The sequence below is a fragment of the Arthrobacter sp. efr-133-R2A-63 genome (genome assembly GCF_030209795.1).
GTDB lineage: Bacteria > Actinomycetota > Actinomycetes > Actinomycetales > Micrococcaceae > Arthrobacter > Arthrobacter bambusae_A.
Genome location: NZ_JARVRG010000023.1, coordinates 1 through 57,671, shown reverse-complemented (window position 1 = coordinate 57,671; position 57,671 = coordinate 1). Strand labels below are relative to the sequence as shown.

The 57,671-nt window shown below is 65.2% G+C and carries 46 protein-coding genes and 3 pseudogenes (1 of these 49 running past the window's edge); 15 read left to right on the top strand and 34 right to left on the bottom strand.

Features of this window, described 5'->3' with window-relative positions:
- Window positions 1–17, top strand: a pseudogene (locus tag QRN45_RS12445) (Dyp-type peroxidase); its annotated part reaches 839 nt to the left of the window's first position; the annotation flags it as partial.
- Window positions 18–69: 52 nt separating this feature from the next.
- Here QRN45_RS12445 and htpX read toward each other — a convergent pair.
- Window positions 70–939 (bottom strand): zinc metalloprotease HtpX, encoded by an 870-nt coding sequence (gene htpX / locus QRN45_RS12440; RefSeq protein WP_284763558.1) that lies wholly within the window; start codon window positions 937–939, stop codon window positions 70–72.
- 158 nt (window positions 940–1,097) lie between these two features.
- Window positions 1,098–2,369, bottom strand: coding sequence for an MFS transporter (locus tag QRN45_RS12435; protein ID WP_264636789.1), 1,272 nt, complete (start codon window positions 2,367–2,369; stop codon window positions 1,098–1,100).
- 150 nt (window positions 2,370–2,519) lie between these two features.
- On the opposite strand from QRN45_RS12435, the gene QRN45_RS12430 reads away from it, so the two are divergent.
- The 3 genes from QRN45_RS12430 to QRN45_RS12420 all read left to right on the top strand — a co-directional run bounded on the left by QRN45_RS12430 (window position 2,520) and on the right by QRN45_RS12420 (window position 5,278).
- On the top strand, window positions 2,520–3,011 hold the full coding sequence (locus QRN45_RS12430; RefSeq protein ID WP_184738401.1) for a Fur family transcriptional regulator: 492 nt from the start codon (window positions 2,520–2,522) through the stop codon (window positions 3,009–3,011).
- The gene (locus tag QRN45_RS12425) at window positions 3,008–4,492 is read left to right on the top strand and encodes a catalase (RefSeq protein WP_284763557.1); all 1,485 of its coding nucleotides are present in this window, start codon (window positions 3,008–3,010) and stop codon (window positions 4,490–4,492) included. Before QRN45_RS12430 ends, QRN45_RS12425 begins: the two co-directional genes overlap by 4 nt.
- 150 nt (window positions 4,493–4,642) lie before the next feature.
- Window positions 4,643–5,278 carry a DUF2461 domain-containing protein gene (locus QRN45_RS12420; RefSeq protein WP_078108012.1) on the top strand — a complete coding sequence of 212 codons (636 nt, stop codon included), beginning with the start codon at window positions 4,643–4,645 and terminating at the stop codon, window positions 5,276–5,278.
- Between the two features lie 57 nt (window positions 5,279–5,335).
- Here QRN45_RS12420 and QRN45_RS12415 read toward each other — a convergent pair whose 3' ends face one another.
- The 7 genes from QRN45_RS12415 to QRN45_RS12385 all read right to left on the bottom strand — a co-directional run bounded on the left by QRN45_RS12415 (window position 5,336) and on the right by QRN45_RS12385 (window position 13,853).
- Window positions 5,336–6,925: an amino acid permease gene (locus QRN45_RS12415; protein WP_284763556.1), complete on the bottom strand. Its 1,590-nt coding sequence runs from the start codon at window positions 6,923–6,925 to the stop codon at window positions 5,336–5,338.
- Window positions 6,926–7,037: 112 nt separating this feature from the next.
- Window positions 7,038–7,454: a DUF779 domain-containing protein gene (locus QRN45_RS12410; RefSeq protein ID WP_284763554.1), complete on the bottom strand. Its 417-nt coding sequence runs from the start codon at window positions 7,452–7,454 to the stop codon at window positions 7,038–7,040.
- Window positions 7,454–8,476 (bottom strand): alcohol dehydrogenase AdhP, encoded by a 1,023-nt coding sequence (adhP, locus tag QRN45_RS12405; protein ID WP_284763553.1) that lies wholly within the window; start codon window positions 8,474–8,476, stop codon window positions 7,454–7,456. Before adhP ends, QRN45_RS12410 begins: the two co-directional genes overlap by 1 nt.
- A gap of 120 nt (window positions 8,477–8,596) precedes the next feature.
- Window positions 8,597–10,120 (bottom strand): acetaldehyde dehydrogenase ExaC, encoded by a 1,524-nt coding sequence (gene exaC, locus QRN45_RS12400; RefSeq protein ID WP_284763552.1) that lies wholly within the window; start codon window positions 10,118–10,120, stop codon window positions 8,597–8,599.
- A gap of 132 nt (window positions 10,121–10,252) precedes the next feature.
- Entirely contained in the window at window positions 10,253–10,864 is a 612-nt protein-coding gene (locus tag QRN45_RS12395; protein WP_284763551.1) for a hypothetical protein, read from the bottom strand.
- Between the two features lie 83 nt (window positions 10,865–10,947).
- On the bottom strand, window positions 10,948–12,312 hold the full coding sequence (locus QRN45_RS12390; protein ID WP_284763550.1) for a GAF domain-containing protein: 1,365 nt from the start codon (window positions 12,310–12,312) through the stop codon (window positions 10,948–10,950).
- Window positions 12,313–12,419: 107 nt separating this feature from the next.
- Window positions 12,420–13,853, bottom strand: a complete 1,434-nt coding sequence (locus QRN45_RS12385) for an FAD-dependent oxidoreductase (protein WP_284763549.1) — start codon at window positions 13,851–13,853, stop codon at window positions 12,420–12,422.
- Between the two features lie 291 nt (window positions 13,854–14,144).
- On the opposite strand from QRN45_RS12385, the gene rarD reads away from it, so the two are divergent.
- The gene (gene rarD / locus QRN45_RS12380) at window positions 14,145–15,041 is read left to right on the top strand and encodes an EamA family transporter RarD (protein WP_241707152.1); all 897 of its coding nucleotides are present in this window, start codon (window positions 14,145–14,147) and stop codon (window positions 15,039–15,041) included.
- A gap of 153 nt (window positions 15,042–15,194) precedes the next feature.
- Here rarD and gabT read toward each other — a convergent pair whose 3' ends face one another.
- Both gabT and QRN45_RS12370 read right to left on the bottom strand, forming a co-directional pair.
- On the bottom strand, window positions 15,195–16,550 hold the full coding sequence (gabT, locus tag QRN45_RS12375) for a 4-aminobutyrate--2-oxoglutarate transaminase (RefSeq protein ID WP_078107999.1): 1,356 nt from the start codon (window positions 16,548–16,550) through the stop codon (window positions 15,195–15,197).
- Window positions 16,551–16,608: 58 nt separating this feature from the next.
- Window positions 16,609–18,039, bottom strand: a complete 1,431-nt coding sequence (locus tag QRN45_RS12370; protein ID WP_264636796.1) for a gamma-aminobutyraldehyde dehydrogenase — start codon at window positions 18,037–18,039, stop codon at window positions 16,609–16,611.
- Window positions 18,040–18,183: 144 nt separating this feature from the next.
- Between QRN45_RS12370 and QRN45_RS12365 the strand changes: the two genes are divergently transcribed.
- From QRN45_RS12365 to QRN45_RS12355, 3 genes are all read left to right on the top strand, one after another.
- Window positions 18,184–19,626: a PucR family transcriptional regulator gene (locus tag QRN45_RS12365; RefSeq protein WP_241707033.1), complete on the top strand. Its 1,443-nt coding sequence runs from the start codon at window positions 18,184–18,186 to the stop codon at window positions 19,624–19,626.
- Window positions 19,627–19,813: 187 nt separating this feature from the next.
- A complete protein-coding gene (locus tag QRN45_RS12360) occupies window positions 19,814–21,079 on the top strand; it encodes an MFS transporter (RefSeq protein ID WP_241707032.1) in 1,266 nt (421 codons plus the stop codon).
- Window positions 21,076–21,756 (top strand): FadR/GntR family transcriptional regulator, encoded by a 681-nt coding sequence (locus QRN45_RS12355; RefSeq protein WP_241707031.1) that lies wholly within the window; start codon window positions 21,076–21,078, stop codon window positions 21,754–21,756. Before QRN45_RS12360 ends, QRN45_RS12355 begins: the two co-directional genes overlap by 4 nt.
- A 93-nt stretch (window positions 21,757–21,849) precedes the next feature.
- On the opposite strand, the gene QRN45_RS12350 is transcribed toward QRN45_RS12355, so the two are convergent.
- The 12 genes and pseudogenes from QRN45_RS12350 to QRN45_RS12295 all read right to left on the bottom strand — a co-directional run bounded on the left by QRN45_RS12350 (window position 21,850) and on the right by QRN45_RS12295 (window position 36,304).
- Window positions 21,850–23,229 (bottom strand): MBL fold metallo-hydrolase, encoded by a 1,380-nt coding sequence (locus QRN45_RS12350; RefSeq protein ID WP_284763548.1) that lies wholly within the window; start codon window positions 23,227–23,229, stop codon window positions 21,850–21,852.
- A gap of 94 nt (window positions 23,230–23,323) precedes the next feature.
- Window positions 23,324–24,790: an FAD-dependent oxidoreductase gene (locus QRN45_RS12345; RefSeq protein WP_264636798.1), complete on the bottom strand. Its 1,467-nt coding sequence runs from the start codon at window positions 24,788–24,790 to the stop codon at window positions 23,324–23,326.
- Between the two features lie 98 nt (window positions 24,791–24,888).
- On the bottom strand, window positions 24,889–26,145 hold the full coding sequence (gene cobA / locus QRN45_RS12340) for a uroporphyrinogen-III C-methyltransferase (RefSeq protein WP_284763546.1): 1,257 nt from the start codon (window positions 26,143–26,145) through the stop codon (window positions 24,889–24,891).
- A 79-nt stretch (window positions 26,146–26,224) separates the two neighbouring features.
- A pseudogene (locus tag QRN45_RS12335) lies at window positions 26,225–27,264 on the bottom strand (LLM class flavin-dependent oxidoreductase).
- Between the two features lie 35 nt (window positions 27,265–27,299).
- Window positions 27,300–28,250 (bottom strand): ABC transporter permease, encoded by a 951-nt coding sequence (locus tag QRN45_RS12330; protein ID WP_078107990.1) that lies wholly within the window; start codon window positions 28,248–28,250, stop codon window positions 27,300–27,302.
- Window positions 28,240–28,977: an ABC transporter ATP-binding protein gene (locus QRN45_RS12325; RefSeq protein ID WP_234748948.1), complete on the bottom strand. Its 738-nt coding sequence runs from the start codon at window positions 28,975–28,977 to the stop codon at window positions 28,240–28,242. The genes QRN45_RS12330 and QRN45_RS12325 overlap by 11 nt, the downstream gene beginning before the upstream one ends.
- A gap of 109 nt (window positions 28,978–29,086) precedes the next feature.
- Entirely contained in the window at window positions 29,087–30,241 is a 1,155-nt protein-coding gene (locus QRN45_RS12320) for an ABC transporter substrate-binding protein (protein WP_264636801.1), read from the bottom strand.
- Between the two features lie 279 nt (window positions 30,242–30,520).
- Window positions 30,521–31,933 carry a sulfate adenylyltransferase subunit 1 gene (locus QRN45_RS12315; RefSeq protein WP_284763545.1) on the bottom strand — a complete coding sequence of 471 codons (1,413 nt, stop codon included), beginning with the start codon at window positions 31,931–31,933 and terminating at the stop codon, window positions 30,521–30,523.
- On the bottom strand, window positions 31,933–33,003 hold the full coding sequence (cysD, locus tag QRN45_RS12310; protein WP_264636803.1) for a sulfate adenylyltransferase subunit CysD: 1,071 nt from the start codon (window positions 33,001–33,003) through the stop codon (window positions 31,933–31,935). The genes QRN45_RS12315 and cysD overlap by 1 nt, the downstream gene beginning before the upstream one ends.
- A complete protein-coding gene (locus QRN45_RS12305) occupies window positions 33,000–33,716 on the bottom strand; it encodes a phosphoadenylyl-sulfate reductase (protein WP_241707024.1) in 717 nt (238 codons plus the stop codon). The genes cysD and QRN45_RS12305 overlap by 4 nt, the downstream gene beginning before the upstream one ends.
- Window positions 33,713–35,458, bottom strand: coding sequence for a nitrite/sulfite reductase (locus QRN45_RS12300; protein ID WP_078107985.1), 1,746 nt, complete (start codon window positions 35,456–35,458; stop codon window positions 33,713–33,715). The genes QRN45_RS12305 and QRN45_RS12300 overlap by 4 nt, the downstream gene beginning before the upstream one ends.
- Before the next feature lie 132 nt (window positions 35,459–35,590).
- Complete coding sequence (locus QRN45_RS12295; protein WP_284763544.1) at window positions 35,591–36,304, bottom strand: sirohydrochlorin chelatase; 714 nt, start codon at window positions 36,302–36,304, stop codon at window positions 35,591–35,593.
- A gap of 63 nt (window positions 36,305–36,367) precedes the next feature.
- Between QRN45_RS12295 and QRN45_RS12290 the strand changes: the two genes are divergently transcribed.
- Together QRN45_RS12290 and QRN45_RS12285 are read left to right on the top strand one after the other, a co-directional pair.
- Window positions 36,368–37,039, top strand: coding sequence for a trimeric intracellular cation channel family protein (locus QRN45_RS12290; RefSeq protein ID WP_284763542.1), 672 nt, complete (start codon window positions 36,368–36,370; stop codon window positions 37,037–37,039).
- Window positions 37,040–37,052: 13 nt separating this feature from the next.
- Window positions 37,053–37,475 carry a hypothetical protein gene (locus QRN45_RS12285; protein ID WP_241707021.1) on the top strand — a complete coding sequence of 141 codons (423 nt, stop codon included), beginning with the start codon at window positions 37,053–37,055 and terminating at the stop codon, window positions 37,473–37,475.
- A 129-nt stretch (window positions 37,476–37,604) separates the two neighbouring features.
- On the opposite strand, the gene QRN45_RS12280 is transcribed toward QRN45_RS12285, so the two are convergent.
- The 4 genes from QRN45_RS12280 to QRN45_RS12265 form a co-directional block, all read right to left on the bottom strand.
- Entirely contained in the window at window positions 37,605–37,871 is a 267-nt protein-coding gene (locus QRN45_RS12280; RefSeq protein WP_264636806.1) for a putative endonuclease domain-containing protein, read from the bottom strand.
- Between the two features lie 656 nt (window positions 37,872–38,527).
- Window positions 38,528–39,631: a polyprenyl synthetase family protein gene (locus QRN45_RS12275; RefSeq protein WP_059387239.1), complete on the bottom strand. Its 1,104-nt coding sequence runs from the start codon at window positions 39,629–39,631 to the stop codon at window positions 38,528–38,530.
- A 9-nt stretch (window positions 39,632–39,640) separates the two neighbouring features.
- Complete coding sequence (locus QRN45_RS12270; RefSeq protein WP_284763541.1) at window positions 39,641–40,984, bottom strand: geranylgeranyl reductase family protein; 1,344 nt, start codon at window positions 40,982–40,984, stop codon at window positions 39,641–39,643.
- 23 nt (window positions 40,985–41,007) lie between these two features.
- Window positions 41,008–41,784: a demethylmenaquinone methyltransferase gene (locus QRN45_RS12265; protein ID WP_078107836.1), complete on the bottom strand. Its 777-nt coding sequence runs from the start codon at window positions 41,782–41,784 to the stop codon at window positions 41,008–41,010.
- A 94-nt stretch (window positions 41,785–41,878) separates the two neighbouring features.
- Here QRN45_RS12265 and QRN45_RS12260 point away from each other — a divergent pair, with 94 nt between their 5' ends.
- The 4 genes from QRN45_RS12260 (at window position 41,879) to QRN45_RS12245 (ending at window position 46,174) form a co-directional block, all read left to right on the top strand.
- The gene (locus QRN45_RS12260) at window positions 41,879–43,237 is read left to right on the top strand and encodes an isochorismate synthase (protein ID WP_284763540.1); all 1,359 of its coding nucleotides are present in this window, start codon (window positions 41,879–41,881) and stop codon (window positions 43,235–43,237) included.
- A gap of 200 nt (window positions 43,238–43,437) precedes the next feature.
- Window positions 43,438–44,391 (top strand): ABC transporter substrate-binding protein, encoded by a 954-nt coding sequence (locus QRN45_RS12255; RefSeq protein ID WP_241707017.1) that lies wholly within the window; start codon window positions 43,438–43,440, stop codon window positions 44,389–44,391.
- Window positions 44,392–44,426: 35 nt separating this feature from the next.
- The gene (locus QRN45_RS12250) at window positions 44,427–45,401 is read left to right on the top strand and encodes an amino acid ABC transporter permease (protein WP_284763539.1); all 975 of its coding nucleotides are present in this window, start codon (window positions 44,427–44,429) and stop codon (window positions 45,399–45,401) included.
- On the top strand, window positions 45,398–46,174 hold the full coding sequence (locus QRN45_RS12245; protein WP_284763538.1) for an amino acid ABC transporter ATP-binding protein: 777 nt from the start codon (window positions 45,398–45,400) through the stop codon (window positions 46,172–46,174). The genes QRN45_RS12250 and QRN45_RS12245 overlap by 4 nt, the downstream gene beginning before the upstream one ends.
- 87 nt (window positions 46,175–46,261) lie before the next feature.
- Here QRN45_RS12245 and menD read toward each other — a convergent pair whose 3' ends face one another.
- The 3 genes and pseudogenes from menD to QRN45_RS12230 all read right to left on the bottom strand — a co-directional run bounded on the left by menD (window position 46,262) and on the right by QRN45_RS12230 (window position 51,296).
- Window positions 46,262–47,956 carry a 2-succinyl-5-enolpyruvyl-6-hydroxy-3-cyclohexene-1-carboxylic-acid synthase gene (gene menD, locus QRN45_RS12240; protein WP_284763537.1) on the bottom strand — a complete coding sequence of 565 codons (1,695 nt, stop codon included), beginning with the start codon at window positions 47,954–47,956 and terminating at the stop codon, window positions 46,262–46,264.
- A gap of 157 nt (window positions 47,957–48,113) precedes the next feature.
- Window positions 48,114–50,197 (bottom strand): annotated as a pseudogene (locus QRN45_RS12235) (PhoX family protein).
- Window positions 50,198–50,306: 109 nt separating this feature from the next.
- On the bottom strand, window positions 50,307–51,296 hold the full coding sequence (locus QRN45_RS12230) for an o-succinylbenzoate synthase (protein ID WP_284763536.1): 990 nt from the start codon (window positions 51,294–51,296) through the stop codon (window positions 50,307–50,309).
- Between the two features lie 234 nt (window positions 51,297–51,530).
- Between QRN45_RS12230 and QRN45_RS12225 the strand changes: the two genes are divergently transcribed.
- Window positions 51,531–52,583, top strand: coding sequence for a LacI family DNA-binding transcriptional regulator (locus QRN45_RS12225; RefSeq protein ID WP_284763535.1), 1,053 nt, complete (start codon window positions 51,531–51,533; stop codon window positions 52,581–52,583).
- 39 nt (window positions 52,584–52,622) lie between these two features.
- Here QRN45_RS12225 and QRN45_RS12220 read toward each other — a convergent pair whose 3' ends face one another.
- Genes QRN45_RS12220 through QRN45_RS12205 form a run of 4 tightly spaced genes read right to left on the bottom strand, consistent with a single transcriptional unit; the run spans window position 52,623 to window position 57,327 of the window.
- A complete protein-coding gene (locus tag QRN45_RS12220; RefSeq protein WP_284763534.1) occupies window positions 52,623–54,023 on the bottom strand; it encodes a glycoside hydrolase family 32 protein in 1,401 nt (466 codons plus the stop codon).
- Between the two features lie 24 nt (window positions 54,024–54,047).
- Complete coding sequence (locus tag QRN45_RS12215) at window positions 54,048–54,935, bottom strand: carbohydrate ABC transporter permease (protein WP_078107826.1); 888 nt, start codon at window positions 54,933–54,935, stop codon at window positions 54,048–54,050.
- 8 nt (window positions 54,936–54,943) lie between these two features.
- Window positions 54,944–55,912, bottom strand: coding sequence for a carbohydrate ABC transporter permease (locus QRN45_RS12210; RefSeq protein ID WP_284763533.1), 969 nt, complete (start codon window positions 55,910–55,912; stop codon window positions 54,944–54,946).
- Window positions 55,909–57,327, bottom strand: coding sequence for an ABC transporter substrate-binding protein (locus tag QRN45_RS12205; RefSeq protein ID WP_284763532.1), 1,419 nt, complete (start codon window positions 57,325–57,327; stop codon window positions 55,909–55,911). The genes QRN45_RS12210 and QRN45_RS12205 overlap by 4 nt, the downstream gene beginning before the upstream one ends.
- Between the last annotated feature and the right edge of the window lie 344 nt (window positions 57,328–57,671).

The window sequence follows — 57,671 nt, the reverse complement described above, 5'->3', positions numbered from 1 at the left end:
AGGGCTTGTTCGCATGAAGCCGACCGTCGTCGGACGCGGCACCGGTGGGGTAACTTACGGGACCGCCGGCTAGGAGAGCGGGCGTCCAGCCATCCGCTCAAGCCGCTCGATGCGCTCACGCATGGGCGGGTGGGTGGCGAACAGCTTGGTCATGGCGCCGCCGCGGAACGGGTTGGCGATCATGAGGTGCGAAGTGTTCACGAGTCGCTGATCCTGTGGCAGCGGCACTTGCTTCACGCCGGCTTCGATCCTGCGCAGGGCTGAGGCGAGCGCCAGCGGATCGCCGGTGAGCTCCGCACCGTCGTGGTCGGCGTCGTACTCCCTGGTGCGGGAAATGGCGAGCTGGATCAGCGAGGCGGCAAACGGGGCCAAGAGGGCCATGGCGATCATGGCAAACGGGTTGGCGTTCCGCCGGTCCCCGCCGCCGAAGAACAGCAGCATCTGGCCCACCGAAGTAATGACGCCGGCGACGGCGGCCGCGATGGACGAGGTGAGGATGTCGCGGTTGTAGACGTGCATGAGTTCATGCCCGAGGACGCCACGGAGTTCGCGGGCGTCGAGCAAGTTCAGGATGCCCGCGGTGCAGCACACGGCGGCGTTCTTCGGATTGCGTCCCGTGGCAAAGGCGTTGGGGGCCATGGTCGGAGAAATGTAGATCCGCGGCATGGGCTGGTTCGCCCGCACGGAGAGTTCCCGGACGATCTGGTACAGCTGCGGAGCCTGCGCTTCCGACACCGGGTAGGCGGCCATGGAGCGGATGGCGATCTTGTCGCTGTTCCAATATCCGTAGGCCGTTGTCGCGACGCCGATCAGAGCCATGATCCAGATGGGCCCAGCACTGCGGGTGCTCGCGGCGATCAGGGCGCCAAGTCCCAGCAGCACTGCCCAGAGCACACCGAAAAGCGCTGCGGTCTTCAGTCCATTGTGATGATTGTGCACTTCACTACTTTCTTGCAGTCGGCCCGGTGTTGGTTCTGTTCCGATTAACGCCGACGGCGGCCCGGACGTTCCGCCCAACTGACTCGCATTTAATGTCGTTCTGGGCCGCCATAACGACAACAACTGCGAGCTACTTGGGCGTGTGGGCTCAACACGGGCTAGGGCACCGGATGGAGGGAATCGTAGCGGAGGAATCCGCGCTGCCCGCGCGCCACGAGCCACGCAAGCACTGCGCACAGCACGCCGCCCAGGAGCAGCACCCAGCCTTCGCTGAGAACCTTGGTGACGCCACCGGCGAGCATGTCCCCCACTCGGGGACCACCGGAAACCACCACGATGAACACGCCCTGCAGCCGTCCCCGCATGTGGTCCGGAGTGGCCGATTGCAGGATGGTGGTGCGGAAGACCGCGCTGACCGAGTCCGAGATTCCGGCAACGGCACAACACATTGCCGCCGGGATGATCCAGAGCGTCACGCCGCCGCGTCCGGCGTCCCCGGCAAGGACCACTACCAGGCCGAAAGCCGCGATCGAGAATCCCCATCCGGCCACGGACCATACCACCGCAGTGCCCTGGCGCCGCACCCTCCCCAAAGGTCCGGAGAACAACCCCGCCAGGAAGGCGCCGACAGCCACGGAAGCCAGCAGCACACCCACGGTGGTGTCGCCACCCCCGATCATCGTGGCTCCGATCGCGGGCATGAGGGCGCGCGGCTGGGCGCAGATCATCGCAATGAGGTCGATGATGAAGGTCATCCGCAGGTTCGGCCGGGTGCCCAGGAAACGGAAGCCCTCGACGACGGAGCGCAGGCCGGGTGCCGACGCGTTCGCTGCCGCGGGAAGGGCCGGGAGCTTGAAAAGGCTCCACAGCGCGAAGGCGAAGCTCAGGGCATCGATCGTGTAGGTCCAGCCAAAACCGCTCGACGCGACCAGAACGCCGGCCAGCAGGGGGCCGGCCGTCATGGAAATACCCATGTTGAGCATGCTCAACGCGTTGGCGGCGGGCAGCAGTTCCTTGCGGACCAGCAAGGGAATAATGGCGCTGCGTGCTGGTCCGTTGATGCCTTGCGCGCCGCTCTGGATCGCGACGAGGAGGAACAGGATCCAGACATTGTTCAGCTGGAACCACGCCTGGAGTGCGAGGGCCACGCTGCAGGCCCACAAAACGAGGGACGCAACAATGGCGACTTTCCGCCGGTCATAGGCATCCGAAAGGGCGCCGCCAAACAAACCCGCAATCACCAGCGGAACCAGGGCAAAGATGCTGAGCAGACCCACATAGAGGCTCTGCTGGGTGATGCTGTAGACCTCGAGGCTTACGGCAACCAGGGTCAACTGGGATCCGACCATCGACACCGACGAGCCCAGCCACAGGCGGCGGAATGCGGGGCTTTCGCGAAGCGGGGTCATGTCAGCCAGGAGTTTTGCCACCGTCCAACCCTATCCAGCAACCCGCCCACCCTCCCGGAGCGCCGCGGGCGTAGGGTTAGCGGCTGCGGTGAGGGCCGCCGTCGGGCAGGTTCACCTGAAGTTAGCCTCGCCTTATTGTGAAGCACTCATAATAAGTGCTTCAATGGGCGTATGGCAGATCACACGGCAGACCAGGAAGCATGGGCTTCCGCCTTGCATTCCCACGGACGCCGCGTGACCAAGCAGCGGCTTGCCGTCCTTGCTGCCGTTCAGCACAATCCACATTCCCCCGCCGAAGGCATCCTGGCTGCCGCACGCAAGGATCTTCCCGAACTGACAGCGCAGTCTGTTTATGTGGTGCTGAGCGACCTCACGGACCTGCAGATGCTGCGACGGTTCGAACCGCCCCACTCTCCCGCTCTCTACGAGACAAGGGTGGGCGACAACCACCACCACGCCGTCTGCATCAGTTGCGGCCGGGTGGAAGATGTCGACTGCGCAGTAGGCCATGCCCCCTGCCTCACCCCGCATTGGGATGAGCACTCCAAACCCATGACCATCCAGATCGCAGACGTCCTGTACCAAGGCATCTGCCAGGACTGCCAGGCCAAACAACAGCTTCCTACTCAAACGCAAGTAACCCACGAAATAGGAGAACGATGACCGCGAACATCTCGACCACCCAGTCGGGCGCCCCCGTCACCTCGGACGCGCATTCCCAGTCCGTCGGTGCCGATGGTGCCATCATCCTGACCGACCACTACCTGGTGGAAAAGCTCGCCCAGTTCAACCGCGAGCGCGTCCCGGAGCGTGTTGTCCACGCCAAGGGCGGCGGCGCTTTCGGTACCTTCAAGACTTCCTCGGACGTATCCAAGTACACCAAGGCTGCCCTGTTCCAGCCCGGCGTCGAGACGGACATGCTCATCCGTTTCTCCTCCGTGGCAGGCGAGAACGGCTCCCCGGACACGTGGCGCGACCCGCGCGGCTTCGCCGTCAAGTTCTACACTTCCGAGGGCAACTACGACCTGGTCGGCAACAACACCCCGGTGTTCTTCATCCGCGACGGCATCAAGTTCCCGGACTTCATCCACTCCCAGAAGCGGCTCCCGGGCACCCACCTGCGCGACGCCGACATGCAGTGGGACTTCTGGACTCTCTCGCCCGAGTCCGCACACCAGGTCACCTGGCTCATGGGCGATCGCGGCCTGCCGGCTTCCTGGCGTGAAATGCAGGGCTACGGCTCGCACACCTACCAGTGGATCAACGCCGAGGGCGAGCGCTTCTGGGTCAAGTACCACTTCAAGTCCAACCAGGGCGTCAAGACCATCACGGGCGACCAAGCCGCTGAGCTGGCCGGCTCGGATGCGGACTTCTACATTCGCGACCTCCAGGAGAACATTGCCGCCGGCAACTTCCCGTCCTGGGAACTGCACGTGCAGGTCATGCCTTACGAGGACGCCAAGACCTACCGCTTCAACCCGTTCGACCTCACCAAGGTGTGGCCGCACTCGGATTACCCGCTGATCCACGTGGGCACCATGGAGCTCAACAAGAACCCGGATAACTACTTCGCGCAGATCGAGCAGGCCACCTTCGCGCCGTCGAACTTCGTTCCGGGTATCGCCGCCTCCCCGGACAAGATGCTGCAGGCCCGCATCTTCTCCTACGCTGACGCACACCGCTACCGCGTGGGCACCAACCACGCCCAGATCCCGGTGAACCAGCCGAAGAACCAAGTCAACAACTACAGCCAGGACGGCGCGGGACGTTACCTGTTCAATGCTCCTTCGGTTCCGGTCTACGCACCGAACTCCGTGGGTGGCCCGGCCGCTGTTGAGCCACAGAACCCGGCCGGTGGCTGGGAGAACGACGGCGAGCTGACGCTCTCCGCGCACTCCCTGCATGCCGAGGACGGCGACTTCGTCCAGGCCGGCGCGCTGTACCGCGAGGTCTACGACGACGGCGCCAAGGCCCGCCTGCTCGAGACCATCACGGGCGCCGTGGGCGGTGTCAAGAGCCCCGGCATCAAGGAACGCGCCATCCAGTACTGGACCAACGTCGATGCTGAACTCGGTGCCAAACTGCGCGCCAACCTCGGCGCCGGCCAAAACGAGTCGGCTGCAGAGGCAGCCAACAAGCTGTAACAACGCCACCCATGAAGCAACCCCGCTGCGGAATCTCCGCGGCGGGGTTGCTTTTTTGATGCGCATGAATAGCGGGGGCTGTCGGCAGGTTTTCCACATAGCCGCCAACGTCTCTGGCTAGCCCGGCCTTGTCATCCATAGGATCCTTGCATGAGCACATTTACCGGGATCCCCGCAGCGGCAATCGCTTTCTATGCCGAGCTTGAAGAGAACAACAACCGCGAATGGTGGCTGGCGCACAAAGACATCTACGACTCCGCCGTGAAAGAGCCGTTGACACTGTTGCTGGAGGAGCTTGAGCCCCGATTCGGGCCGGGCAAGGTCTTCCGTCCCAACCGTGATATCCGTTTCTCCCAGGACAAGTCCCCGTATAAGACGGCACAGGGAGCATTTGCAGCCGACAACGAGGGCGTGGGCTTCTACCTCCAGCTCAGTGCAGACGGCCTGTTGATCGGCGGCGGATGCCACTCGCGCACCCCGGAACAGATCGCCCGGTTCCGTGCCGCTACGGATTCGCCGGCCAGCGGGGAAGAACTCCAGAAAATCGTCGATGCCATCGCCGCCGCAGGTTTCACGGTGGAGGGCGAGAAGCTCAAGACCGTTCCGCGTGGTTTCGACAAAGACCATCCACGCGCGGAGCTCTTGAAGCACAAGTCGTTGTCTGCAGGGGTCACTTTGGGAGAACCCGCATGGATGTCCGAGCCCTCAGCCAAGGAAGAAATCGCCAAGCGTTGGGAGGTCCTGCGCCCGCTCGTGGAGTGGGTCAACGAGCACGCCGCGCCATAATCATTGGGGTCGTTGCCGCGGCCGTGAGTTCGGCCGCGGCAATGAATCCGTGTCTGTTCAGACCTTGCTGAGGCTGTCCTCGTCGTCGCCGCTCGTGTCGGACGCGGAGGCCCCGTCGGACGCGGAGGCCCCGTCGGACGAAGCGTCTTGCCCGGACACCACGGCCTTCGCGGACGCGAACTTCTCGTTCAGGCGGGAGTGGCGCTGACCGTAGGCAAAGTAGATTGCCAGGCCGATTGCCAGCCAGACGGCGAAAAAGATCCACGTCTCCACGGCCAGGTTTGTCATCAGGTAGACGCACAGGACGGCCGAAACCACCGGAAGCACCTTGCCGAAGGGAACCCGGAAAGCCGGCCTCAGATCCGGGCGCTTCTTGCGCAGGACCAGGATGCCGAGGCTGACCATCACGAAGGCCGAGAGGGTACCGATGTTGATCATCTCTTCGAGAACATCCACGTTTGTCAGACCGGCAACAATGGCCACGGCAGCGCCACAGATGATCTGGAGGCGGACCGGCGTCGAGCGCTTGTCGCTCGTCTTGGACAGGGCGCGCGGAAGCAGACCGTCGCGACTCATCGCAAGGACCACGCGTGCCAGGCCCATGAGCAGCACCATGATGACAGTGGTCAAACCAATCAGTGAGCCAAAGGCAATGACCTTGGCCGCGTCGGTGTTTCCGACCGCCTCGAAGGCCGTGGTCAGGGTGGGGTTCTTCGCTTGCGCCAGCTGGGTATACGACACCATGCCGGTCAGGGCGAGGGAGACCAGGATGTAGAGCAACGTCACGAGCGCCAGCCCGCCGAAGATACCCCGGGGCAAGGTCTTCTGCGGGTTCTTGACCTCTTCCGCGGAAGTCGCAACCACGTCGAAGCCGATGAAGGCAAAGAACACCAAGGCTGCGCCGGCGAAGATACCCAGCGTTCCGTACTGTGCCGGAACCGCGCCGGTGAGGAAGCCGAACAAGGACTGTTTCATGACATCCGCGCCGTCAGTGCCCCCCGTAGGCTGCGATGCCGGGACAAACGGCGCGTAGTTGGAGAATTTCACGTAGGTGAAGCCGACAACAATGACGAACAGCACCACGGCGATCTTGATGAGCGTGAAGACATTGCCCACGCGGGCGGAGAGCTTGGTACCGAGAACGAGGAGCACCGTGAAGATCGCAACAATCAGGAACGCGCCCCAATAGAGATCCACGCCGCCGATGTTCAAGGCCGGGGGCATGTCCACACCCATGAGGGCAAACACGTTGCTCAAGTAGATGCCCCAGTACTTGGCGATGACTGCGGCTGCCGTAAACAGTTCAAGAATGAGGTTCCAGCCAATGATCCAGGCGAGGATTTCTCCCATCGTGGCGTAGGTGAAGACGTAGGCGGACCCAGCCACCGGGATGGCGGTAGCGAACTCGGCGTAGCACATGATGGCCAAGGCACACGTGACGGCTGCGACTGCAAAGGAGATCGTCACGGCCGGGCCGGCAAAGTTCGCGGCGGCCTTGGCGCCAACAGAGAAGATCCCGGCGCCGACGGCCACGGCAACGCCCATGATCATCAGATCCCAAGTACTGAGGGAACGCTTGAGCTTGCGTCCGGGCTCATCGGCGTCCGCAATGGACTGCTCGATCGATTTGGTCCGGAAGAGGTTCATAGGAGAGTCCACAATCTTGATGAGGGGGTAGAAACAGACTCATCAAGAGTAGTGTCCAGCCAATGGACCCCCACATTTGTCCCGAATCGTGAGACAAAAGCGCAGCCCATCTTCAGAGCTTGGGGACGTTCCAATCCATCAAGGTGGAACGGATAAGGAAACGCTTCCCCTCAGGCGATTCCACCGAGAAGCCACTCCCACGGCCGTCCACTACGTCCACGGTCAGATGGGTGTGGGACCAGTAATTGAACTGTTCCCGGGACATCCAGAACTCCACAGGCTGCGGCCGCTCGGGCTCGCCAATGTCGAAAAGTCCGAGCAGAACGTCCGAATCACCGGTAATGAATTCGCCGGCCGGGTAGCACATGGGTGAGGAACCGTCGCAGCAACCACCTGACTGATGGAACATGAGCGGACCGTGCTGCTCCCACAACTTCCGGAGGAGGTCTCTGGAAACGGCGGTGAGCGCCACCCGGGAAAAGTCTTCCCCGGGCAGCGTCACTGCGGCGTCAAGCCTGTTGTGGCGCATTAGAACCTCAACACCACGCGGCCGTCGATCTTGGCATGCTTCATTTCGTCAAAGACCGCGTTTACCTCGGAGAGCTCCCGTGTGGAAACGGTCGGGTGGATTTTGCCTTGCGCGTAGAAGTCCAGCGCTTCCTCCAAGTCCTGGCGCGTTCCCACGATCGAGCCCCGGACGGTCAGGCCCTTGAGCACAATCTCGAAGATCGGCGCAGGAAAGTCGCCGGGAGGGAGTCCGTTGAAGACAATGGTCCCGCCACGCCTGGCCATGCCGATCGCCTGCCCGAAAGCCGAAGGATGCACGGCCGTGACCAGGACCCCGTGGCAGCCTCCGGTGTCCCGCTGGATGACTTCCGCCGGATCTTCGTGCAGGGCGTTGACCGTCAGCTCGGCGCCGTGTTTCTTGGCGAGGGCGAGCTTGTCGTCGGCAATGTCCACTGCGGCGACCCGCAGGCCCATGGCCACTGCGTACTGGACAGCGATGTGACCCAGGCCGCCGATGCCGGAAATGGTGACCCATTGGCCCGGCTTGGCTTCGGTCATCTTCAGGCCCTTGTAGACCGTGACTCCGGCGCACAGCACCGGAGCGACCTCCACGGGATCCGAACCTGCCGGAATCCTGGCTGCGAACCGGCTGTCCACCAGCATGTATTCCCCGAAAGAGCCGTCCACGCTGTAGCCTGCGTTCTTCTGGGCTTCGCACAGGGTCTCCCAACCGGTCCGGCAGAATTGGCAATCGCCACACGCTGACCAGAGCCAGGCGTTGCCCACGAGGTCTCCGATGGCCAAGTCGGTGACGCCTTCACCGAGGGCCACCACTTCGCCCACACCTTCGTGGCCGGGCACAAAGGGCGGTGAAGGCTTGACCGGCCAGTCCCCGTCCGCGGCGTGCAGGTCTGTGTGGCAGACACCGCTGGTGATGACCCTGACCAGCGCTTCCCCGCGTCCGGGAGTGGGAAGGGGAAGGGACTGGATTTGTAGCTCTTTTCCGAATTCTGTTACTACGGCTGCTTGCATTGTCGTCGTCATTGGCGAAATCCTTGCGTCGTCAAAACTAAAAGTGCGGTACGGGTGCTGCTTTCCTGAGGGGTGGCCAGGGAGGGCCGACGGAGGGACCTGGATTGGTCCCTCCGCCGGGTGGGGCGCGGCTTAGAAGAAGCCGAGCTTGTTCTCGTTGTAGCTGACCAGCAGGTTTTTGGTCTGCTGGTAGTGGTCCAGCATCATGGCGTGGTTTTCGCGTCCGATGCCGGAGGACTTGTAGCCGCCGAACGCGGCGCCCGCCGGGTAGGCGTGGTAGTTGTTGACCCAGACACGGCCGGCCTGGATTTCCCGGCCCGCCCGGTAGGCGACGTTGCCGTTGCGGGACCAGACACCGGCGCCGAGTCCGTAGAGGGTGTCGTTGGCGATGCCGATGGCGTCGTTGTAGTCGCTGAACTTCGTCACGGACACCACGGGGCCGAAGATCTCCTCCTGGAAGATCCGCATCCGGTTGTGGCCTTCGAAGATGGTCGGCTGGACGTAGTAGCCGCCGGCCAGGTCGCCGTCGAGCTGTGCGCGGGCGCCGCCGGTGAGGACCTTGGCGCCTTCCTGCTTTCCGATGTCGATGTAGGAAAGGATCTTCTCGAGCTGGTCGTTGGAGGCCTGGGCACCGAGCTGGGTGTCCGTGTCCAGCGGATTGCCCTGGATGATTTTGTTGGTTCGCGCCACGGCGTCTGCCATGAAGGAATCGTAGATGCCTTCCTGGACCAGGGCGCGGGAGGGGCAGGTGCACACTTCGCCCTGGTTGAAGGCGAAGAGCGTGAAGCCTTCCTGGGCCTTGTCGTAGAACGCGTCATTCTGCGCGGCGACGTCGTCGAAGAAGATGTTCGGGCTCTTGCCGCCCAGCTCCAGGGTCACCGGGATCAGGTTCTGGGACGCGTACTGGCTGATCAACCGGCCCGTGGTGGTTTCGCCGGTGAAGGCGATCTTTCGGATCCGCGGGCTGGACGCCAAAGGCTTGCCGGCCTCGACGCCGAACCCGTTGACCACGTTCACGACGCCGGCGGGCAGCAGATCGCCGATCAGTTCCATGAGGACCAGGATGGAGGACGGAGTCTGCTCTGCGGGCTTGAGGACGACGGCGTTGCCCGCGGCAAGTGCCGGGGCGAGCTTCCACACGGCCATGAGGATCGGGAAGTTCCAGGGGATGATCTGGCCCACCACACCCAGCGGCTCATGGAAGTGGTACGCCGTGGTGTCTTCGTCCAGCTGGGACAAGTGGCCTTCCTGGGCACGGATCGCGGAGGCGAAGTAGCGGAAGTGGTCCGCCGCGAGGGGAATGTCCGCGTTCAGGGTTTCCCGGATCGGCTTGCCGTTGTCCCACGTCTCGGCCACAGCAAGCAGCTCGACGTTCTCATCGATCCGGTCGGCGATCTTGTTCAGGACCGCGGCGCGTTCCGTGGCCGAAGTCTTGCCCCAGGAAGGAGCCACCTTGTGCGCGGCGTCCAGTGCCAGCTCGATGTCCTCGGCCGTGCCCCGGGCCACCTCGCAGAAGGCCTTCCCGGTCACCGGGGTGATGTTCTCGAAGTACTGCCCCTTGACCGGGGCAACCCACTCCCCGCCGATCCAGTTCTCGTAACGGTCCTTGAACGTGACCTTCGAACCTTCGGCACCCGGCTGTGCATAAACAGTCATCTGTAGCTCCTTTGCTGCGCATGATGGTGGCGTTGCTGTGCCATCAGCGTAGGAGCGGGAAGGTTGCAAGCAGGTTGCAACCCTGTGGTTCAGATCACTTCGGGGACGTACCCCCCTGCCGCACCGGGGAAGTTAGAGTCCTGCGGGGAAATCGTAGGAGCTCGGAACCGGCGAAGGTGCGGTTCCAAAGGAGAGGACCACCTCGTCGTGGGCCTTGAGAACCACGGCCGACACCGGCGCATTCTGCTTTGCGCCGTTCACGTAGGCGGTCCATCCGCCGGTCCCGCTGTGCGGTGCTCCGGTGGCATCCTTACCGTCCAGGACTCCCCACTCGCTGAGGACCTGGCCGAGCGTGTACTTCAGGCCGGGCGTGGGCGCTTCGATGTGGATGACGCCGGACGTGTCGTGGGTGTGCAGCGCCGAGATTCCGTTGGGCTGCCCGTCGGCACCGAAACTGAAGCCGATCTCAGCCGGGACCGTGACGGCTTTGCCATCAACCAGGACGTCCAGGTGGGCGTGATAGTGCTCGGCTGTGCCTTCGGCGGTCAGGATATCCAGGCCTGCGGCCTTGATTCTCTGGGCGCCAGCGGCTGGATCGAGTTCCCAACCGGCAAGGGCAGCTGTGGTGGCCGCAGTTGACGTCGTTGCCGATGCGGGCGCAGTCTGGGCGGGTGCCCCACAGGCTGTGGCTCCGGCAAGGAGTCCGGACATGGTCAGGGCAACGGCGAGGCGTTTGTTCAACACGGAGGAGGCTTCTTTCGTTTGGCTCGGTTCTACGATAAGGGCCGAAACTCCGTATTTCCCGAGTGCCACACGAGGGGCCGGCGTCAGGCCGACAGTTCGGTTTCCAGGCGTTCAAGCTCGGCGACGACGGCGGCCCGCTTCGGCGAGCGCGGCGGCAGGAGCCTGAGGGCGGCACGCCGGACGTCGACGTCGTCCTTCGCCTCAGGCAGCCCGGCATACTTGAGCAGCGCCTCGGCACTGCCGTCGTTCAGGACCGCTTCGCGCAACAGCGCCGATACCTTCTCGCGGAGCTCGACAATGCCGGGTGCTTCCGAATGCGGAAGGACGGCGCCTTTGTAGATCTCCAGCGCGATGCGGTGGGCGCCCCGCTGCAGGCAGGACAGCACCTGGGCGGCATCCTGGCCGAGGTCGATCGGGAGCCGGTACGGGCGGGATTCCGGGACCGCGGCGGGGTCGAGCTCGTGGAGAACCTTCCGCAAGCGCACCATTTCGGCGCGCAATGTCACGCTCGAGCCGTCCCCCGGATACAGGGCCAGGGCGAGTTCCTCGGCGCTGAGTCCCTCGGGACGGGTACCCAGCAATGCGAGGATCTCGCTGTGCCTCGCGGACAGTGGAATACTGCGTCCTCCCATGCTCAACAAGGCCTGGTCCCGGCCCAGCAGCTGGAGGCTGTTCCGGTACAGTCCTGTCCCCTGGCGCGAGCCGGCGGCGGGAGGCGAGTTCCGGCGTCCGGCAGGCGCAGACTGATTGGTGGCCGCGAGCTGGAGCCTCTCCACGCGCAATTGCGCCTGCGCGGCCGCCACGGTTGCCTCGACGAGGGAAAGCGTGTGGGGTGCGACGGCGGCTTCCGTGCCGGTGATGTCGACGACGCCGAGCAGGGCCCCCGAGTCGGGGTCGTGGAACGGAACCGCGGTGCAACTCCACGGGTGGACGGAGCGTTTGTAATGCTCGGCGCCGGAAATCTGGATGCCGCGGCCCAACGCGAGCGCCGTCCCCGGCGCACTCGTGCCGACCGCTGCTTCGGACCAGTCCGCGCCGGCCACGAACATCATGCCTTCGGCGCGGCGCCGCATCGCGGGATTACCGTCCACCCACAGCAAGCGGCCCAGCTCATCCCCCACGGCGACCAGCAGGCCGCTCTCATAGCTGGGCTGGATGAGGAGCTTCTGGATGACGGGCATGATGGTGGCCAGGGGGTGCTGCCGGCGGTATTCCTCGAGTTCGTCGAGGTCGATGACCAGCGGCGCCTCGGGTTGGTCCGGGTTCGCTTTGAGCTGCGCGGATCGCTGCCAGGATTCCTTGATCAGTTTGCGCAGGCCGGGAAGCTCCGTGGCGTCCCGGAGACCATAGCGCCACGATTCCAGTTGCTCGTGCCCTGCCCGGGCGTGATGCTGCAGCAGCTCGGCGGGATTGTTGACCGAAGCTGCCGGATGGATCGGATTCTTCATCGAACTCCCAAAACCGGACGCAGCACAGTACGGGCCAGTCTAGTTGCGTCGCACGGCTTTGCCTACGGCCCACACCCACGGTTTCGCCGCCACCCGGCGGTGACCCGCTAGCCGCGTGAGATCTCGATCATGTCCTCACGCGGAACCACCTTGATGCGTTCGCGTACGACGCCGGCGTCCGGGTTTTCGGCGGTCCATGCGGCACCGAGGGCTACTTCGTGCGCATCGAGCTTGTTCCAGCCTTCCCAGGTGGTGTACTCGATGCCCCGTTCTTCCAGGAGGTTGATGATGGCCTGCGGATCCGGGTTCTCGGCCGGGGGCAGGGTGAGGCGGTCCTCCAGGAGGCAACCGATGGTCTCCAGGGCGTCGCCCTTGGTGTGCCCGATCAGGCCGACCGGTCCGCGCTTGATCCAGCCGGTCGCGTAGATCCCGGGCACCGGCTTGCCGTCGGCGTCCAGCACCCGTCCGCCGTCATTCGGAATGACACCTCGGCGGGCGTCGTACTCAAGTTCGTCCAGCGGGGAACCGTGGTAGCCGATGGCGCGGTAGACGGCCTGGATCGGATAGTCCACGAACTCGCCGGTGCCCTTGGCGTTGCCTGTGCCGTCCAGTTGCATGCGCTCGAACTTGATGCCGGACACTTTCCCGGAGCCGTCTTCGGAAACGATCTCCACCGGGCTGTGCAGGAAATGCAGGTGCAACCGCCGGGACGAGGGCTGCTCAGCTTCGGCATGTTCCTCGACGAGCCAGTTGGTCAGCGTGTTGACCATGGTCTTGATCTGGTTGTTGCTGCGGATGGCCTCGTCCGAGGCTTCGTCAAACTCGAAATCTTCCGGGTACAGCACAATGTCCACGTCGTTGGAGTGCGAGAGCTCGCGCAGTTCCAGCGGAGTGAACTTGATCTGGGCTGGACCGCGCCGGCCGAAGACGTGCACATCCGTGACCGGGGAAGCCTTGAGGGCCCCATACACGTTGTCCGGGATTTCGGTCACCAGGAGGTCATCGGCGTGCTTTGAGAGCATACGGGCCACGTCCAGCGCCACGTTGCCGTTCCCGATGACTGCCACTTCCTTGGCATCCAGCGGCCATTCGCGAGGCACGTCGGGGTGGCCGTCGTACCACGAGACGAAATCGGCTCCGCCGAAGGAGCCATCAAGCTCGATGCCCGGGATGTTCAGCTCCGCGTCCTTGATGGCCCCGGTGGAGAAGATCACGGCGTCGTAGAAAGAGCGGAAGTCATGCAGCGTGAGGTCGCGGCCGTACGTCACATTGCCGAGGAAGCGGATGTCTCCGCGGTCCAGGACCTTGTGCAGCGCGTTGACGATGCCTTTGATGCGGGGGTGGTCCGGAGCAACGCCGTAGCGGATCAGGCCGTACGGTGCAGGGTATGCCTCGAAAAGGTCGATACTGACCTCGACGTCGCCATCCTTGACCTCATTCGATTTAGTCAGGATATCCGCGGCGTACACGCCGGCCGGTCCTGCGCCGACAATGGCGACGCGCAATGGACGTTTTGAGGTGGTTTCGGCCGAGTTGGACACCGTGAACCCTTCTGAGACAGGTAACCGCCCCGCGTAGTGGGGCGCGCAGTTTCCAATTCTAGTTCTCAGTTGTGGCCGGAGCGGCAGTACGTGGCGGGAGGTGACACAACCGGGCGAGGAAAATCACAAAAACTTTCCGGCCGTACGGTCAGGAATACCCTCGCAAAATGTGATGTTGTTGACTTTGTGTCTACGCCCGAGCAAACCGTGCCTGCCCAGTCCAACACCAGTGCTTCTTCAGCTTCAGCCGCCGCTGCTGCCACGGCAAAGAAGGAGACGACGGCGGGCGTCGTGTTCGGTATCGGGGCGTACGGCCTGTGGGGCCTGCTTCCGCTCTACTTCGTGGTGCTGCAACCCGCCGGAGCCGTGGAAATCGTCGCCAACCGGGTGGTGTGGTCGCTCATTTTCTGCGCCCTGCTCATCACCATCACCCGGACGTGGCGCCTCCTCGGCAATGCCTTCAGGGACCGGGCCGTCCTCGGACCGCTCGCGATGGCTGCCGGGCTGATCGCCATCAACTGGCTGACGTACACCTTCGGCGTCACCACCGGGCACGCGGTCGAAGCTTCGCTCGGCTATTTCATCAACCCGCTCGTGTCGGTGCTCCTTGGGGTGTTCGTCCTGAAGGAAACGCTCCGCCCGCTCCAGTGGGCCGCCGTCGTGATCGGATTCATCGCCGTCGGCGTCCTGACGGTTTCCTATGGAAAGCTGCCGTGGATCGCTTTGGTCCTGGCGTTCAGCTTTGGCCTCTACGGTTTCGTGAAGAAGCGCGTAGGACCGAAAGTCAATGCCATCACGAGCCTCACGGTGGAGACCGTGGTCCTCGCTCCCGTTGCCGGCGCCACCATGCTTGTCCTTGGCCTCATGGGAGCAGGTACTTTGGGAAGCAACGGCCCGGGCCACTTCTGGCTGCTGGCGGCTTCGGGCATCATCACCGCCGTGCCCCTGCTCTTCTTCGGTGCCTCCGCACGCCGCCTGCCCATGACCACCATCGGCCTGCTGCAATACTTCGCGCCGATCCTCCAGTTCATCGTGGCTTTGGCGGTCCTCCACGAGGCCATGACGCCGGACCGCTGGGTGGGCTTCGGGATCGTGTGGCTGGCGCTGCTGCTCCTGACCCTCGACATGCTGCGCACGGCACGCAAGAACTCGGTCATCAGGAAAAACGCACGGCTCAGCGCCGCCTAGGACCGCCGGACATGCCCAGCGCTACCTAGCACCAATGGACATGCCCATTGACGTCCAGTGGACATGCCCATTGTTAAACGCAAGGGATGGACATAGTCGCACTATGTCCATCCCTTGCACCTAGAGGCGGGCATGTCCGCCTGAAGGTTGCGGCTAAGCGTTGGCCTTGATGGCTGCAGCCAGGACCTCGAGGCCGTCCAGGAGCAGTTCGTCGCTGATGACCAGCGGCGGCAGCAGACGGATGACGTTGCCGTAGGTGCCGCAGGTCAGGATGATGACGCCTTCCTGGAGGCACGCCGCGGCAACGGCCTTGGTCAATTCCGCGTTCGGTTCCTTGGAGCCGGCCTGTACCAGTTCGATGGCCAGCATGGCGCCGCGGCCGCGGACGTCGCCGATGGCGGGAACTTCCGAAGCGAGCTCACGCAAGCGGCCGAGTGCGACTTCCTCGATGTGGCGGGCCCGGGCGTTGAGGTCGTGCTGCTCCATGGTGCCGATGGCCGCAAGCGCTGCGGCGCAGGCAACGGGGTTGCCACCGTAGGTGCCGCCGAGGCCGCCCGGGTGGACGGCGTCGAGCAGGTCCGCGCGGCCGGTGATCGCGGACAGCGGGAGGCCGCCGGCAATGCCCTTCGCCATGGTGATGATGTCCGGGACAACACCCTCGTGGTTGACGGCGAACCATTCACCCGTGCGGCAGAAACCGGACTGGACCTCGTCGGCAATGAAGACGATGCCCTTTTCCTTGGCCCACGCGGACAGTGCCGGCAGGAAGCCCTCGGCGGGAACGATGAAGCCGCCCTCGCCCTGGATCGGTTCGATGATGATCGCGGCAACCTGGTCGCCGCCGATCTGCTTCTCGATCATGGTGATGGCGCGCTTGGCGGCCTCGGCACCGGTGATCTCCGGGTTTTCCTCGCGGAACGGGTAGCTCATCGGCATGCGGTAGACCTCGGGCGCGAACGGGCCGAAGTTGGTCTTGTACGGCATGGCCTTGGCAGTGAGCGCCATGGTCAGGTTGGTGCGGCCGTGGTAGGCGTGGTCGAAAGCGACGACGGCGTCACGACCGGTTGCCAGGCGTGCCACCTTGACGGCGTTCTCCACTGCTTCGGCGCCCGAGTTGAAGAGCACGGTGCGCTTCTCGTGGTCGCCCGGGGTGAGGCGGTTCAGCTGCTCGGCGACGGCGACGTAGCCCTCGTACGGCGTGACCATGAAGCAGGTGTGGGTGAAGTGCGCTGCAGCGTCCTGGACGGCGGCGACGACGGCGGGGTCCGAGGCACCAACGCTCGTGACGGCGATGCCGGAGCCGAGGTCGATGAAGGAGTTGCCGTCGACGTCGCGGATGATGCCGCCGTCGGCATCCTCAACGTAGACCGGCACGCCCGAGGACACCCCGGCAGCGACGACGGCGGCGCGGCGCTCGTTCAGGGCCTGCGACTTGGGGCCGGGGAAGGCGCCGTTGATGCTGCGCTTCTGGTCCAGGCGGTAGGTGATTTCATGTGCTGTTGCGGTCATGATGGTTCTTTCTTTCTTATGCTTGCCGTGTGTGGGCGTCGGGCGCTAGGCGCCTGAGTTAGGCATCAAGGGCGGACATGACGTGCTTGATGCGCGTGTAGTCCTCGACGCCGTACATGGACAGGTCCTTGCCGTAGCCGGACTGCTTGAAGCCGCCGTGGGGCATCTCAGCGGTCAGCAGGATGTGGGTGTTGATCCAGACCGCGCCGAAGTCCAGGTCGCGGCTCATCCGCATCGCGGTGCCATGGTCCGTGGTCCAGACGCTGGAGGCCAGGGCATATTCGACGTCGTTCGCGAGCTCGAGTGCCTCGGCCTCGGTGGTGAACTTCTGGACGGTGATGACGGGACCGAAGGTTTCCTTCTGGACGACGTCGTCGCTCTGCTTGGCGCCGGTGATGATGGTGGGCTCGAAGAAGAAGCCCTTCTCACCTGCGCGGTGGCCGCCGGTTTCGATCTTGCAGTTGGCCGGGAGGTGCTCCACTACCGAGTTCACGGCGTTGAAGTGGTTCACGTTGTTGAGCGGGCCGAAGTAGTTCTCGTCGTCGTTCTGCGAACCCGTGTGCAGCGTCTTGGTGTGCTCCACCATCGCGGCAACCATGTCGTCGTGGATGGAGTCCTCGATCAGCACGCGGGTGATGGCCGTGCAGTCCTGGCCGGCGTTGAAGAAGGCGAATTCGGCGATGGCCGCTGCGCTCTTCTTGATGTCGGCGTCCTTGAAGACGATGGCCGGGGCCTTGCCGCCGAGCTCCAGGTGGGCACGTTTGAGGCCCTTGGCCGCTCCGCTGGCTACGGCAATGCCGGCACGGACGGAACCGGTGATCGAGACGAGGCCCGGGACCTTGTGCTCGACCATCATGGACCCGGTGGCTCCGTTGCCGAGGACCACGTTGAGGACGCCGGCCGGGAAGATCTCCCCCGCCAGGCGGGCCAGGACCAAGGTGGATTCCGGCGTGGTGTCAGAGGGCTTGAGAACAACAGTGTTGCCTGCGGCGAGGGCTGGGCCGATCTTCCAGATACCCATGAGGAACGGGTAGTTCCACGGGGCAACCTGGGCCACGACGCCGATCGGTTCGCGGCGGACGTACGAGGTGTGGCCCTCGAAGTATTCGCCTGCGGACTTGCCTTCCATGATGCGCGCGGCGCCGGCGAAGAAGCGGAGCTGGTCTGCACCGGCGGCAACTTCCTCGGATGCAATGAGGGCGCGGACCTGGCCGGTGTTGCGGTGCTGTGCCTCAACGAGCTCATCGCTGTTGGCCTCGATGGCGTCGGCGAGCTTGAGCAGCATGAGCTGGCGCTGGCCCGGCGTGACATGCTTCCAGGACTTGAAAGCTTCCTTCGCCGCGTTCATGGCGGCATCGACGTCGGCCGCCGTGGAGATAGGCGCATGGGCCACAATCTCTCCGTTGGTGGGGTTCACGATGTCGAGCAGTTCGGTGCCTGCCGGCGTGACGAACTCGCCGTTGATGAAGTTCTGCAAGGTTTGGACCACGGTGTACAACCTCTTTCGGTGTCTAGGCATTGGTTGCAGCTGCTCCGAGCCTATGCCAGCACCCCGCAGCGCGGAATAGTCAGGTGCACACCCCGACCACCACGGCTTAGTGCGAATGACCAGTGCAGGGATATCCTTTTTGGCATGGCAATGTCACTCGCCGCGCTCGTCGCCGTCCCCTCACTTCGACTCCGCAAAGCCGGCCTCGCGGAAACCACCTGGAACGAAGACATCCGATGGGTGGCCGTGACGGAGCAGGAGGATCCCCAACGCTTCCTCAATGGCGGCGAACTGATCCTGACCACGGGGCTCAGGCTCAACGGCGCCGCGGAACAGCGCCGTTTCGTGCGCCAGGTCCAGCGCGCGGGAGCAGTCGGCATCGGCTTCGGGACCGGGCTGACCCATGAAGCCGTGCCCTCCGCCCTCGTTGCGGAAGCGAACCGCTGGGGCCTGCCCCTCGTGGAAGTCCCCTACGAGACCCCTTTCATCGCCATCGGAAAACTCGTGGCCGATTCCCAATCCGCCGACCACTACTCCAAGCTGGAGCGCCTCATCGCCGGCCACCAGATCCTGGCCCGGGCCCTGCTGACCGGGGGCGGCCTCGGCGAATTGCTCAAGCAGTTGGGCAGCATGCTCCGGACCGATATCGCGCTCACCCAGTTCAGCGCCCAGCTTTACAACAGCGTGCCCGGCAAACCCGCGCCGACGGCTGACGATTGGGCGTCCTTTCCCATTCCGACAGGCCGTCGCGACGCCTGCACGCTATGGATCAGGCAACCCTTCGGGGACACCGGGATTGTCAGTTATGCGCAGAACCTGATCAGCGTGGAACTCAACAACATGGTCAAGCAGCGCCAGAGCCAACGGGCCTTGGCGGGCCAGGTACTGGACGATGTCATCCACGGAACCCTGGACACGGTGGAGGGTGCCCGCCGCCTGGCCGGCGTCGGAATCAACAGCACGCGCAAGAACGTGGTGCTGCTGGTGGTTTCAACAGCCCATCACAAGCAACTCGGGAGCACATCGCTTCCGCAGTCGCTCGACGGCGGGGTGACCGCCGTCGTCGGGAAGGACCTGGTGACGGTAGTGCCCGACGACGGCAGTTCCGCGAGCGCGCTCGCCAAGGACCTCAGTGATCACCTTTTGGAGGCGGGGATCCACGCGGTGATCGGAATCGGCGGCGCGTACACGAAGCCGAACGGCGTGCGTTGGAGCTACTTCGAAGCGCGCGACGCCGTGGCGCACGGCCTGCCGGTCAACGAGCCCGAGCGGCTCAGCCTGACCTCGCTGTTGCTGGCGAGCGAGGATGTGCCGTTGGCGGACATGGCCAGCGAGGCGCTCACCCCCCTGCGCAAGTTCGACGCCGCGCACGGCTCGGAGCTCGTTTCAACCCTGGAAAGCTACCTCAACCACAATGGTTCGGTGGCCGCCGTCGCTGAAGCCCTGACCCTGCACCGCAACACGGTGCGCTACCGGCTGGCGCAAATCACGGACCTTACCGGTTATGACCCCGCCCAGACGCCGGACCGCGTGCAGCTGTGGCTCGCCCTGGCGGTGCAACGGCTGGGCGCCCGCAACCCGCGCTAAGGTTCCCTGCCGCCGTCGGTCCTCCCCACCCGCCGTCGCCGTCGGCCCTCCCCAACTAACTCGCATTTGTTGTCGTTACGAGCGTCCAAAACGACATTAAGTGCGAGTCAGTTGGGCTCCCGCCGCGGCACAGAGAGATTCGCCACAAAACTTCGCGCGCCAAACATCAAACGTCTAACCTTTAAGCATGGCTTCGACTCACCCGACTCCCCACGCAACGGAAACAACAACTGTGCCCACCACCGGCGGTACTGTAGCGCCGAAATCCAAGGTGGTCGCCGTCGTCGGGATCATCGCCGTCATCCTCATCGGCCTGAACCTGCGTGCCGGCATCACGAGCGCGGCGGCGCTGTTCCACGATTTGCAGGCATTCCTCGGATACGGGGCGCTCGTCGCGTCGATTCTTCCGTCGATCCCCTTGCTGTGCTTCGCCGTCGCGGGTTTGGGTACCTCGTGGCTATCGCGCCGGATCGGCGTCGAGAAATCGATCTTCGTCGCGCTCGCCATGTTGGCCGCCGGGCTCCTGGTCCGCAGCGTCCCCGCAACCGGTGCGCTCCTCGCCGGAACAGTGCTGGCGATGTCCGGCCTGGCAGTGTGCAACGTGGCCATGCCGTCGTACATCCGCGAGCACTACGCAAGCAGGACGTCCATGATGACCGGTCTCTACACCTTCACGATGTCCGCGGGTGCCACCTTCGCCGCGGCGGTCAGCGTGCCCTTGGCGCAGCAACTGGGCTCGCCGTCGATGGGCCTGGCCGCATGGGGACTCCTTGGCGTCGCCGCACTCCTTGGCTTCCTTCCGATGGTCCTCCACACCCACCGCTCATCACGCAAGGCCAGCCAAGAGCACGTGTCGATGTGGCCGCTCCTGCGCACCCGGCTGGGATTCCTTATCACTTCCATCTTCACGTTGCAGGGCCTCCTGGCGTATGCCGTGATGAGTTGGTTTGCCTACATCCTGACAACCCAGGGACTCAGCGCCTCCGAGAGCGGCCTCCAGTTCGGACTCATGCAGCTGGTGTCCGTGGCTGGTGGCATGATCCTCCTGGCCATCGGCTCGCGGCCCGGCATGATGCGACCTGCCCTGTACCTCGGCAGCGGGACCACCCTCCTGGCAATCCCCGCAATGCTTCTGCTGCCGACGTCGTTCGCCTCGGTTCCCGCCGTGATGTTCGGTTTCGGTCTGGGCATCTTCCCCCTGGTCCTGGTGATCATCAGCCGCAGCGGGCGTACGACGGCGGAGACCACCGCCATGTCCACTGTCGCCCAGTCCGTGGGGTACTTGATCGCGGCGTTGGGACCGTTCGGCATGGGCCTGCTCCACAGTGCCACCGGCGCTTGGACCCTTCCCTTGGCACTCCTTGCCTTGGTGGCGCTGGCCCTCATGGTGACGGGCCACCAGCTGACCAGCAAACGGACGCCGATCAAGGCCGGACCAAGGCCTGTTGCATGAGCCTGACACCTTCGCACCGGCCCGCCTTGGCCGAGGAAGTCACCAGGCAACTGCGCAGCATGATCCAGTCCGGTGAGTGGCCGCTACAGGAGAAGATTCCGGCCGAGCCGGAGCTCATGGCCTCGCTGGGAGTCTCCCGCGGGACGCTCCGCGAAGCCATCAAAGCTTTGGCCCACAGCGGCATGTTGGAGGTCCGCCGGGGTGACGGAACCTATGTCCGGGCCACGAGCGAGATCTCCGGCGCAGCCCAGCGGATGTACAAGGAACACACGCAGGAGCACGTGGTCGAAGTCCGGGTGGGGCTCGACACCCAAGCCGCCCGGCTAGCCACGAAGCACGCTACCGCCGAGGACATCGCCGCCATGCGCGCACTGCTCCAACTGCGCCACGATGCTTGGCTCGCGGCCGACTACCCCGCGTGGGCCCGGGCCGATTGGGATTTCCACGAACGGGTGGCGCTGGCTTCGGGCAATCCGTTGCTGCACCAGTTGTATGTTTCCTTCGGCGGGGTCTTCAACGACGATCTGCTGCGCCAACAACGCAAGGCCGGCTTCAACGGCATCCCGCACGAAGGCCACGACGAACTGGCTGACGCCATCGAAGCACGCGACGAAGCTGCCGCCGTCGCGAGCGTGTACCGCAACCTGGACTTTGCCGCGGAGTGGCTCAACAGCTGACGCCATCTTCCCCGACGCCCGCTCACATCTAGTGAGCGAGCGTCCGCAGGAAATACCCCAAAGGTGAGCGAGCGTCCGCAGCGGGTCCGGGATCTAGCCTGAAGCGGCGCCCGTCAGTTCGACACCGGCATCAGCTGCCTCGCGGAAGGGCGCGTCGATGAGCACCACGTCGCGGCCTGCACGATGCAGCAGGCTTGCGGCGACGCTTGCCCGATAACCGGAGGTGCAATGCACCCAGATCCTGGCCGTCGGCAATTCGTCCACACGGCGCAAAAGCTCGTGCAATGGAACATTGGCCGCGCCTTGGACGTGTGAGGCGGAAAATTCCTCGGTACGGCGCACGTCCAGCACCGTTTCACCCGGAGCCCGGTCCCGCATCAGCCCCGCCCAGTCGGTGATCGGATACTGCACCAACAATGCGCCGGGTGCCAGAGCCCCGGGATCCACGCCGACGGCGGCATCCGGGGAGTCGAATCCGATCCTCGCGAGGTCGCGGATAGCCTTTTCGACGTCGGCATGGGCACCCAGCAGGGTCAGCGGCTGGTTCCATGGCAGGACCCAACCAAGGTAGCTCGTGAAGCTCGATCCCGTCCCGTATTCAAAGGCCACGCTGCCACGCAGGTGGCTCGCAGCGAACGCGACCCGGTTGCGAAGGTCCACCACCCATTCCCCGGCCTCGAGCCTGCGCTCCAGTTCGGCGGGTTCCACGGATTCCGGCATGTCGAGTATCGCCGGGCCCGGACCGAGTGCATTGAGCGGGCTCATGTGCGCGTAGTAGCTCGGGTAGGCCGTGATATTCGCCAGGAGGTGCCTGACGAAGTGGTCTTCGTCCGGGTCAGTGAGCGCATGGTTGCTTGCGGCCTGCTCCGCGATCGTCGATGCGGGGATCCTGCTCGCGGGACCGATGGAGCAGAACGAACCGAAGCCATGGGTGGGATACAGGATCGCGTCGGGGGTTGCCTCACCGACGAGCCGCCGGACCGAGGCGTACTGATCATGGGCCAGTCCGGCGGTGTCCTCCGGGCCAATCAAATCCGTCCGGCCCACAGAGCCGTAGAGCAGGCTGCCACCCGAGAACACGGCTAGCCGGACGCCAGTGCCGGCGTCGGGGTCCGAAACGACATAGGCCAGGTGTGTGTACGTGTGGCCCGGCGTGGCCACGGGCTTGACTGAAAGTCTGCCTACCTTGAACGCCCGCCCCGGGACAACCGGCTCCCGCTCAAACGCTACGTTGTCCGCCGCATTCACCAGGTAGCGGGCGTTGTGGTCACGGGCAAGGATGAGGCCGCCGGTGAGGTAGTCGTTGTGGAGGTGGGTCTCAGCGACATGCGTGATGGCCACTCCCGCAGCGCGCGCCGCTGTTTCGACGCGGTCGGTGTCACGTTGGGGGTCGATCACGAGCGCCACCGTACCGTCGTGAACGAGGTAGCTGCGGTCCCCCAATTGGGTCGTTTCGACGACGACGACGTCCATGCGGAAAGTTTAGCCCCGATAACGCGCAACGCGGGGTCACTTAGCGCCCATTCCGATGCCCCGGATGGGCGCCAAGTGACCCCGCGTTGTAGATTTAGACTTGGGCAGCCACGCCGTCGCGGGAGATATCCACCATGTCCTCACGCGGGACAACCTTGATGCGTTCGCGCTGGACCTCGACGCCGTGCGAGGTGCCGGCGTCGGACGCTGCGGCACCCAGAGCGAGCTCGTGGGCGTCCAGGGCCAGCCAACCTTCCCAGCTGGTGAACTTCACACCGCGGGCGTCCAGGAGCTCGACGACGGCGTCCGCCTCGGGAACGGCAGCAAACGGCAGGTTTTCACGGTCTTCCAGGAGGTACGTGACCGTCTCCAGTGCGTCGCCCTTGGTGTGGCCGATGAGGCCGACGGGGCCACGCTTGATCCAACCCGTGGCGTAGAGGCCAGGAACGTGCTCGCCGGAAGCGTCCAGCACGCGGCCGCCGTCGTTCGCGACGACCCCGCGCTTGTGGTCGAACTCAACGTCCGGCAGCGCGGAACCGAAGTAGCCGATCGCGCGGTACACGGCCTGGACCGGGTAGTCGACGATCTCGCCGGTACCACGCGCGTTGCCTGTGCCGTCCAGCTCGGTGCGCTCGAACTTGATCGCGGCAACCTTGCCCGGGGTCTCTGCGGAATCCACGATTTCCACCGGGCTGTGCAGGAAGTGCAGGTGCAGCCGGCGGGATGCCTTGAGCTCGGAGAGGTCCTCGGGCTGCTCGGCGATCCAGTTGGTGAGCGTGCCCACCATGGTCTTGGTCTGGTTGTTCGTCTGGATCTGGCGGTCCGACTCTTCGTCGAACTCGAAGTCCTCGGCGTAAAGGATGATGTCCACGTCCTTGGAGTGGGACAGTTCGCGGAGCTCCAGCGGGGTGAACTTCACCTGCGCCGGTCCACGGCGGCCGAAGACGTGTACGTCGGTGACCGGGGAAGCCTTGAGGCCCGCGTAGACGTTGTCCGGAATTTCGGTCACGAGAAGGTCGTCGGCGTGCTTGGAGAGGACCCGGGCAACGTCGAGTGCGACGTTGCCGTTGCCGAGCACGGCCACCGAGCTGGCGTTGAGAGGCCACTCGCGGGAAACGTCGGGGTGCCCGTCGTACCAGGAGACGAAGTCGGCGCCGCCGAAGGAACCCTCGAGCTCGATGCCCGGGATGTTCAGGTCCGCGTCCTTGATGGCGCCGGTGGCGAAGATCACGGCGTCGTAGTGGGTGCGGAGGTCTTCGATGGAGATGTCCGTGCCGTAGTCGACGTTGCCGAAGAAGCGGATGTCCCCGCGGTCCAGGACCTTGTGCAGCGCGTTGACGATGCCCTTGATGCGGGGGTGGTCCGGAGCGACGCCGTAGCGGATCAGGCCGTAGGGAGCCGGGTAGCGGTCGAAGAGGTCGATGCTGACCGCCAGCTCGCCGCTCTTGACGGCCTCGCTCTTGGTCAGGATGTCAGCTGCGTAGACGCCGGCCGGGCCGGAGCCGACGACGGCGACGCGCAGCGGACGTGCGGCGGTTCCTACGGTGGTGCTAGATGACACGGCTGTGTTCCTTTTCAGTGTGCTTCCCAACTAGCTCGCAATTGTTGTCGTTTTGAGGGCTCATAACGACACCTAATGCGAGCTAGTTGGGTGAGGGGCTAAGGGGTAACGACGCGGGGCTTGTTGGGGGTCAGTGTGCTGTAGTCAGCGGTCTTGAAATGTTCGGGGGCAAACGGGCTGACACGCACAACATCGCCGATCACAATCACTGCGGGATTTGCGACGCCGGTGGCCTCGGCTTGCTCGGCGATGGTTGCCAAAGTGCCGATCGTGACGCGCTGTTCGGGCATGTAGCCGTTCTCTACGATACCTACTGGCGTGTCCAGGGGCATTCCGGATTCCGCGAGGGCCGCGGCGGATTCGCGGAGTTTGGCGACGCCCATGAGCAGGATCACGGTGTGGTCCGGTCGGGCCGGGACCTCGGAGAGTTCCTCGTGGCCGGTCACCACGCTGAAGCCCTTCGCGAGTCCTCGGTGCGTCACGGGAATACCCGCTGCGGCCGGCACTGAGATCGCCGAGGTCACGCCCGGAACCACTTCAACCTCGACGCCGTTCTGCCGGCAAAATTCGGCTTCCTCGCCGCCGCGGCCCAGGACGTAGGGGTCGCCGCCCTTGAGCCGCACCACCCGGTGGCCGGCCAGGGCTTCCTCCACAAGGATCCGGTTGATCTCGAGTTGCGGCACGGGGTGGTGGCCGGGTGTCTTGCCGACCTCGATCACGCGGACGTCCGGAGCGAGCTCCTGCAGCAAGTCACGCGGTCCGAGGCGGTCCGCAACGACGACGTCGGCCTGGCCCAGCAGACGGCGGCCGCGGACGGTGATGAGTCCGGAGTCGCCGGGCCCTCCGCCTACGAGCGCGACGCTTCCGGTGGACGCACGACGACGGCGGAGCGGCAGGTCTCCCGTCTCAAGCGCGGTGGCAACTGCGTCGCGCAAGGCCATGGCGCGGCGCGGGTCTCCCCCGGCATTGATGGCGACCTTGACGTCGTCGACGACGGCGACGGCGGGCGTCCAGGCTGCCGACGATTCGTGGTCCGAGGCGTTGACGCACCAGATGCGCTGCGCCTCGGCGTCGGCGGCTACTTGGGCGTCCACAGCGGCAACACCGGTGGCAGTCTGGACGAACCACACGCCGTCGACGTCGGAGGAAAGGTAGGTGCGCGGCTCCCAGGTGAGCAGGCCGGAGGCGGCAAGTTCGCGGAGCGCGTCAGAGGCAACGGGGGCCACCACGGTCACCCGGGCGCCGGCGTCGAGCAGTCCCTTGGCGCGTCGGGCAGCCACGGGTCCGCCGCCCACCACCAGCACCGGGCGGCCGAGCAGCCGCAGGGCTGTGGGGTAGATGTCCTGTATTGCCATGAAAAAACTGTAGGGCCGGGCCGTAACATGCTTCAAAGGTCCGGAAACACCAGTTCACGCTAGGTAACCCGGCGTCACATTACGCCTGAGCGCCGGGCGCCTCCCATCCGATCGCCGGAGCCACGTATTTGGCGATGTTGCCCAGCAGCTTGATGTTGTACTCCACACCGAGTTGGTTGGGCACGGTAACGAGTACGGTGTCCGCTGCCTGGACCGCGGCGTCCTGCGCGAGTTCCTCGGCCAAGGCATCGGGCGGGCCGACGTAACTCTTGCCGAACCGCGACAGGGCACCGTCGAGCATGCCCACTTGGTCGCGGTTATCCACCTGCGCGCGGAGCCCGAAATAGTGTTCGTCCTCGGCATCCACCACGGGAATGATGCTGCGGCTGACCGAAACACGGGGCTCGAAACCGTGTCCGGCCGTTGTCCATGCCTCCCGGAACATGCTGATCTGTTCGGCCTGGAGCTGGTCGAAGGGAACTCCGGTGTCCTCGGTGAGCAGGGTGGAGCTCATGAGGTTCATCCCTTGTTCCGCGGCCCAGACGGCGGTTTTGCGGGTGCCGGCGCCCCACCAGATCCGTCGCGGCAGCCCGGGCGACGTCGGCTGGATCGGCAGGAGGCCACGGCCGCCGCCCATGAAGGAGGGATCAGCTTCGGCTACTCCGTGGCCTGCGATAGCGTGCCGGAAAACGGCGGTGTGGCGGCGGGCCATCGCGGAGTCGTCCTCACCCTCGGCGGGCGCGTAGCCAAAGTACCGGGCGCCGTGCAGGGCCGGCTCGGGTGAACCACGGCTGATGCCCAATTGGAGCCTGCCTTGGCTGATGAGGTCCGTGGCCGCTGCTTCTTCGGCCATATAGAGCGGGTTTTCGTAGCGCATGTCGATCACGCCAGTGCCCATCTCGATCCGGCTGGTCCGGGCGCGATGGCCGCCAACAAGGGGAATGGCGAGGCCTGCTGGCGCGCAAAGTGGTGCACGCGGAAGAAGGCTCCGTTGACGCCGAGTTCCTCAGCCGCCACCGCAAGGTCGATCCCTTGGAGCAAGGCGTCGCCGGCCGACGGAGTGCGCGATCCTTGGACGGGTCCCCAGTGGCCGAAGGAAAGAAAACCGATTCGTTTCATGCCCGCATCAACCACGGTGTGGGCCGGGGAATTCCTTAGCGCGTGCTGCCCGCGAGCAGGCCGCGGCGGAGCAGGAGGCGGCGCTCAATCGGGGCGAAGACAACGAGCTCGATCAGGATGCCCACAAAGAGTATCGCCAGGATGGCGGACATGACCGTGGCCATGTCCGACAGGGTGCGGCCCTGGTCCAGGAGCGAACCGAGTCCGAAGCCGATGGTGCCGCCCACCGCGATGATTTCGGCGGCCATGAGCGAGCGCCAGGAGAAAGCCCAGCCCTGCTTGAGTCCACCCAGATAGCCGGGGAGGGCCGCGGGCAGGACGATCTGTAACGCCATCTGCAGTCGCGAGGCCCCAAGGACCTTCCCGACGCTCCGGTATTGCGGCGGGATCTGGTCGACGCCGGAAATCAGCCCGTTGATGATGGACGGGATGGCACCCATGAGGACGACAAAGTACACCGTGCCGTCCGAGAGCCCGAACCAGATGATCGCCGCCGGAACCCAGGCCACCGACGGCAGCACCTGGAGCCCGGAAATGAGCGGTCCGAAGGCACGGCGCAGCGGCTGCACCTGTGCCAGGAGCAGGCCCACCGGAGTAGCCACGGCGACGCTGATGAGGAATCCGATCACGCCGCGCTGAAGTGAGGTCCAGATGGCTTCCTGGGCTTTGCCTTCGGCCCACAAAGAACCGAACTGGCCCAGGACGTCGAGCGGTCCGGGAACCTGGTCGCGGCGCTTGAAACCAAGGGAGACATAGAACTGCCACGCGAGGATCAGGACCAAGAGCGCCGCAATCGGGAGGACAATACGGGCCCAGTCGATGCGCGCCTTGCGGTGGGCATCCGACTGCAGCTTGTCCAGGCCGGCCTCAAGGTCCCGGAGTTCGTCCGGGTTTCCCTTCAGGGACGGCGACGTGATGTGGCGGGACTGCTGAGCTTGCTCGGCGGCCTCTCCTTCGGCAAGCCGGGTCTCTTGTTCAATTGGCATGGCGGCGGATCTCCTCGCGCAGGCGGCGGGTAATGGTTCCGGTCAGCTCCCCGGCCCGGCCGGCGTCGGTCCGGTGTTCCTCGGTGACGTTCCACTCGGCCACGACCCGTCCCGGACGGGAGGACAGCAGCAGGACACGCTGGCCGAGCCTGACGGCTTCGCGCACGTTGTGCGTCACGAACACGATGGTGCGGCCGGTTTCCTTCCAGATCCGCTCAAGCTCGTCGTGCAGAAGGTCGCGGGTGATGGCGTCGAGGGCAGCGAACGGTTCGTCCATGAGCAACAGTTGCCGGTCCTGCGCCAACGCGCGGGCCAGGGCGACGCGTTGGCGCATGCCGCCGGAGAGCTCGTGCGGGCGCTTGTCCCCCGCGCCACCCAAATGGACGAGGTCCAACAGCTCGCCCGCACGGGCGGCACGCGACGCTTTGCTCAGGCTGCCGGACTTGTCGGCGAGTTTCAGCGCGAGTTCGATGTTGCCGCGGGCAGTGAGCCATGGAAACAGCGCTGAATCCTGGAACATGAAGGCGGCACCGTCGCTGGGCACCTCCAGGGCGCCCGACGTCGGCTGGTCCAGCCCCGCGAGGATGTTCAGCAGGGTGGATTTGCCGCAGCCGGACGCACCGAGCAAGGCGACGAACTCGCCTTGCTGGATGGTGGCGTTGACGTCGTCCAGCACCGGGGCTCCGTCGCCGAAGCGTTTACCCAGGTGTTCCAGTACGACTGGCATGGTCCCGTCCTTCGTTTGTTTCGTTGTTGAATTCCCAACTGACTGGCAGTTGTTGTCGTTATGAGGCCTCATAACGACAACAACTGCGAGTCAGTTGGGTCTTGGCAGTTCAGTCTTGGCCCAGTCCTGCAGCCGAGGTCTTCTGCCCGGTCACGTTGTTGAGGGCGCGGAGGTCGAAGATGCCGTTGATGTCGGCCGGTTTGGTGATGCCGGCGTCGACCCCGTCCTGGAGGAGTTTCTTGTAGGTTCCGGCGAGCGGGTCCACGGTGAAGGTGATGTTCTTCAGGGAGCGGTCGATGACGTCGGCCGGCAACGTACTTCCGGCGGTCGCCTTCAGGGCGGCGTTGATCGCGGTGGCCTTGTCGGCCGCCGAGGCGGTGTTGAGCCAGTTGACGGAGGCTTCGTGGCCCTGGAGCAGGGCCGTTACCGTCTGCGGGTGCTCGGCGGCGAACTTCTTGCTCACGATCAGGATGGTGGTGGGGAACGCACCCTTGTCCCAGAGGTCCTTCTCGTCCACGAGGACCTTCCCGCCGGCTTGGAGCACCAGACGTGAGGCCCAGGGCTCTGGCAACCACGCGCCGTCGAGCTTTCCGTCCTGGAAGAGCTTGAGGGTCTGGGCGTTATCGGTGGGGTTGATGGCGACGTCGCCCCCGCCGTTCGGGTTGCTCTTCAGACCTTGCTTGCCAAGCCAGGCGCGCAGTGCCACGTCCTGGGTGCCGCCGAGTTGTGGGGATGCGAGGGTCTTGCCCTTGAGGTCCGCGGCGCTGTTGATGCCGGGCTTCACCACGAGCTGCGCACCCCCGGAGGCAGCACCCGCGATGATGCTGATGGAGGCGCCCTTGCTCTGGACGAAGGAGTTGATGGCCGGGTTGGGCCCGAGGTAGGCGGCGTCGATCGCTCCGGCGTTCAGGGCCTCGATCGCGGCGGGTCCGGCGTTGAAGATCTGGGTAGTGAGCTTGGTGCTGCCGAGCTTGCTGGCGATGATCCCCTTGCTGACGCCCACCAGCGCGGGAGCGTGGGTGACGTTGCCGAAGTAGCCGAGCCGAAGTTCAGCGGCGGGCGTCGTTGCCGCGGCTGCCTGGGTTTCGTTGTTCTTGGCCACCACCGATGCGACAGCGGCACCGGCACCGATCAGCAGGACGAGTCCGACGGCGATGCCGATCTCGAGCGCGCGGCGGCGCTTGGGCTTGTTGGTTTCGCCGGCGACGATGCGGGTGGTTCCCGGGTTCGAGGCGGGCGGCGTGGGTTCTGGGGTGTTTGACATGGGGGAATCCTTGGGATGCGTTGCGGAAGGGGCAGGGCGTTTATCAGGCCCTGCGACATCGCCCCGAAAGGGCAGCCAAGGACCAATCCGATGAGGTCATGGATTCACCATAGGGACTGTCATATTTGCCGTTCAATGACCCGGAAACCCGGGGTCACGCACGTTCATGCGGCGTCACAATTGAGCTGGCCCCGACGCAAAAAACCGCAGCTTGTTTCCCATCCCGGACCTTGAAGGCGGGGTTCGGGAAACAAGCTGCGGTTCCAGTCACCGGAAGCGTCAGATGACGTAACGTTCGTCCTCGTGGTCGCCCGGGTGGTCCTTCACCAAGCCGGCGGCCAGCGTGTTGCCGTCCACGGGGTCGATCACCAGGAAAGCGCCCGTGCGGCGGTGGTGCAGGTAGTTCTCCAACGGCAACGGCGCGGCCAGTCGAAGCTGGGCGTTGCCGATGTCGTTCAGCTCAAGGCTGGAGGCCGCCTCGACGTTGAACGTGGCCAGGTCCAGCTTGCCCGTGACATTGCGGACGAGCGCCTGGACGGTCCGGGTCCCATGCTTCACGAGCACCTTGGCACCTTCTCGCAACGGCTTCGGCGAAAGCCAGCACAGGGCCGCGTACAGATCGGCCGAGCTCTCACGCACCGTCCCTGCGGCGGCAATGGTGTCACCGCGGGCGATGTCGATTTCGTCGGCCAGGCGGATCGCCACGGATTGCGGAGCGGTAGCCTCGGTCAACTCGCTGCCCGCGAAGTCGATCCCCGTCACGGTGGTGATCCGGGGTTCGTGGCCCGGGCTCAGGACGGTGACTTTGTCCCCGAGCTTCACGGTTCCTTCCGTGATCTGGCCGGCGTAGGCACGGTAGTCGCGGTACGCCCCGACGTCGAGCCCTGCGGCGACGGCGTCGGGAGCCAGCGCGCCTTGCGGCCGGATGACCAGCTGGACCGGGAAGCGGAAACTCTCCAGGTGGCTTTCGAGCTCGTCCGCGGCCGGAAGGGTTTCCAGGACCTCGAGCAGCGCCGGGCCGCTGTACCACGGGGTGCGTTCCGAGCGGTCCACGACGTTGTCGCCGTCGAGCGCCGACACCGGGATGACCGCGACGTCGGCAACACCATCGCTGCCCAAGCCAAGCTCGCGGGCGACTTTCTGCACGTCGGCCTCGATCTCGCGGAAGACCGACTCGCTGAAGTCCACGAGGTCGATCTTGTTCACAGCAACGATCACATGCGCCACGCGGAGCAACTGCAACACTGACAGGTGGCGGCGGGTCTGCTCCAGGACTCCCTTGCGGGCGTCAATGAGGACGACGACGGCGTCCGCGGTGGACGCGCCCGTCACCGTGTTCTTGGTGTACTGCACGTGGCCGGGGCAGTCCGCGAGGATGAAGCTGCGGCGGTCGGTGGCGAAGTAGCGGTAGGCGACATCGATGGTGATGCCCTGTTCCCGCTCGGCGCGAAGGCCGTCGGTCAGGAGGGCAAGGTCGATCGCCTGGCTGCCGGTGGCGCCGGCTCCGCCGAAGCCGCGGTCCGCCGAGGTGCGGGCGACGGCGTCGAGCTGGTCCGCGAGGATCGCCTTGGAATCGTGCAGCAAGCGGCCCACGAGGGTGGACTTGCCGTCGTCGACGGATCCAGCCGTGGCGAAGCGGAACAGCGTCGATTCGCGCAGGCCGGTCTCCAGGAGTGCGGTTTCAGTGCTCATTAGAAGTAGCCGTCCTTCTTGCGGTCTTCCATGGCTGCCTCGGAGATGCGGTCATCTGCACGGGTGGCGCCACGTTCGGTGAGTGTGGATGCGGCAACTTCAACAACGACGTCGGCAACCGTGCGGGCGTCGGAAAGGACGGCGCCCGTGCAGGACATGTCACCCACAGTGCGGTAGCGGACGAGCTTCGTCACGACTTCCTCGTGGGGTTTCGGCATGGAAACCTCGCCGACTGCGCGCCACATGCCGTCGCGTTCGTAGACTTCGCGTTCGTGGGCGTAGTACAGGCCGGGCAGTTCAATGCCTTCGCGTTCGATGTAGCGCCAGACGTCCAGTTCGGTCCAGTTGCTGATGGGGAACGCGCGGACGTGCTGGCCCACGGTGTGGCGGCCGTTGTACAGGTTCCACAGTTCCGGGCGCTGGTTGCGGGGATCCCACTGGCCGAATTCGTCGCGCAGGCTCAGGATGCGTTCCTTGGCGCGGGCCTTGTCCTCGTCGCGGCGGCCGCCGCCGAAGACGGCGTCGAACTTGTTGCGCTGGATGGCATCCAGCAGCGGCACGGTCTGCAGCGGGTTGCGGGTGCCGTCGGCACGCTCGGCAAGTTCGCCACGGTCGATGAACTCCTGCACGGAGCCCACCACCAGCTTGAGGCCCAGTCGCTCCACCGTGCGGTCACGGAAGTCGATGACCTCGGGGAAGTTGTGGCCGGTGTCCACGTGCAGCACGGGGAACGGGACCTTGCCAGGCCAGAACGCCTTGGTGGCCAGGTGCAGCATCACCACGGAATCCTTGCCGCCGGAGAACAACAGCGCAGGCTTCTCGAACTCGGCAACAACCTCACGGATGATGTGGATGGCCTCGGACTCGAGGGTGTCGAGTGAGGAAAGGCGCTCAGAGGTTTCGACGCCGACTGCCGCCCCCGCCCCTTCGCCGCGCGGCTGATCTTCGATCAGCCCAGCGCGCGGCTCCGACAGGCCCGATGCCACTCCCTGGGCGGCAGTCGGCGTCTCAGCTGCGTCGGTTTCCAGCACAGACAACTCCAGGTCCTCGTTGGTGATTTGGGTACTCATACGTGTAGTCCGCATTCTGTCTTGTCGGTTCCTGCCCAGCGGCCGGAGCGGGGGTCCGCTCCCGGGGCTACTTTGCGGGTGCAGGGCTGGCATCCGATGGACGGGTAGCCCTGGCTCAGGAGGGGGTTGACGGGAAGGATGTTGTCTTCGGAGTACTGGACCAGCTGGTCGAAGCTCCAGTCGGCCATCGGGTTGACCTTGACCAGGCCGTTGGTCTCGTCCCAGGTGATCAGCGGCGTGTTGGTCCGCGTGGGGGCCTCGTCGCGGCGGACACCGGTGAACCAGACTTCATAGCCGGCGAGGGTCCGGCGCAGCGGCTGGACCTTGCGGAGCGCGCAGCACTGGGCGGCGTCGCGGGCGAACAGGTCCTTGCCGAGAAGGCGGTCCTGCTGCTCCACGGTGTTTTCCGGGAGCACGTCCACGATGTTCACGCGAAGGTTCGCGGCCACTTCGTCCCGCGTGGCGTGGGTTTCGGGAAAGTGGTAGCCGGTCTCCAGGAACAGGACGTCGACGCCGGGAAACTGGTCCGCGACGAGGGCGGGCAGCACGGCGTCGGCCATGGAGCAGGCCACGGCGACGGCGGGCAGTTCGAAGTTGCGGGCCACCCAGGCGATGACGTCGCGGGCGGGCGCGTTCCAGCCGAGCTCTGCGGCACCGGATTCCGCCAAGGCCTTGAGTTCGTCGTGGGAGCGGAGGGAGGTGGTGGTGGTCACTGGAGATCTCCTTCATCTGCGGAGTGTGCCCATTCGGCGAAGGTCTGGCCTTCGGCACGGTCGGCCACGAACTTCCGGACTACCCGCTCTACGTAATCGGGCAGGTCCTCGACGTAGACCTTGAGGCCGCGCACGGTGCGTCCGAGGCCTGCTTCTTCGCGGCTGGAGGAAGCCAGCCCGCCGCCCAAGTGGACCTGGAAGCCCGGGGTGGGGTCGCCGTCGGGCGTCGGCAACATCATGCCCTTGAGCCCGATGTCCGCGGTCTGGATGCGGGCGCAGGAGTTGGGGCAGCCGTTGATGTGCAGGGACAGGGCCTGCGGCAACTGGCCGCTGTCCGCGAGGTCGGCCAGGCGGCGTTCCAGTTCGGCGACGGCGGTGGCTGCCGTGACCTTGGTTTCCACGATGGCGAGCTTGCAGAACTCGATGCCGGTGCAGGCGATGGTGCCGCGGCGGAAGACGGACGGGCGGGCGGAGAGGCCCAGGGTGTCCAGTTCGGCCACGAGCGCTTCCACCTGCTCCTTGGCGACGTCCAACACGACGATCTTCTGGTGCGGCGTGGTGCGCAGGCGGAACGAGCCGCGGGCTTCGAGGGTGTCCGCGAGCTTCACGAGCTGGCTTCCCGAGAGGCGTCCGGCCAAGGGTGTGGCGCCGATGAAGAACTTGCCGTCCTTCTGCTCGTGGATGCCGACGTGGTCGCCCGGAGTTGAAGGCTTCGGGGCAGCGGGGCCGTCGGAAAGCTTGAAGCCGAGGTATTCGTCCTCGAGGATCTGGCGGAACTTCTCGGGACCCCAGTCGGCCAGGAGGAACTTCAGGCGAGCTTTGGTGCGCATGCGGCGGTAACCGTAGTCGCGGAAGATGCTGGTGACGCCGAGCCATACCTCGGCGGCTTCCTCGGGCTTCACGAACGCACCGAGCCGCTTGGCGAGCATCGGGTTGGTGGACAGCGCGCCGCCCACCCAGAGGTCATAGCCGACGCCGAGTTCGGGGTGGACCATGCCGACCAGGCCGAAGTCGTTGATCTCGTGGACCACGTCCTGCGAGGGGTGGCCGGTGATGGCGGTCTTGTATTTGCGCGGCAGGTTGGCGAGCTCGGGGTCGCCGATGAAGCGCTCCGCGAGTTCGTGGATCAGCGGCGTGGGATCGATGATCTCGTCCTTGGCGATCCCGGCAACCGGGGAGCCCAGGATGACGCGCGGGACGTCGCCGCACGCCTCGGTGGTGGACAGGCCGACGGATTCGAGGCGGCGCCAGATCTCCGGCACGTCCTCCACGCGGATCCAGTGCAGCTGGATGTTCTGGCGGTCGGTCAAGTCGGCGCTGCCACGGGCGAAGTCCACGGAGATCTGGCCGATGACGCGCAACTGCTCGGTGGTGAGCGCACCGCCGTCGATCCTCACGCGGAGCATGAAGTACTTATCCTCGAGCTCGTGCGGCTCAAGCGTGGCGGTCTTGCCGCCGTCGATCCCGGGCTTGCGCTGCGTGTACAGGCCCCACCAGCGGAAACGGCCGTGCAGGTCCGTTCCGTCGATCGAGTCGAAGCCGTGCTTGGAATAGACAGACTCGATACGCTCACGGACGTTGAGTCCGTTGTCTTCCTGCTTCCAGGTTTCGTTGGCGTTGAGCGGCGCGGTGCCGTCAACCTTCCACTGGCCGTGGGGTTTAGCGGCAGGACGGGCGGTGCGGGCCGGGCGCTTGGGTGCAGCCTCGTCCGCGGACGCTCCGGCTAGAGCTGTATCAGTCATGCATCGACTGTAGGGCTGGCCAGATTTCTCCAACAACGACGCAGAAACGAAGAGTCACCTAGGGAAACATTTCGTCACGAACCGCCGTCGGGCCTTGTTCACCCGGCCGCGCTGTGCATTCGCCATGCCCGCTCAGGAGCGAGCGGCAACCACCGCGTCGTAGCGTTCCAGGGCGATCTCCGCGAGCACGGGAGAGGGAAGCAACGGCGCCGTCACGACGTCGGCCCCGGCCTTGGACAGCTGGTCGTGGAAGTAGCCCGTGGCCAGCAGATACGAGGAGACCACCACCCGGCCGCCGCCTTCGGTGACCTCCGCGCCGGTGAGTTCCGCGCGAAGGGCCGCGACGCCGTCGGGCACGTTCGGCTCGGCGCTGGCACCGTAGGCGACGCGCACCTTGTTGGGCAGCAGCTCGGCGAGCTGGCGCGCCTGCTCCTCCGAATCGACGGAACCGTCCGGCAGCGATGAGCCCGCGGCGGCGAGCAGGACGCCGTCGTCGTCGCCCAGGCCGGCGTCGCGCAACCGGGCGGCGAGCAGCTCGGCGAGCCGCGGATCCGGCCCCAGCGGCGGCGCCGCGGACACCTCGGGGCGGGACGTGATCGCCTTCGGGATGTCCACCTTGACGTGGTAGCCGGTGCTGAGCAACAAGGGAACGACGACGGCGGGCGTGCCCTCCGGGAGGCTGGCCACCACACCGCCCAACTCGGGTTCCTGGACGTCCACGTAGGCCTCAACGACGGTCAGGCCGGGCCGGAGCGCCTCGATCTCGGCCATGACCTGGCGGATAGCGGCTTGCCCTTCGACGTTCCGGGTTCCGTGGGCGCACGCGATCAAGACGGGGCTGTTCATGCGTGCAAGCGTAACGTTGGGCGAGCACGATCGCCCGTCTGTGAACGAAGAATGGAGCTGCATTTGTTCACTTTTGACCTTGCGCTGGTATGGCTGGATCTGGCCGGCGTCTTCTTCTTTGCCGTGTCCGGATCCTTGCTCGCCGCCAAGAAGCAGTTCGACATCATCGGCTCACTGCTCTTGGCTTCGCTCGTCGGCCTGGGCGGCGGTGTCATCCGCGACATCGTCATCAACGCCGGCCCACCCGCGGCGTTCACCAACCCGGTCTATCTGCTGCCACCCTTGTTGGCCGCGGTTCTGGTGTACTTCCTGTTTTCGAGCATCCAGCGCTTCACGTCCCTTTTGACCCTTTTCGACGCCGGCGGGCTGGCGTTGTTCTGCATCACGGGGACGCTCAAGGCACTGGCTGCCGGGATGAATCCGGTGGCTGCGATCCTGTTGGGAGTCACGACGGCGGTGGGCGGCGGCTTGCTCCGCGACATCACGGCCAACGAAATTCCCACCCTTTTCAATGCGCGGGATCTCTACGCCCTGCCGGCCTTCACGGGAGCCGCCTTGACCGCCCTGCTCTGGAACATCGGAGCTTTCAACGGCGTAACAGCCGGGGTCATTGCCGCCTGGGTTTTCGTCTTCCGGGTGGTGGCTTGGCGTTGGGGTTGGCGGGTGCCCTTGGCGGTCCGGGGATGGCACCGCGCCGGGGTCTCCCCGGGCGCCGATTCACGAGGCCGGGATTAGCTAGGATGGGAGCATGACTGACATGTTCCTCGAGAAATTCCGCGCGCTTGTACCGAAGTATCTCGAGGACGAATGGCAGGAAGAAGACGGGCTGTCCACCTCCGAGCTGGACGAGGCCCTCTCCGCCCACTCGTTCACCATTCCCATGGTGCTGCGCGAGTTCTACCTCGCCCTGGGTGGTTGCGAGGACCTCATGGAGGCCTACCACTACTTCTGGGACCCCGAAGAGCTCGAAGTGGACGACGAAGGCTTCCTTATGTTCCTGGAGGACGAAGAGGAGCAATTCACCTGGGGCTTCCGCGTAGGCGACCTCGGCGTCCCCGATCCCATCGTGTGGCGCCGCAACAACGCCCGCGGCCAGTGGAAATCCGAGGAAGGCACGTTCTCCGAATTCGTGTTCGACATGTTCGACTGGGCTTTCAGCGACGAAGACTAGGGGTTTGCTGGGGAGGCCGCGCCTTCCTGACCCTGTTTGAATTTTGAACGGCCGCGACACGCCTTTAACTCGGTGTGTCGCGGCTTTTTTCGTGGCAAGGAGGGTCAGGACGGCGCGCTGTTTGCTGGATTACGACGGCGGGACCCACCCGGGCGCGTATCTTGCGGGGGCGAAGTGGCCCACTTCCCGGTGTCGCAGCACGGTCAGGATCTCGTTGACCACTTCCTCAGGACGGAAGACCACGTCCTCGTAGTAGTAACGCAACACCAAAAGGCCACCCCTCACGCTGGCGTTGTCGCGGTGTCTGTCCTTCTTGACCTGGCGCGCCTCAAGATCAGCCAGGCCGGCCAGAGGAAGGTACGGATACCCAGGGTGGGCACATCGGGCGTGGTCCACCACACCATCCCGGACTTGGCAGCTACCGCAGCTGAGGTGGATGGCCTCGGGCTCCCGGGAACTCCCCCGCCCTTGGACGCCCCCTGGTCCTTGCAGTTGCGCAGTCCTTGCCGCGCCACCCCGGTTTCTGAGGAATTGCACCACATCCATGTGGCCAGTCCAGCAGTATCGCTCGGGCGACAGCAGCTGCCGGCTCCCCTGTGTGGACAAGTTTTGCTGGCCCTTCCTGACTTTCTTTCGGCCAACGGACTGCAAGACACACCCCTTTGCAGGCGTGTAGGGGCCATTCTGAATTCGAAGAAGGTCAGGAAGGAAAGTCAATTCCTGAAAAACTCAAGAAAACCCTTTGACGGGGAAAGTTGCATCCGTGACAAAGTTGTCATAAGCTGTAACCGGATTCACTAAATGCCTCCGGTGAGTCTGATGCGAACGGAGATTATGGTCCCGGTTCGTTGCAGCGCGTGACTCGTAGCGTTGCAAGGAACCGGGGCCATTGCATTTAAGCCCGTCCCTGCCCAACCCGGATCCCAACCCAACCCGTCCGCCCCGTCCGCCCCGTCCGGCCCGCCCGGCCCGCCCAACTGACTCGCAGTTGTTGTCGTTATGAAGCGTCAAAACGACAACAACTGCGAGTCAGTTGGGTCCGGGCGAAGAAACTAGCTGGCGCGCTCCACCACGGCGTGGGCGAAGTTCGTGAGCGACTCCTTGACCACGCCTTCGGGCAACGGCTTCAAAGCCTCGATGGCCTCGGCGGACCACTGGCGCGCAATCACCCAGGATTCGGCGGTGACAGGATGCTCGCGCAGTCCGGCAACGGCCAGGGCCAGCGCCTCATCCGAGGACAGGTCGCCGTCAACCAGCTTCAAAAGTTCGACGGCGGAGTGGTCACCGTTGTCGGCGGCCTTGCGGAGCAGAAGGACGGGAAGCGTGGGAACGCCTTCACGGAGGTCGGTCCCCGGGGACTTGCCGGACTTGACCTTGACGCCAGTTACGTCGATGACGTCGTCAGCCAGCTGGAAGGCCACGCCGACCTTTTCGCCGTATTCCACCAGCACGTCCTCGAAGGCTTCGTCGGCGCCGGCGAAGATGGCACCGAGCTGGCCCGAGGCCGCAACGAGGGAACCGGTCTTGTCGGCGATGACGGACAGGTAGTGCTCCACGGCATCCTCGCCTTCACGCGGACCGACGGTCTCATGCAGCTGGCCGAGGCACAGGCGTTCGAACGTGCGGGCCTGGATTCCCAGGGCACGCGACCCGAGTTCGGAGACCAGGATCGACGCGCGGGCGAAGATCAGGTCGCCCGTGAGGATGGCCACCGAGTTGCCCCAGACTTCGTGCGCCGTGGGGGCGCCACGGCGGTAGGGCGCGGAGTCCATCACGTCGTCGTGATAGAGGGTTGCGAGGTGGGTCAGTTCAACCACGACGGCGGCCTGGACCACTTCCGGCCGGGACGCGTCCCCGAGGTGGGCACACAGCAGAGTCAAGAGCGGGCGGATGCGCTTGCCGCCGGCTTCCACCAAGTGACGCGACGTTGCGTCAGCCAGGGGGTCCGAGTTGGCGATTGCTTCGCGGAGCTTCTTTTCCACGCGCGCAAGGTTCGTGGTGATGGCAGGACCCAGCTCCACGTCCTTGGCGATGGCGGCAAAACCGGCAGGAAGCTGCAGGCCAGTGGCGATCGCGGTGGTGGTGGGAGCGGGTTCGACAGCGTCCGGCAAGCCGTGCCCGGCGTGCGTCCAGCTGTGTTCGGCAGAGTGAGTCACGGGTTAACCCTAACTTTTCACGGAGGAAAGCGTTGATTCGGTGCCGGCGCGGGTGGAAGCGGCGGTGGACGTGGTGTTGGACGTGGCCGGGACCAGCATCTCGAGGACGCGGATCGCGCGGTCCTCGAAACCCTTGGCCGACGTATCCGTGAGGTTCGCGAGCATCCGGACCACAAAGCGCATGAGCACCGGGATGGGCATGCCGGTCCGCAGCGCGAGTTTCATGACGGCGGGCTTGCCGATGAGGGCGGCAAAGACGCGGCCCAGGGTGAAGTGTGAACCCCACTGGTCCCGCACATAGTCCGCGTACCGCGAAAGGTGCGCGTCGGCGTCGTCGGCTGTCCACCCGGCCGAACGTGAACGCGATGACGCGTCAATGATGAACTCGGCCGCAAAGCGGGCGGACTCCATGGCATAGGAAATACCCTCGCCGTTGAACGGTGAAACCATGCCGCCGGCGTCGCCCAGGAGCATGAGCCCCGGAGAGTAGTGCGGGGTACGGTTGAAGCCCATGGGCAGGGCCGCGCCGCGGATCTCCCCCACCTGGTTTTCGGGCGTGAATCCCCACTCGGACGGCATGCCGGCGGTCCATTCGCGCAAGACCTGCTTGTAGTCGAGCTTGCCGAATTCCTTGGAGGAGTTCAGGATCCCGAGGCCGACGTTGGACGTGCCGTCGCCGACGCCGAACACCCAGCCGTAACCGGGCAGCGGTTTGCCGGACTTGCCCGGGAGCTCCAGCCAGCCTTCCATCCAGTCGTCCTCGTGGCGGGGCGAGGTGAAGTAGGTGCGGACGGCGACGCCGAGAGGGCGGTCGTCGCGTTTGTGCATGCCGAGCGACACGGCGGTCCGCGTCGAGTTGCCGTCCGCGGCGAGCACGACGTCGGCATGAAAATCGCGCGTCTCGCCCGTCTTGCGTCCGGACTCGTCGAGCAGCGCGGCGCGTGCGCCGATCACTCGTCCGGCGTCGTCGCGCAGGGCTTCGGTGACGCTGTGCCGTTCAAGCACGACGGCGCCCGCCGACTGGGCGTGCCGGGCCAGCTCCTCGTCGAATCCGAGGCGCGTGCGGATGAGCCCGTACGTGGGAAAGTCGGCGACCTCGGGCCACGGCAATTCAATCGTCCGGCCGCCCGCAATGAGCCTGAGCCCCTTGTTGCGGCGCCACCCGGCGTCCTCGGCGTGCGGGAGGCCGAGCTTCTGGATCTCGCGGACGGCGCGGGGAGTCAGGCCGTCGCCGCAAACCTTCTCGCGCGGGAAGCTGGTCTTTTCCAGCACCGTCACGGAAATGCCCGCCTGGGCAAGGTAGTACGCAGCGGTGGACCCGGCTGGCCCTGCGCCGACTATCAGTACGTTCACAGCGTCCTTGTTAATAGGGCCGGTTAGCGGGACTGATCGCCGGCTTGGCGGCGCGGCTTGATCTGGCGGCGCAGCTTGGCCACGGGAACGCTTTCACGGTGTTCGGCACCGGGCTTCTGGGCGCGGTGCACTGCCACGATGCCGCCGCTCAGGTTGCGGTAGGTGACGTCGGTCCAGCCGGCTTCCTGCAGCCAGGCGGCCAGGTGATCCTGGTCCGGCCACGCGCGGATGGACTCGGCAAGGTACACATAGGCGTCCGGGTTGGAGGAGACCTTCGTGGCGATGGCGGGCAGCGCGCGCATGAGGTATTCGGTGTACATGGTCCGCCAAAGGGGCACCACAGGGGCCGAGAATTCGGCGATAACCAGGCGTCCGCCCGGCTTGGTGACGCGGAACATCTCCGCGAGGGCCTTGTGCGGTTCGTTGACATTGCGCAGGCCGAAGGAAATGGTGCAGGCATCGAAGGAAGCGTCCGCGAAGGGCAGCTTGGTGGCGTCCCCGGCAACGAAGTTGATGTCCGGGCGACGGCGCTTGCCGACCTTCAGCATTCCCAACGAGAAGTCGCACGCCACGACGTCCACTCCGGCGTCGGCGTACGGTTCGCTGGACGTGCCGGTACCGGCCGCAAGGTCCAGGACCCGCTGGCCTACGCGAACGTCCATCGCATCGACGACGACGCGGCGCCAACGCCGGGTCTGCCCCATGGACAGGACATCGTTGACGACGTCGTATTTGGGGGCGACATCGTCAAACATCGTCGCAACTTCGTCCGGACGCTTTTCCAAGGATGCTCGGTTCACCCTGCAATTGTCTCAGACAAATATAGGAAGAACTTTCGGGGCACTCCGGTCCGGGCAGGGTTCGCGTTGCGCGCGGGAGTAATGTTGTTCCATCATGACGAGTACGCTCCGCACCTTGACAGTCCCCCTCGATGTTGATTCATCCTCCGGGGGACTGCCGTCATTTCTGGTCCGGGACGACGTCCTGTGCTGGTCCCGCCGCGAGAACGGACTGGTGGGCTTTGGCGAACTCGCGCGATTCACCGCTTCCGGGCCCGATCGCTTTCTCGAGGCCGACATCTGGTGGCGCCATCTCGTCATCGAGGCCGACGTCACAGATCCCCTTGAGCTCCCCGGTACCGGTCCTGTCGCCTTTGGGTCCTTTGCCTTCTCCAAGACGTCCGCCTTTGAATCCCGCTTGATCCTTCCGGAAATTGTCGTCGGGATCCGGGACGGGCGGTCCTGGCTCACCCAGTTGACGCTCGACGACGTCGAACTCACCGGAGCGGGTGCCCTAGCCGCCCTGGCCGCCTGGCTCAGCCCCGCCGTCGGGCACCCAACTAACTCGCAGTTGTTGTCGTTTAGAGCGCCCAAAACGACAACAAGTGCGAGCCAGTTGGGTGATGGGAAAGTGACGCTCGAGAGCGGTTCGCTGAGCGAAACTGCCTGGAAGCAGGCCGTGGCCGACGGCGTTGAGGAAATCCGGACCGGGAAGCTCGAGAAGCTGGTCCTCGCGCGCGACGTCGTGGCGACACTGCCCGACGGCGTCAACGCCGCGAACGTGCTGCGGCAGTTGGCTGGCCGTTACCGCGAATGCTGGACGTACGGCGTCGACGGCTTGGTCGGCGCGACGCCGGAAATGCTCATCCAAGTGGAGGGCCGCACGGCACAGGCGCGTGTCCTGGCCGGAACGCTCGACCGGCGCGACGCCGAGGGCATGGACGGTTCCCCCATGGAATACGCCGAACGCGTGCTGGCCGGCTCCGAAAAACAACGGCACGAGCACGAGATCGCCATCCAATCGCTGACCACCCAGCTCGCGCCCTTCTCCGAGGCAATGAACGCCCACAGCGAACCGTTCATCCTGGAACTGCCCAATGTGTGGCATCTGGCGTCGGACGTGAAGGCCGAGCTCGCCGATGTTGAGGGACATGTCCCTACGTGCCTGGCCTTGATCAACGCACTCCACCCCACGGCCGCCGTGTGCGGAACGCCCACTTTGGTTGCCGGGGAGTTGATCCGGCAGCTTGAGCACATGGATCGCGGACCGTACGCCGGCCCGGTCGGGTGGCTCGACGCCGCGGGCAACGGCGAGTGGGGCATCGCACTGCGTGGCGCGATCATCGAAAGTCCTACAACCGTGCGCCTCTATGCGGGCTGCGGGATTGTCGAAGGCTCCGTTCCCGACGCCGAGCTGGCCGAGACGTGGGCCAAATTCCGGCCCATGCTCGAGTCGCTGGGCATCAGCAGCTAAGCCTCCTACTCCAGGATTCGGTTCACAGCCGGCCTCCGTGGATGTCTGGGGTGCGAGACAATAGCCACGTTGGGGGTCTTGATTTTTTACTTGGTAGGTTATCCAATAGTAAAACTTAGTTTTCTGTGACGCACATCTCATGTTCGGCGCTACACTATGAACCGATTAGTTTCGCATCCACTGCAAAAAAAGGTAAGAAAATGCAGAAATTCCGTTCGCTTCCGGTCAGTTCGACGCTCAAGGCTGCAACCATCATCGCAATCGGCGCCTTGGCACTGACTGCCTGCACCAATGCCTCCGAGGCTGGCCCGTCGAGTGCCGCTTCGCCTTCCGGCAGTGCCAATGCAAGCTTTGACCCCAGCACCATCGCCAAGGACGACACTCTGGCCGCAATGGTCCCCGCGGCGATCAAGTCCAAGGGCACGCTGACCGTTGGCTCGGACACGACCTACGCTCCCGCTGAGTTCCTCGGACCCGACGGCCAGACTCCTGTCGGTTACGACGTCGACATCGCCAAGGCGATCGGCGCCACACTTGGCCTGAAGGTCCAGGTGCAGACCGCCGAATTCACGGGCATCCTTCCTGCCCTCGGCCCCAAGTACGATCTGGGTATCTCGTCCTTCACCATCAACCCCGAGCGTCTCGGCGCCGTCAACATGGTCAGCTACTTCAACGCCGGAACCGCATGGGCCGTGCAGAAGGGCAACCCGAAGAAGTTCTCCCTGGATGACATCTGCGGCAAGTCCATTGGCGTGCAGACCGGTACCGTCCAGGAAGACCCGGACCTCTCGGGCCGCAACAAGAAGTGCGCAGCTGACGGCAAGCAGCCGATCAACATCGTCACGCTCAAGAACCAGACCGACGTCACCACCAGGCTCGTCAACGGCAGCATCGACGCCATGGCAGCCGACTCCCCCATCATCGGTTACGCCCTGACCCAGACCAACGGCCAGCTTGAGAAGCTCGGCGACGTGTACGACGCCGCTCCCCAGGGCATCGCTGTTGCCAAGTCGGACACCGCCCTCGCCGATGTCATCCAGAAGACACTGACCAAGCTCATGTCTGACGGTTCATACAACAAGATCCTCACTGGCTGGGGCAACGCCGAAGGCGCCATCACCAAGTCCGAGGTCAACCCGGCGGTCAAGTCTTGAGTATTCCCGCCACCGATAACAAATCAGGTGCACAGATGGATCATCATCAAGCAGGCCACGCCGCGCCCGTGCTGAACGATGCGGTGCCGGTCCGGCATCCTGGCCGTTGGATCAGCGCGATCATCATAGTTGGCGCCGTGATCCTTATGATTCAGAGCGCGATCACGAACCCCAATTTCCGCTGGGACGTGGTCGGGACCTACATCCTGGACGTCAAGGTCGTCCAGGGCGTGGGCTGGACCCTGCTTCTGACCGTCGCTGCAATGGTTCTGGCGATTGTCCTGGCCATCCTGCTGGCCGTGATGCGCCAGTCCGACAACCCCGTCCTGCGCTACACCTCCTGGGTATGGGTCTGGTTCTTCCGCGGCACCCCTGTCTACACCCAGCTTGTCTTCTGGGGACTCGTCACCGTCCTCTACCCCACACTCTCCCTCGGCATCCCCTTCGGCCCCCAACTCGTCACCTACGTGCTTTCGGACCCCACCCACGGCCTTATCCCGGCCATCCTAGGGCTTGGCCTTAATGAATCGGCCTACCTGGCCGAGATCTTCCGGGCCGGCCTGAAGTCCGTGGACAAGGGACAGACCGAAGCCGCCGAGGCCCTGGGAATGGGCAAGGGGAAGATCATGTGGCGGATCATCCTGCCCCAGGCCATGCGCATCATCGTCCCGCCGACGGGCAACGAAACCATCGGCATGCTCAAGACCACTTCCTTGGTCCTGGCCGTCCCGTTCACCTTGGACCTGACCTTCGCGACCAACGCCCTGGCCAACCGGATCTACCTTCCCATCCCGCTGCTGATCATCGCCGCCGCCTGGTACCTCTTGGTCACCAGCGTGCTCATGGTCGGCCAGCACTACATCGAGGCCTACTACGGCAAGGGCGTTGACACCAACCTGGCCCCGGCCGTCATCAACCCCGCAGCTGCCAAGGCTGCCGCAGCAGTGGCACCGAGCGCCGAAGCAGAGCCGTCCCTGAAGATGGAATTTCCCGAGGAGGAGGCAAAATGACGATCACCACCCAGAAACCGCTGGTGCGGATCGAAGGCCTCCACAAGTACTTCGGTCCCCACCACGTCCTTCGCGGCATCGACCTGACAGTTAACCAGGGCGAAGTGTCCGTTGTCATCGGCCCGTCCGGTTCCGGCAAGTCCACGATGCTCCGCTGCGTGAACCTGTTGGAAACCATCAGCGCCGGCCGCATCTCCGTCGGCGACCAGCTGATCGGCTACCGTGAAGTCAACGGCCGCCTCCACGACCTGAAGGTCAAAGAAATCGCCGCGCAGCGCCGCGAAATCGGCATGGTCTTCCAACGCTTCAACCTGTTCCCGCACAAGACCGCGTTGTACAACGTCATGGAAGCTCCCGTGCAGGTCAAGGGGAAGAACAAGGGCGATGCCAAGAAGGCCGCCCTCGAATTGTTGGATCGGGTGGGCCTGGCCGACCGGGCCAACCACTACCCGGCACAGCTCTCCGGCGGCCAGCAGCAACGCGTCGCGATTGCCCGGGCCCTGGCCATGGAACCGGAGCTGATGCTCTTCGACGAGCCCACCTCCGCCCTTGACCCCGAACTCGTGGGCGATGTGCTTAACGTGATGAAGGACCTGGCCAAGTCCGGCATGACCATGATCGTGGTGACCCACGAGATCGGCTTTGCCCGCGAGGTCGGCGACCGCCTGACCTTCATGGACGGAGGTGTGGTGGTGGAATCCGGTGACCCGCGCGAGATCATCGCCAACCCCCAGCATGCCCGCACCAAGGAGTTCCTCAGCCGCGTGCTGTAGGTTCTGGCGACGCCCGATACGCAAAATGCCCTGCGCGGCTGGAATTCCAGCTGCGCAGGGCATTTTGCGCAGCGCAAGGAATTGGAACTACTGGGACACAGCCGAAGCCACCGCAACCTTGATGCGCGCGTGCAACGGACGCAGGTCCGAACGGTCCGTGCGTACTTCCACGATGCTGCGCCCTTTCAAAGGCGAGGCAAGCACGGCGGCGAGCTCCGCCGTCGTGCGCACCGAAGTGTGCCCGACGCCGTATGCCGCGGCCAGCGCGGACATGTCCACGCTGTGCGGGGTGCCGAAGAGGCGCTCGACGGCGGTGCCGTAGCCGGCGTCGTCCTCCACCTTGCCGTGCTCAAGAAGGCCGAAGATGCCCCCGCCGGCGTCGTTGAGGACCACGATGCGCAGGTCCGGTGCTGGCTCTCCGGCTCCGAGGAGGAGGCCGCCGGCGTCGTGCAGGAAGGTGATGTCGCCCAGGAGGAGGGTGGTTTCGCGGCCCGCGCCGAGGGCGATTCCCGTAGCCGTTGAAATCGTGCCGTCGATGCCGGCCAGGCCGCGGTTCGCAAAAACTGTGGCCAACGGTTCGGGGCTTGGCTGCCCGGCGAGGTCGACGTCGCGGATACCGTTGGAGGAGCCCAGGACCAACTGCCCTCGGGCGTGTTTCCAGACGGTGGCTCCCACGGCGGGTCCGTTGGCTGCCTGCTCGGCCTCGAGGACGCCGTCGAGCGCGTGTTGGGCCGCGGCACCGGCCAGGAGCCAGGCGTCGAGCCACTCATCCGAGCCCCTGCCAGCGAACCCTGCCAGTTCAGTCAAAGACTCGAAGCGTTCCTCGCTGCGCCGGCCGTGCTCGTACCAGGCCACCGGGACGGGCTCGTACATGGCTGCGGGGAGGTCGTTCCGGGCCAGGAGGGCGGCGACAGGCCTGGACAGCGTAGGCCGACCGAAAACCACCACCCGCTCGATCGGCATCGCCGACCCGGGCCCGAAGTTGTCCAGCATGAGGCGGTACGGCCCGACGGCGTTGGGACCGAAGCGCGCATTGGATGAGGGCTCGGCGAGCAGGGGAAGGCCGTGGGCGCGGGCGAACGCCTCGGCGACCGGTCCGGCGTCGTGCCCTGCCAAAACCACCGTCCGCCGCTCGGCCAGCTCGGCGGGAGCGGGGGGCATGCTCAATGGTTGGGGACCGGAATCGTAGTGGAAGACTCCGTGGCCCTTGGTGGGGGGAAGCGCCTCGCCCGGTTCCGGAACCAGCGGCTCGCGGAACGCCAGGTTGAGCTGCACCGGCCCGGGAGGGGTGTCCTCAAGCGCGCCGGTTGCCGCGTAAATGGCAGTCTCGACGGCCCTCTGCGGGTTGCTGCCCGCAGCGATGTCGACGGCGAAGCGAACGTGTTCGCCGAAAAGGTCCAGTTGGATGGTGGTCTGGTTGGCGCCGGTTCCGTGGAGCTCGGCGGGGCGATCGGCCGAAAGGACCACGAGCGGCACGGCGGCGTGGTTGGCCTCCATGACCGCGGGCAACAGATTCCCGACGGCGGTGCCCGAGGTGGTCAGGACGGCCGCCGGGGCTCCCGTCGACAGAGCCAAACCGAGGGCCGTGAAACCGGCCGAGCGTTCGTCGATCCTCACCAGGAGCCTGACGTTCCCGGCTGCTTCAGCCTCGGCCAGCGCGTACGCCATGGGTGCCGAGCGCGAACCGGGAGAGACCACCACGTGCCGCACACCGCCGTCGAGCAGGGCCTTGACGGCGATCCGGGCAGCGGCGAGGGAGCTCAGGGAGCCTTGCGAAGTCACCGCACCAGTCTATTAGCGGCGCCTCCCTCCAACGCTCGCTCACGTATCGGGCCCCAAACCGAAACGCCCGCTCACTCCCATGAAGAGAGTGAGCGAGCGTCAGGCGAAAGACCCACGTAGGTGAGCGGGCGTTGGGAAAAGGGGGAACGGGAAGCCCTTAGCCGTCCTTGCGGAACACCTGCACAATCGCCGGACGCGGGGCGCGGACCTGGCCGGCGGCCGGCGCGGCTCCGGCGCCCACGTAATCCGGGAAGAAGGAGTGCGGGGCCTCGAACGTCCCTTCCTCGCCCGGGTGCTGCACGGCGACGAAGACAGTCCGCTCGTCGTCGTGCACGATCGGCCCACAGGTCTCGGCGTCGCGCGGTACGGCGAGGAACTGCTCAACCTTGCCGCGATCGCTGCCATCCAGGGTGACTTTGAACAGCCCGTCCGCATACCCGATGGACGACGGCGCGCCGTCAGTGGCGATCCACATGTAGCCTGCCGAGTCGAAAGCGACGTTGTCCGGGCAGGAAATGGGCGAGACCTTGTCGGCTGGGAAACCGGAGAAATACGTGGAGGAGTTCTTGGCCGGATCTCCGCAAACCATCAGCAGGGTCCAGTTGAAACGCGTGGACGCCTGGTCCCCGGTTTCCGTGATTTCCACGATGTGGCCGTCCCGGTTGAGGGTGCGCGGGTTGACCTCGGTGGCGCCTTCCTTGCCGGGCTTGCCGCGGTCCGAGTTGTTCGTGCAGACCACGTAGACCTTGCCGGTGGCCAGGTTCGGCTCGACGTCTTCGCAACGGTCCATCTTCGTGGGGCCGACCTTGTCCGCGGCGAGGCGGGTGTAGACCAGGACCTCGGGGACGGACATGCCCGGAACAGCGGAAGCGCCGTCGACCACCAAGGGAAGCCACTCGCCGGAACCGTCGAACGCGCCGTCGGACGGCAGCTTTCCGGTGCCGTCGATCTCAGCTGCGGGAGAGTCACCCGTGAACTTGGCGACGTAGAGGTCCCCTTCGGAGAGAAGGTTCATGTTGTTCCGGCGGGCCGCGGCCGAGCCGCCGGCCATGTACTTGCCTTTGGAGACGAACTTGTAGAGGTAGTCGAAGCGCTCGTCGTCGCCCATGTAAGCCACCACACGGCCGGAGGCGGCAACGATCACGTTGGCGCCTTCGTGCTTGAAGCGGCCCATCGCGGAGTGCTTTTTCGGTGTGGAGGAGGGGTCGAACGGGTCGACTTCCACGATCCAGCCAAAGCGGTTGGTCTCGTTGGCGTAACCGGCGTTGTTGGTGTTGAAACGCGGCTCATCCAGTTCCCACTTGCGGGCGGTGGCCTTGGAACTAAGGCCGTAGCGCTTGTCGGCCGCCGAGGTACCGGGAGCTACGAAATAGCCGTTGAAGTTTTCCTCCCCGGAGAGGATGGTGCCCCAGGGAGTCGTCCCGCCGGAGCAGTTGCCCAGGGTGCCCTTGATCTTCCGGCCGGACGGATCGTCGATGGTCTTGACGAGGTCCGTGCCCGCGGCGGGACCGGTGAGCTCATATGTCGTGTCGGTCAGGAAGCGGCGGTTGAGCGGCGCGCCCTTGACGTAGCTCCACGGCTTGTTCTTGTTCTTGCGCTCGAGTTCAACAACCGTGAGCCCGTGTGCGGCACGTCCGATCGCGCGCGCCTCCGCAGCCGCCAAAGTGGCCGGGAACATGATGTTCTCGTTGGTGTACTCGTGGTTCGTGAAGAGCACGGCACGGCGGTCCTTGGAATCCGGGATGGGCAGGATGTCCGTGTAGTCGTTGTTGTAGCCGAACTGGCGGGCCTGCGCTGCCGCGGTCTGGCCGTTCAGCTCGAAGGCCGGCGAGTCGGCAAAGAGCGGATCGCCCCAACGGATGATCGGCTGCCACGCGAAGCCATCCGGCACGGTGAACGCGTCAACCGTGTAGTCGACAGGCTTGATCGGCGCGAACTTGAGCTTGGCCTTGTCGAAGCCCGTCTTTGCCGCCGCGGACAGGCCAGTACCTTCGGGAACGTTGCCAGGCAGGTTGCCGCCCAGCACGACGGCGAGCGCGCCCACGGCGCCGAAGCCCAGGGCGGCGCGGCGGGACACAGCTGCGGAAGCGATGTCGCGGAAGTAGGCGTTGGAGCTCGTGTTGCACACCTCGCCCGAGCAAGCGTTGTCGCACTTCAGGGCGCACGTCACGGGCTGCGCTTGCCCTTCGTATGGCCGAGCATCGGGAGCAAGTCGAACTTGCGCTTGGTTGATTCAGACATGGGAAATACCTCCGGGGATTGAGTGATTTCCCCACCCTTACAGCGCTAGCGGAATCCGAGAGGACGCCCCGGTAAAATTCCGGTGAATTCCCAGACTTTTCCCAGCAATCTATGCCCGAAGGAGTGCGTGCACGCGACGGAGCCGGTCCAACCACCAGTCGCGACGTTCAGCAGGAGCCGCGTACCGCTCCAGCAGCCCCTCGTCGGGGACGGCTTCGCGGACGCGGATGGCGCCGTCGTCGGGCACCAAGGGGTCCTGGGTAATGTCCGAGGCGAAGAGCCGCACGGTCCCCAGCCCGCACGCGAACGGCAGCTCCGGCAGCGCGGCGGCGAGCGCGAGCCCCGCCCGGATCCCCACCGAGGTGTCCAGCGCCGAGCTGACGACGGCGGGAAGCCCGGCTTGCGCCACGATGTCCAGCGCGCGCCGCACTCCCCCAAGCGGCGCCACCTTGACCACGATCAGGTCGGCCGCGCCCGCGCGGGCAACCTTGAGGGGATCGTCTTCCTTCCGCACGGATTCGTCGGCGGCGATGAGCACCGGCGTTCCCTGCTGCGCTAGCCGTCGACGGACTTCGGCGAGGCCCTCGATGTGGGGCACGGGCTGTTCGGCGTATTCGAGCCCGACGGCGGAGAGTCGCCCGAGTGCCTCAACCGCCTGCGGCACGTCCCAGCCTGCGTTCGCGTCCACACGGATCGCGGCGTCCGGCAGGGCCTCCCGGACCGCGGTGACGCGCGCGACGTCGTCGGCCAGTTCCTGCCCGCGCTCGGCGACCTTGACCTTGACGGCGTCCACGCGGCCGAAGCGTTCCAGGACCTCGGGCACCCGGGCGGCAGGTACGGCGGGGACGGTGGCGTTGACGGGAATGATGTCCCTTAGCTGCGGCGGAAAACCTTGCCATGCGGCTTCGACGGCGGCGGCGAGCCAGCGGGAAGCCTCGGCGTCGCCGTACTCCGGGAACGGACAAAACTCGCCCCATCCGGCCGGTCCGAGGAACACGAGGGTCTCGCGCTCGGTGATTCCCCGGAACTTGACCCGCATCGGCAGGCTGACCACCTTCGCGGTGGCAAGGAGCTCGTCGAGGGCGGGGAGTGGAGGCATGGTTTCACTGTAGCGTGGGGCGGGCTGGGCCGGTTCCCGGGGTGGGCCGCACCCTCAGACGCTCGCTCACTTTTGGGGCGTTTTCGGCGGACGCTCGCTCACTGGGTGAGCGAGCGATCGGCTGGACGGCCATATAGGTGAGCGAGCGTTCCCGCGCTGGGAAACGGGCGGTATGTCCTCACACGCGTTAGGTAGAATGCAGCAAGAAACGGAACCACAGCCGGAGGAGCCCGCATGCAGCGCAAAGCCACAGCACTCGACGTCGCAAAACGCGCGGGTGTCTCGCGGAGTGCGGTGTCGCTGGTGCTCAACGGCCGTGGGGACGGCAACGTGGCCAAGGAAAGCCAGGACCGGATCCGGCAGGCGGCCGCAGACCTCAACTACTCCCCCAACCCCATTGCCCTGAGCCTGCGGAACCAACGAACCCGCGTGATCGGGATCGTTTCGGACGAGGTGGTGGTGAGCCCGTTCGACGGCAACATCATCGGTGGCGCCGACGACGTTGCCCGCGCCCACGGCTTTGTCACCGTGGTCATGGACACCGAGCGCGACGCCTCCCGTGACGAGAGCGCCGTCGAGACCCTGTTGGACCGGCAAGTGGACGGGCTGATGTACGTCACGGTCGGTTTGAAGCCGCTCGACGTGCCCCACGGCATGCTGCGCGTCCCCTCCGTGCTCGCCAATTGCTATGACAGCAGCCCCGCCCCGCAGCTGCACCACGTGATCCCGGACGAGGTTTCCGGCGGTCGGGAAGCCACCGAGCACTTGCTGCAGCTGGGCCATCGCGATATCGCTTTCCTCGCCGGGGCCGCCACCTCCCCGGCTGTGCCGTTGCGCATCGTGGGGCATCGGGAAGCCATGGCCAGGGCCGGCATCCCCGTCCGCGAAGACCGTGTGTTCATGGCCGGTTGGGATATCAACGACGGTTTCCAGGGCGCCATGGGACTGCTCTCCGCCACCCAGCGCCCGACGGCGATCGTGTGCGCCAACGACCGGCTCGCCGTCGGCGTCGCCCTGGCCGCGGCGCGGCTGGGCCTCGACGTACCGCGGGACCTCTCGATCATTGGTTATGACGACGAATTCCGCATCGCAGCCACCATGGTCCCGGCGCTCACCACCATGGCGCTCCCCCTGCGCGAAATGGGTGCGGCCGCGATGAGCATGTTGCTCGAGCAGATCGAGGATCCGGCCAAGCGGTCGACGTCGGACGGCAGCGGCCATCTGGAAACCATGGTTCCGTGCCGTTTGGTGGTTCGCGAGTCGACCGGGCCTGTACCGGTCCTCTAGATCCGACAAAAAGTCGAGTGCCCGACGGCGGCCTGCCGCCTATGCCGGCAGCTTCAGTTCCCAGACGTCCGCCACCGCACCTTCGGGAAGCTCAAGGCGCCACGTTTCCCCGGTCGCTGGGTAGGCGCGGAGTGTCGTGGCCACGGAACCGGTCCGATACACCTCCACCAAGGACGCATCTATGAAGATCCGCAGTACTTCGCCCTCGGACAAAGACCCCGCAAACACGACCTGCCGTTCCGTGCCGGAGGCCAGGACCAGCCGGACCTCGCCGCCGCCGGGGCCGCCAGTCACAACAGCCTCGGCAAACGGCGGCACGTCAACCACCCCGGACGCCCCGCCGGCAGTCAGGGTGCCCCGATACGCCTCGACCTCCGGCGCAGGAGCAACCACCAGCGCACCGCCCTCAACCGAGAGGAAGCGCGGGTGGGTTAAGACGCCCGCCCAGCCCGCGGCGTCGATCTCCGCTTGCGAACGGCCACGCCGGCCACCACGGCCGGGGCCTTCGTTGGCCCATCCCCACAGCAAGGCACGCGGCGCCGCCCCGGACCCTGACGCAGAATCCAGCTGAACAATCTGGGGAGCATAGAAGTCCCGGCCAAGGTCGGACCTGCCGCCGGAACGCGGGACGAACACGGGCAGTCCCGTCGACGGGTCCTCAGCCAAGGAGCCGATCAGGTGGCCCACCCCGTTGGCATGCTCGTGGTCGTCCCCGGAGAGCCAGAGGGAGAACATCATGACCCAGGTGTCGGCCTCGCCGGAAGACGAGGGCACCTGGACAAGTTGCGGGCACTCCCAGATCTCCGCCGGAGTGTGCGCAGCCGCCACGGGGTTCTCGGTGGTCAGCCAAATGCCCTGGTACTTCCAGTTGGACATGCCCTCCACCGTGTACAGCAGCAGAGCAGCATGTCCATTGGCGAGCCCCGCGCCCTGCATGGCGTAGCGCTTGCCGTTGACGTGGAAGATGAAGGGGTCGCGCACGGCCGTGACCAGGCCGTCGTCCGGCATGGAAGCGGCGATGTGACCATCCTGTTCCCACGTCACCAAGTCCGCGGAGCCTCGGGAAATCACCACTTGCGAGTGTCCGCCGTCGCCCCGCACGCCCGAGTACGCGGCGGTGGGGACACCGCCGTCGTCTGTCACCACACCGGTCCAGCAGCCGAACTCATCCGGGCCGCCGTCCTGCGGGCGCAGCGCGACAGGGTGCTCATCCCAATGAACCAGGTCCGGGGAGCTGACGTGGCCCCACTGGATCCGGTGGTGCCGGGCCGATTCCGGGTTGAACTGGAAGAACACGTGGTAGCGGCCGTTGATGTAGCTGATGCCGTTGGGGTCGTTGATCCAGCCTTGCGCCGGCCGGGGGTGGAAGCGCGGGAAAGCGGGGTCCGGGTGGGTGGCCGCCGCGGCTAGAGCAGGGGCGGAAGATATGACGTCCGTCATCGAAGTCCTTTCAGGGAAGTAGGGCTATTTGCCGGTGCCGGCGGTGAGTCCGTCACGCAAGGCGCGCTGGCCGAACATGAACACCACCAGGGCGGGAATCATGGAGAGGATCACTCCTGCGAGCACCACGGAGATGCTGCCCGTGCCGAGGTTGCCCTGCAGCGAGACCAAGCCCAGCGGGAGCGTGAAGTTCTGCTCGGAGATGGTCAGGATGAGCGGGCGGAAGAACTCGTTCCAGTGGTAATTGAAGGCCAGGATGCCCACGATCGCCATGCCCGGCATCGCGAGCGGCGCATAGACGGAGCGGAACGTGCGCCAGGGCGAGGCGCCGTCGATCGCCGCGGCCTCGCCCAAATCACTTGGCAGCCCCAGGAAGTATTGCCGCATCAGGAAAGTGCCGAACGCCGTCGGGATCGCCGGAAGGATCAGCGCGAGGAGCGTGTCGGACAGACCGATGCCGCGGATCAGCATGAAGACCGGAACGATCGTCACCTGCGCCGGCACCATCATGGTGGCCAGCACAATCGAGAACAGTGCCCCGCGGCCGCGGAACTTGAGGTTCGCGAACGCGTAGCCTGCCAGCGCCGCCGTGAACATTTGCCCGACGGCGATCAGTCCCGTCACGAGGGCGCTGTTGAGGACCAGAAGCATGATGTTGAGCTGTTTGAAGACCTGGTCATAGGACGAGAAATCGGGGTTGAGCGGAAGGAACGACGGCGGCAGCTGGAACGATTCCGCCGGTGGCCGTAGCGAGGTGGACAGGGTCCACAGCACCGGACCGAGGATGAAGACGGACGCGATCAGGAGCAGAACGATTCGTCCCGCCATGCTCCAGTTCCGCTTCTTGCGGGGCGCGGGCCGCTGGGGAGCCAAGCGTTCGACGGCGGCGCGCTGGGTTGAGGTTGTAGTCATGGCGGGCCTTACTGGTAGAAGACGAATCGTTTGCTGAGCCGGAACTGGGCGGCGGTGATGGCCATGATGATCAGCGTGAGGATGACGCCGATCGCCGAGGCCTGGCCGAATTCGAGGCGCTGGAACGCGGACTCGAAGATCACCATCACGGCAGTGCGCGTGGAGTCGCCGGGGCCGCCGCGGGTCAGGACGTAGGGCTGGTCGAACACTTGCAGGGCGTTGATGATCGCCATGACGGATGCCACTAGCGTGGTGGGGCTCAGGAGGGGCAGCGTCACATGGAGGTGCTTGCGCCAGCCGGTGGCGCCGTCGATCGACGCGGCCTCATACGTTTCGGTCGGGATCGACGCGAGGCCGCCGATGAACAGCAGGAACGAGAACCCGAAGTTCTGCCACACGTACACGAGGATCACGACGGCGGAAGAACCGGCCGGCGTCGTCAGCCACGGGACGGCGGGGATGCCGACGAAGGACAAGAGCCAGTTGACTACGCCGAATTGTTCATTGAACAGGTAGCGCATGAAGATGGAGACCGACGCCGCGGACAGGATCAGCGGGAAGAAGAAGGCGCTGCGGAAGAAGACGCGGAGCCAGGCCGGGAGCTTCTCCTGCACCATGATCGCCAGTGCTAGTGCGAGGCCGAGCTGAAGCGCGACGGCGACCACCACGAACATGATGGTGTTCAGGAACGAGACACGCACCGTGGGGTCCTGGACCACTTCGGCGAAGTTGTCGAACCCGACGAAGCTTGGCGCGGAAATGATGTCCCAGCGGAAGAAGGCGAGGACCACGGAAGCGACGATCGGCACGAGCGTGAACAGCCCCATGCCCAGGATGGTGGGAGCCAGGAACGCCCAGGGCAGCCAGCGCTGACGCTGCCTTCCGGTTGTTTCGCTCCCCGGTGCGGCGCCGTTCCGGCGTTTGGAACCCGCGCCGTTGCGGCGCTTGGTGGACATGCCCGTTGTTGCCGTGCTCATGCCTGCCTCCTCAAGGCGATCTCAAGGTCGCGTTGCATGGAGGCGAGGGCCTGCTTGAGCTGGTTCTCATCACCGCTGACGGCCAGGGATACGTTTTTCATCAGGGCGGTCTCGACGGCGGCCTGCTGGGGCGGTGCCGGGATGGGACCTGTGGTGGGGAATTTGTCGAGCGTGTCGTAGAAGACTTTCCAGTGCTTGGGTCCGCGGCCTGCGTACAGCTGTTCGTTGACCATGGAGCGGCGCGCCGGGGTGGTGTTCGGCGTCGGGAAGACCAATCGCATGGCTTCCAGGCTGGAGGCGAACTTGAGCCATTCCCAAGCCGCGTCCTTGTCCTTGGCGGTCTTCATGATGGCGTAGCCGGCGGTGCCGAATTGGTGCCGTTGGGTGCGCCAGCGCGGGAAGAACTGGACGTCGAAGTCGTCTTCCTTCATTCCGGCTTCGTGGAGGCCTTCCACCCAGTAGCCGCCGGCCGGGGTCATGCCGATCCTGTTGGAGGCGAACAGTCCGACGAGTGAATTTCCGCCGCCTTCTTCCGGTCGGACACCGAGGCCATCCTTGACGAGGCCGCGGAGGTAGTCGAACGATTCGTACACCCGCGGGTCATCGGCATTGGGTTCAAGCCACTGGTAGCCGCCGGAGCGCAGTCCGCGGGACGGATCCTGGGCGTAGAAGCTGTCCCAGAGCCATTCGCCGCCGGTGGACTTGGATTCCTTGAGGAAGCTGGTGTCGTTGGCATAGAGCCAGGGCACCACACCGCCGAAGAGCCTGTTGGTCCAGTAGTACGGGGTGAAGTCCTGGGGCCTCGCTTTGCGCATGGCCGCGAGGCTGTTGCGGAAATCGCCCTGGGTCCAGTTGTCCGCGGGACGTTCGAGGCCGGCTTGCTGCAGGGCCGAGGTGTTGTAGTACATGTTGGCGGCGTTCCAGTCGATGGGAAGCTGGAACAGGCTGCCCTTGTACATGAACGCCTCCACGAGGCTCGGGTGGACGTCCGCGAAGTACTCCTTCATGTCCGCGGCATCGCGGCGAAGGTACTCGTCCAAGGGGTGCGCCAGCTTCTCGGCGAAGAGCTGTGCACCTTCGGTGGCCACGTAGACCACATCCGGCGGCGTTCCTGCTGCCACCATCGTGAGGATCTTGGTGAAGAAGTCCTTCCAGTCCGCGGCCTGGATGGCCTGGACCTTCACCTTGATTTCCGGGTGCACTTTCGCGAACGCATCGATGACCCGCTGGCGGGCGGCTGCGTCCGCCGCGGTTCCCAAGATGGCGATGCTAAGGCTGTTGTCCCCGCGGCCCGGGATGTCCATGCCGGTCAACCGCGGCCACGACGCCACCGTTGCTCCGACAATTCCCGCACCCAAGGCACCAAGGGCTGTCCTCCGTGAGATCTCACGCAGCTTCCCATTGCTTCCTGCCATGTCCAATTCCTTCCTAACACGTGTTAGGTAGCGTAAATCCATCACCTAACACGTGTCAAGCGTCACATTCGTGTTACGCCCCCTCACCCCCTCCACGACCCCCTTCACGACGCCCGCTCACATATCCGCCCCAATCCCCAAACCCCCGCTCGGATATGGAGCCAAACCGGCAAACCCCCGCTCACATATCCGCCCCAATCCCCAAACCCTCGCTCAGGTCTTGCGGCCCAACCCCAGGCGGACCCCCAGACCCGAGCGAGCGTCCGCGCACAACCCGCCATACGTGAGGGAGCGTCCACCCACAACCCGCCATACGTGAGCGAGCGTCCACCCACAACCCGCCA

Bases quoted from the DNA above. Each gene is read 5' to 3' on its own strand.
- QRN45_RS12430 (WP_184738401.1), top strand. From the start codon at position 2,520: ATGGCAGATCACACGGCAGACCAGGAAGCATGGGCTTCCGCCTTGCAT.
- QRN45_RS12425 (WP_284763557.1), top strand. From the start codon at position 3,008: ATGACCGCGAACATCTCGACCACCCAGTCGGGCGCCCCCGTCACCTCG.
- QRN45_RS12420 (WP_078108012.1), top strand. From the start codon at position 4,643: ATGAGCACATTTACCGGGATCCCCGCAGCGGCAATCGCTTTCTATGCC.
- QRN45_RS12415 (WP_284763556.1), bottom strand. From the start codon at position 6,925: ATGAACCTCTTCCGGACCAAATCGATCGAGCAGTCCATTGCGGACGCC.
- QRN45_RS12410 (WP_284763554.1), bottom strand. From the start codon at position 7,454: ATGCGCCACAACAGGCTTGACGCCGCAGTGACGCTGCCCGGGGAAGAC.
- adhP (WP_284763553.1), bottom strand. From the start codon at position 8,476: ATGACGACGACAATGCAAGCAGCCGTAGTAACAGAATTCGGAAAAGAG.
- exaC (WP_284763552.1), bottom strand. From the start codon at position 10,120: ATGACTGTTTATGCACAGCCGGGTGCCGAAGGTTCGAAGGTCACGTTC.
- QRN45_RS12390 (WP_284763550.1), bottom strand. From the start codon at position 12,312: ATGAAGAATCCGATCCATCCGGCAGCTTCGGTCAACAATCCCGCCGAG.
- gabT (WP_078107999.1), bottom strand. From the start codon at position 16,550: ATGACCGCAACAGCACATGAAATCACCTACCGCCTGGACCAGAAGCGC.
- QRN45_RS12365 (WP_241707033.1), top strand. From the start codon at position 18,184: ATGGCAATGTCACTCGCCGCGCTCGTCGCCGTCCCCTCACTTCGACTC.
- QRN45_RS12360 (WP_241707032.1), top strand. From the start codon at position 19,814: ATGGCTTCGACTCACCCGACTCCCCACGCAACGGAAACAACAACTGTG.
- QRN45_RS12355 (WP_241707031.1), top strand. From the start codon at position 21,076: ATGAGCCTGACACCTTCGCACCGGCCCGCCTTGGCCGAGGAAGTCACC.
- QRN45_RS12350 (WP_284763548.1), bottom strand. From the start codon at position 23,229: ATGGACGTCGTCGTCGTCGAAACGACCCAATTGGGGGACCGCAGCTAC.
- cobA (WP_284763546.1), bottom strand. From the start codon at position 26,145: ATGGCAATACAGGACATCTACCCCACAGCCCTGCGGCTGCTCGGCCGC.
- QRN45_RS12330 (WP_078107990.1), bottom strand. From the start codon at position 28,250: ATGCCAATTGAACAAGAGACCCGGCTTGCCGAAGGAGAGGCCGCCGAG.
- QRN45_RS12325 (WP_234748948.1), bottom strand. From the start codon at position 28,977: ATGCCAGTCGTACTGGAACACCTGGGTAAACGCTTCGGCGACGGAGCC.
- QRN45_RS12320 (WP_264636801.1), bottom strand. From the start codon at position 30,241: ATGTCAAACACCCCAGAACCCACGCCGCCCGCCTCGAACCCGGGAACC.
- QRN45_RS12315 (WP_284763545.1), bottom strand. From the start codon at position 31,933: ATGAGCACTGAAACCGCACTCCTGGAGACCGGCCTGCGCGAATCGACG.
- cysD (WP_264636803.1), bottom strand. From the start codon at position 33,003: ATGAGTACCCAAATCACCAACGAGGACCTGGAGTTGTCTGTGCTGGAA.
- QRN45_RS12300 (WP_078107985.1), bottom strand. From the start codon at position 35,458: ATGACTGATACAGCTCTAGCCGGAGCGTCCGCGGACGAGGCTGCACCC.
- QRN45_RS12295 (WP_284763544.1), bottom strand. From the start codon at position 36,304: ATGAACAGCCCCGTCTTGATCGCGTGCGCCCACGGAACCCGGAACGTC.
- QRN45_RS12285 (WP_241707021.1), top strand. From the start codon at position 37,053: ATGACTGACATGTTCCTCGAGAAATTCCGCGCGCTTGTACCGAAGTAT.
- QRN45_RS12260 (WP_284763540.1), top strand. From the start codon at position 41,879: ATGACGAGTACGCTCCGCACCTTGACAGTCCCCCTCGATGTTGATTCA.
- QRN45_RS12255 (WP_241707017.1), top strand. From the start codon at position 43,438: ATGCAGAAATTCCGTTCGCTTCCGGTCAGTTCGACGCTCAAGGCTGCA.
- QRN45_RS12250 (WP_284763539.1), top strand. From the start codon at position 44,427: ATGGATCATCATCAAGCAGGCCACGCCGCGCCCGTGCTGAACGATGCG.
- QRN45_RS12245 (WP_284763538.1), top strand. From the start codon at position 45,398: ATGACGATCACCACCCAGAAACCGCTGGTGCGGATCGAAGGCCTCCAC.
- QRN45_RS12230 (WP_284763536.1), bottom strand. From the start codon at position 51,296: ATGCCTCCACTCCCCGCCCTCGACGAGCTCCTTGCCACCGCGAAGGTG.
- QRN45_RS12225 (WP_284763535.1), top strand. From the start codon at position 51,531: ATGCAGCGCAAAGCCACAGCACTCGACGTCGCAAAACGCGCGGGTGTC.
- QRN45_RS12220 (WP_284763534.1), bottom strand. From the start codon at position 54,023: ATGACGGACGTCATATCTTCCGCCCCTGCTCTAGCCGCGGCGGCCACC.
- QRN45_RS12215 (WP_078107826.1), bottom strand. From the start codon at position 54,935: ATGACTACAACCTCAACCCAGCGCGCCGCCGTCGAACGCTTGGCTCCC.
- QRN45_RS12210 (WP_284763533.1), bottom strand. From the start codon at position 55,912: ATGAGCACGGCAACAACGGGCATGTCCACCAAGCGCCGCAACGGCGCG.
- QRN45_RS12205 (WP_284763532.1), bottom strand. From the start codon at position 57,327: ATGGCAGGAAGCAATGGGAAGCTGCGTGAGATCTCACGGAGGACAGCC.